At 63.3% G+C, this 41,783-nt stretch carries 43 protein-coding genes and 1 pseudogene (1 of these 44 cut by a window edge); 28 read left to right on the top strand and 16 right to left on the bottom strand.

Annotation, left to right across the window (positions count from 1 at the left end; all coding sequences use genetic code 11):
* Positions 1–255 precede the first annotated feature (255 nt).
* Entirely contained in the window at positions 256–678 is a 423-nt protein-coding gene (locus BLR85_RS03720) for a PaaI family thioesterase (RefSeq protein WP_093149773.1), read from the top strand.
* A gap of 3 nt (positions 679–681) precedes the next feature.
* Here BLR85_RS03720 and BLR85_RS03715 read toward each other — a convergent pair whose 3' ends face one another.
* Both BLR85_RS03715 and BLR85_RS03710 read right to left on the bottom strand, forming a co-directional pair.
* Positions 682–1,692: a YcjF family protein gene (locus BLR85_RS03715; protein ID WP_093149828.1), complete on the bottom strand. Its 1,011-nt coding sequence runs from the start codon at positions 1,690–1,692 to the stop codon at positions 682–684.
* Between the two features lie 22 nt (positions 1,693–1,714).
* A complete protein-coding gene (locus BLR85_RS03710) occupies positions 1,715–3,133 on the bottom strand; it encodes a YcjX family GTP-binding protein (RefSeq protein ID WP_093149769.1) in 1,419 nt (472 codons plus the stop codon).
* Between the two features lie 204 nt (positions 3,134–3,337).
* Between BLR85_RS03710 and truA the strand changes: the two genes are divergently transcribed.
* A complete protein-coding gene (gene truA, locus BLR85_RS03705) occupies positions 3,338–4,105 on the top strand; it encodes a tRNA pseudouridine(38-40) synthase TruA (RefSeq protein ID WP_093149765.1) in 768 nt (255 codons plus the stop codon).
* Between the two features lie 193 nt (positions 4,106–4,298).
* Here truA and BLR85_RS03700 read toward each other — a convergent pair whose 3' ends face one another.
* From BLR85_RS03700 to BLR85_RS03685, 4 genes are all read right to left on the bottom strand, one after another.
* Positions 4,299–5,009 (bottom strand): CDP-alcohol phosphatidyltransferase family protein, encoded by a 711-nt coding sequence (locus BLR85_RS03700; protein WP_093149762.1) that lies wholly within the window; start codon positions 5,007–5,009, stop codon positions 4,299–4,301.
* Between the two features lie 165 nt (positions 5,010–5,174).
* Positions 5,175–5,738, bottom strand: coding sequence for a hypothetical protein (locus BLR85_RS03695; protein ID WP_139188297.1), 564 nt, complete (start codon positions 5,736–5,738; stop codon positions 5,175–5,177).
* A complete protein-coding gene (locus BLR85_RS03690) occupies positions 5,710–6,600 on the bottom strand; it encodes a tyrosine recombinase XerC (RefSeq protein ID WP_093149752.1) in 891 nt (296 codons plus the stop codon). The genes BLR85_RS03695 and BLR85_RS03690 overlap by 29 nt, the downstream gene beginning before the upstream one ends.
* A 29-nt stretch (positions 6,601–6,629) precedes the next feature.
* Positions 6,630–7,343, bottom strand: coding sequence for a DUF484 family protein (locus BLR85_RS03685; RefSeq protein ID WP_093149748.1), 714 nt, complete (start codon positions 7,341–7,343; stop codon positions 6,630–6,632).
* A 585-nt stretch (positions 7,344–7,928) separates the two neighbouring features.
* Between BLR85_RS03685 and BLR85_RS03675 the strand changes: the two genes are divergently transcribed.
* Entirely contained in the window at positions 7,929–10,127 is a 2,199-nt protein-coding gene (locus BLR85_RS03675) for a primosomal protein N' (protein ID WP_093149740.1), read from the top strand.
* A gap of 97 nt (positions 10,128–10,224) precedes the next feature.
* Positions 10,225–11,346, top strand: coding sequence for a flavin-containing monooxygenase (locus BLR85_RS03670; protein ID WP_170844446.1), 1,122 nt, complete (start codon positions 10,225–10,227; stop codon positions 11,344–11,346).
* A 269-nt stretch (positions 11,347–11,615) separates the two neighbouring features.
* Here the strand turns inward: BLR85_RS03670 and BLR85_RS03665 are convergent, their stop codons facing one another.
* A complete protein-coding gene (locus BLR85_RS03665) occupies positions 11,616–12,680 on the bottom strand; it encodes a YeeE/YedE family protein (protein ID WP_093149733.1) in 1,065 nt (354 codons plus the stop codon).
* A gap of 167 nt (positions 12,681–12,847) precedes the next feature.
* On the opposite strand from BLR85_RS03665, the gene BLR85_RS03660 reads away from it, so the two are divergent.
* From BLR85_RS03660 to BLR85_RS03640, 5 genes are all read left to right on the top strand, one after another.
* Positions 12,848–14,083, top strand: coding sequence for an MFS transporter (locus BLR85_RS03660; protein ID WP_093149824.1), 1,236 nt, complete (start codon positions 12,848–12,850; stop codon positions 14,081–14,083).
* A gap of 101 nt (positions 14,084–14,184) precedes the next feature.
* Positions 14,185–14,847, top strand: a complete 663-nt coding sequence (gene msrA / locus BLR85_RS03655) for a peptide-methionine (S)-S-oxide reductase MsrA (RefSeq protein ID WP_093149704.1) — start codon at positions 14,185–14,187, stop codon at positions 14,845–14,847.
* Positions 14,848–14,863: 16 nt separating this feature from the next.
* A complete protein-coding gene (locus tag BLR85_RS03650) occupies positions 14,864–15,409 on the top strand; it encodes an AAA family ATPase (RefSeq protein WP_093149700.1) in 546 nt (181 codons plus the stop codon).
* Between the two features lie 87 nt (positions 15,410–15,496).
* Positions 15,497–16,366 carry a 50S ribosomal protein L11 methyltransferase gene (locus BLR85_RS03645; protein ID WP_093149695.1) on the top strand — a complete coding sequence of 290 codons (870 nt, stop codon included), beginning with the start codon at positions 15,497–15,499 and terminating at the stop codon, positions 16,364–16,366.
* Between the two features lie 91 nt (positions 16,367–16,457).
* Positions 16,458–16,793, top strand: coding sequence for a hypothetical protein (locus BLR85_RS03640; protein ID WP_093149689.1), 336 nt, complete (start codon positions 16,458–16,460; stop codon positions 16,791–16,793).
* A 263-nt stretch (positions 16,794–17,056) separates the two neighbouring features.
* On the opposite strand, the gene ruvB is transcribed toward BLR85_RS03640, so the two are convergent.
* The 3 genes from ruvB to ruvC all read right to left on the bottom strand — a co-directional run bounded on the left by ruvB (position 17,057) and on the right by ruvC (position 19,387).
* Positions 17,057–18,106, bottom strand: coding sequence for a Holliday junction branch migration DNA helicase RuvB (ruvB, locus tag BLR85_RS03635; RefSeq protein ID WP_093149685.1), 1,050 nt, complete (start codon positions 18,104–18,106; stop codon positions 17,057–17,059).
* A 106-nt stretch (positions 18,107–18,212) separates the two neighbouring features.
* Complete coding sequence (ruvA, locus tag BLR85_RS03630) at positions 18,213–18,887, bottom strand: Holliday junction branch migration protein RuvA (RefSeq protein ID WP_093149680.1); 675 nt, start codon at positions 18,885–18,887, stop codon at positions 18,213–18,215.
* Complete coding sequence (ruvC, locus tag BLR85_RS03625) at positions 18,884–19,387, bottom strand: crossover junction endodeoxyribonuclease RuvC (protein WP_093149674.1); 504 nt, start codon at positions 19,385–19,387, stop codon at positions 18,884–18,886. Before ruvC ends, ruvA begins: the two co-directional genes overlap by 4 nt.
* 351 nt (positions 19,388–19,738) lie before the next feature.
* Between ruvC and BLR85_RS03620 the strand changes: the two genes are divergently transcribed.
* From BLR85_RS03620 to BLR85_RS03610, 3 genes are all read left to right on the top strand, one after another.
* Positions 19,739–19,945, top strand: a complete 207-nt coding sequence (locus BLR85_RS03620) for a DUF1127 domain-containing protein (protein WP_093149669.1) — start codon at positions 19,739–19,741, stop codon at positions 19,943–19,945.
* Between the two features lie 232 nt (positions 19,946–20,177).
* Entirely contained in the window at positions 20,178–20,462 is a 285-nt protein-coding gene (locus BLR85_RS03615) for a hypothetical protein (RefSeq protein WP_139188295.1), read from the top strand.
* A 470-nt stretch (positions 20,463–20,932) separates the two neighbouring features.
* Positions 20,933–22,729, top strand: a complete 1,797-nt coding sequence (locus BLR85_RS03610) for an AMP-dependent synthetase/ligase (protein ID WP_093149661.1) — start codon at positions 20,933–20,935, stop codon at positions 22,727–22,729.
* 85 nt (positions 22,730–22,814) lie between these two features.
* Here the strand turns inward: BLR85_RS03610 and trhA are convergent, their stop codons facing one another.
* A complete protein-coding gene (trhA, locus tag BLR85_RS03605; RefSeq protein ID WP_093149657.1) occupies positions 22,815–23,480 on the bottom strand; it encodes a PAQR family membrane homeostasis protein TrhA in 666 nt (221 codons plus the stop codon).
* 222 nt (positions 23,481–23,702) lie between these two features.
* Between trhA and fabG the strand changes: the two genes are divergently transcribed.
* The 3 genes from fabG to BLR85_RS03590 all read left to right on the top strand — a co-directional run bounded on the left by fabG (position 23,703) and on the right by BLR85_RS03590 (position 27,139).
* Positions 23,703–24,440 carry a 3-oxoacyl-[acyl-carrier-protein] reductase gene (gene fabG / locus BLR85_RS03600; protein WP_093149653.1) on the top strand — a complete coding sequence of 246 codons (738 nt, stop codon included), beginning with the start codon at positions 23,703–23,705 and terminating at the stop codon, positions 24,438–24,440.
* A 351-nt stretch (positions 24,441–24,791) separates the two neighbouring features.
* Entirely contained in the window at positions 24,792–25,025 is a 234-nt protein-coding gene (locus BLR85_RS03595; protein ID WP_068309229.1) for an acyl carrier protein, read from the top strand.
* A gap of 425 nt (positions 25,026–25,450) precedes the next feature.
* Positions 25,451–27,139 (top strand): Na/Pi cotransporter family protein, encoded by a 1,689-nt coding sequence (locus tag BLR85_RS03590; protein ID WP_170844445.1) that lies wholly within the window; start codon positions 25,451–25,453, stop codon positions 27,137–27,139.
* 24 nt (positions 27,140–27,163) lie between these two features.
* On the opposite strand, the gene BLR85_RS30415 is transcribed toward BLR85_RS03590, so the two are convergent.
* From BLR85_RS30415 to miaA, 5 genes and pseudogenes are all read right to left on the bottom strand, one after another.
* On the bottom strand, positions 27,164–27,358 hold the full coding sequence (locus BLR85_RS30415; RefSeq protein ID WP_212635010.1) for a hypothetical protein: 195 nt from the start codon (positions 27,356–27,358) through the stop codon (positions 27,164–27,166).
* Positions 27,359–27,779: 421 nt separating this feature from the next.
* Positions 27,780–28,145, bottom strand: a complete 366-nt coding sequence (locus BLR85_RS03580; protein WP_139188294.1) for a hypothetical protein — start codon at positions 28,143–28,145, stop codon at positions 27,780–27,782.
* Positions 28,109–28,336 (bottom strand): annotated as a pseudogene (locus tag BLR85_RS03575) (hypothetical protein); the annotation flags it as partial. The pseudogene BLR85_RS03575 and the gene BLR85_RS03580, both read right to left, overlap by 37 nt.
* Before the next feature lie 317 nt (positions 28,337–28,653).
* Positions 28,654–29,460, bottom strand: a complete 807-nt coding sequence (locus BLR85_RS03570) for an AraC family transcriptional regulator (RefSeq protein WP_093149640.1) — start codon at positions 29,458–29,460, stop codon at positions 28,654–28,656.
* Positions 29,461–29,564: 104 nt separating this feature from the next.
* Positions 29,565–30,434: a tRNA (adenosine(37)-N6)-dimethylallyltransferase MiaA gene (gene miaA / locus BLR85_RS03565; RefSeq protein ID WP_093149636.1), complete on the bottom strand. Its 870-nt coding sequence runs from the start codon at positions 30,432–30,434 to the stop codon at positions 29,565–29,567.
* A gap of 78 nt (positions 30,435–30,512) precedes the next feature.
* Here miaA and pyrH point away from each other — a divergent pair, with 78 nt between their 5' ends.
* From pyrH to BLR85_RS03505, 13 genes are all read left to right on the top strand, one after another.
* Positions 30,513–31,250, top strand: coding sequence for a UMP kinase (gene pyrH, locus BLR85_RS03560; protein ID WP_093149632.1), 738 nt, complete (start codon positions 30,513–30,515; stop codon positions 31,248–31,250).
* 121 nt (positions 31,251–31,371) lie between these two features.
* The gene (locus BLR85_RS03555; protein WP_139188293.1) at positions 31,372–32,001 is read left to right on the top strand and encodes a PEP-CTERM sorting domain-containing protein; all 630 of its coding nucleotides are present in this window, start codon (positions 31,372–31,374) and stop codon (positions 31,999–32,001) included.
* A 214-nt stretch (positions 32,002–32,215) separates the two neighbouring features.
* A complete protein-coding gene (gene frr, locus BLR85_RS03550; protein ID WP_093149624.1) occupies positions 32,216–32,782 on the top strand; it encodes a ribosome recycling factor in 567 nt (188 codons plus the stop codon).
* A gap of 36 nt (positions 32,783–32,818) precedes the next feature.
* Positions 32,819–33,544 carry a polyprenyl diphosphate synthase gene (gene uppS / locus BLR85_RS03545; protein WP_093149817.1) on the top strand — a complete coding sequence of 242 codons (726 nt, stop codon included), beginning with the start codon at positions 32,819–32,821 and terminating at the stop codon, positions 33,542–33,544.
* The gene (locus tag BLR85_RS03540; RefSeq protein WP_280138461.1) at positions 33,537–34,346 is read left to right on the top strand and encodes a phosphatidate cytidylyltransferase; all 810 of its coding nucleotides are present in this window, start codon (positions 33,537–33,539) and stop codon (positions 34,344–34,346) included. Before uppS ends, BLR85_RS03540 begins: the two co-directional genes overlap by 8 nt.
* On the top strand, positions 34,343–35,521 hold the full coding sequence (gene dxr, locus BLR85_RS03535; protein ID WP_093149614.1) for a 1-deoxy-D-xylulose-5-phosphate reductoisomerase: 1,179 nt from the start codon (positions 34,343–34,345) through the stop codon (positions 35,519–35,521). The genes BLR85_RS03540 and dxr overlap by 4 nt, the downstream gene beginning before the upstream one ends.
* A gap of 6 nt (positions 35,522–35,527) precedes the next feature.
* Complete coding sequence (gene rseP, locus BLR85_RS03530) at positions 35,528–36,865, top strand: RIP metalloprotease RseP (protein WP_093149609.1); 1,338 nt, start codon at positions 35,528–35,530, stop codon at positions 36,863–36,865.
* 79 nt (positions 36,866–36,944) lie between these two features.
* Positions 36,945–37,079 carry a hypothetical protein gene (locus BLR85_RS30205; RefSeq protein ID WP_280138460.1) on the top strand — a complete coding sequence of 45 codons (135 nt, stop codon included), beginning with the start codon at positions 36,945–36,947 and terminating at the stop codon, positions 37,077–37,079.
* A 129-nt stretch (positions 37,080–37,208) separates the two neighbouring features.
* Positions 37,209–39,614: an outer membrane protein assembly factor BamA gene (bamA, locus tag BLR85_RS03525; protein ID WP_244520594.1), complete on the top strand. Its 2,406-nt coding sequence runs from the start codon at positions 37,209–37,211 to the stop codon at positions 39,612–39,614.
* Entirely contained in the window at positions 39,614–40,222 is a 609-nt protein-coding gene (locus BLR85_RS03520; protein ID WP_093149597.1) for an OmpH/Skp family outer membrane protein, read from the top strand. The genes bamA and BLR85_RS03520 overlap by 1 nt, the downstream gene beginning before the upstream one ends.
* Before the next feature lie 181 nt (positions 40,223–40,403).
* Positions 40,404–40,883, top strand: coding sequence for a 3-hydroxyacyl-ACP dehydratase FabZ (fabZ, locus tag BLR85_RS03515; protein ID WP_093149594.1), 480 nt, complete (start codon positions 40,404–40,406; stop codon positions 40,881–40,883).
* A gap of 2 nt (positions 40,884–40,885) precedes the next feature.
* Positions 40,886–41,683: an acyl-ACP--UDP-N-acetylglucosamine O-acyltransferase gene (gene lpxA / locus BLR85_RS03510; protein WP_093149591.1), complete on the top strand. Its 798-nt coding sequence runs from the start codon at positions 40,886–40,888 to the stop codon at positions 41,681–41,683.
* A gap of 4 nt (positions 41,684–41,687) precedes the next feature.
* On the top strand, positions 41,688–41,783 hold the 5' portion of the coding sequence (locus BLR85_RS03505; RefSeq protein WP_093149588.1) for an LpxI family protein. The gene runs 711 nt beyond the window's last position; the window shows 96 of its 807 coding nt (coding positions 1–96); the start codon lies at positions 41,688–41,690; the stop codon falls past the right edge of the window.

Raw genomic sequence — 41,783 nt, 5'->3', positions numbered from 1 at the left:
AGCACCCGCCACTTCCGCTCGGTGGGTTTCGCGCCGCGCGAGGCGTAGACGAGGGCCTCGACGCCGCGCCCTACGCAGGCCTGCGCCGCGGCGATGACGCGCCCCACCGGCGGGTCCCCAGCGTCGATGTCCGCCGCCAATACGCCAAACATTCCCTGCTCGCGCTGCGTCGCATGGTTGCGCGCCTCCCCGCTTGCACAGAGCGTATTTCTTCGTCAGCCTCGCCGTTCCAGATAGGCGTGCGAGGGAGAGGCCATGGAAATCCTGATGCAAGGCGAGCATCTCGAAAGCCTGATTGCGGAGATCTTCCCGCAGGTTGGCGGTGATTTCAGCGTGGAAGAGGTTACCGAAGACGGGATCCGCCTGCGCCTGCTGGTGGCGGAGAAGCATCTGCGCCCCGGTGGAACGGTTTCCGGGCCGTCCATATTCGCTCTGGCCGATTGCGCGATGTATCTCGCCGTGATGAGCCGGATCGGGCCGGAGGCGCTGAGCGTGACCACCAATTGTTCCATCGACTTCATGCGCAAGCCGGAGGCGGGGCGGGACCTGTTCTGCGAGGTACGGTTGCTGAAACTGGGCAGAAGCCTTGCGGTTGGCGATTGCCTGATTTTCAGCGAGGGCACGGAAAGCCCGGTCGCCCGGGCCTCGCTCACCTATTCCATCCCGCCGCGCCGCTGAACGTCAGCTTCCAAAGAGCCCGGTCAGCGCGCGCTTGACGAGGGCCGAAACTGAAGGCCGCTTCAGCCGCGCGAAGGGCAGCGGGCGGCAAACCTCGATCGCGGCCACGCCGACGCGGGCCGTGAGGGCGCCATTCACCACGCCTTCGCCAAAGCGGCGCGAGATGCGGCTGAGCAGCCCACCGCCCGCGACGGACTGGATCAGGTCGTCGCCTACCGCGACCGCGCCCGTGGCAACCAGATGGGTCAGGACGGCGCGGGTGAGGCGCAGACTGCCGAGCGTTCCGGCGCGGCCTCCATAGATCTCGCCGATGCGGCGGATCATGCGGACCGTCGACAGCAGCGCGGTCGCGACATCGGCCAGCGCCAGCGGAACGATGGCGGTGACGGTTGCCACCTGCCGCGCGGCGTTCTCGACCTCGGCGCGGGCCGCGGCATCGAGCGGACTCATCAGCTCGGCCTCCGCCAGTCCGAGCAGGGCGTCGGCGTCAAATTGTTCTTCCGCCCGGTCCCGCAGCCGTTGCCGCGGCAGGTCGAGTTCCTTGCGCGAGGCATAGAGCTTGTTCAGCCGCTCGACGACCGATTGCGCCGCTTTCAGGTCGTTCGTGCTCTGGGCGCTGGCGGCATCGCGGTGAATCCGGTCGAGCCGAGCAAGGCGGAAGAAACCGGAAGCCTCCCGCAGGGCCAGCAGTACGAAGGCCAGCAGCAGCGCGCTCAACAGGCCGAGCGCGACCGTGCCGAGGAACGTGTTCCGCGTGAAAAGGCTGGTGACGAAATCCCAGGCCGCGACCGAGGCCGCGAAGGTAATAAAACTCGCCAGTGCGCCCCAGAAAAGCCGCCCCAGCGGCGAGGAGCGCCGGGTGGCAAGGCGAACCGCGCCTTGCATGGCCTGTCCCGTGGGGGCGTCTGCAAGCTCCGGCACCGGAGGCGCCTCGGCCGGGCCAGGGGACGGTTGGTTCTCTTCGGCGGTTTCGTCGATCTCGATCAGCACCGGCCCTTTTGGTGTCTCGCTCATTTGCGGTTCCATCCCTGCATCGTCATTTCAGCCGGTCCCCGAAGAGGAATTCCGCCGCGCGGTCGAGCCGGATATGCGGCGGGCCTTCGCCGGGTTTCAGCGTGCCGGGGGCCGGCGCGAACTGCATCACCGCGTAATCGTCATCGAGCCATCGCTCCGCGCCCTGCCGTGCCGGCACCAGCAGGTGCGAGGGGTCTTCCGGCAGGGTGCCGGGGTACAGAACGGCCTCCTTGCCGCTCTCCAGCCGCCCGCGGACCATGCCCAACTCGCGCCCCTCGACAGTGCGGGTTTCCTCCACCGTGGCGCGCAGCGCGGCAATCGCCATCGCACTGGTGCGGGCGCCTGCGAAATCGGCCCGGTCGCTGGCCTGGCGCAGCATCGCCTCCATGATCGCGGTCACCTGGCCGTGCTGGGTGTGATGGATGTGATCCGCCTTGGTAGCGGCGAAGAGAATACGCTCCACCCGCTTCGCGCCGAGCAGGCGCGTCAGCCAGGCGTTTCGCCCGGGCCGGAAGGCGCCAAGAATGTCGTTCATTGAGCGGCCAAGATCTTCCACCGCTTGCGGCCCGGCATGGATGGCGCCCAGCAGGTCGACCAGCACGATCTGGCGATCGATCCGGGCGAAATGATCGCGAAAGAAGGGTTTGACGACCTTCGCCTTGTAGCTCTCGTAGCGTCGCTCCATTTCGCGGCGCAGCGAGCCGCGTGGCGCGCGGGTCTCTTGCGGGGGCATCGGCGCGAAGGTCAACGCGGGAGAGCCTTCCATCTCGCCGGGCATCAGGAACCGACCCGGCGTGCAGTCGGAAAACCCTGCCGCGCGCGCGGCGCGCAGATAGCCGGTATAGGCCGTGGCCAACGCCTGCGCGGCAGGCTCGGTGACCTCTGCGTCGCCGTCAACTTTCTCCAGCGTTGCAAGGAAATCGGCAGCCGACGGACGGATCGCCGCCCGTTCCAGGATCTCGGCGGACCAGTCATCGAAACTGCGTTCAAGCAATTGCAGGTCCAGCAGCCATTCTCCGGGATAATCGATGATGTCGAGGTGAATGGTCCGCGGACCGGAAAAGCTGCCCATGAAGCCGCGCGGCTGCACTTTCAACGACAGGCGCAGCTCCGACACGGCGCTTGTCGGCTGCGGCCAGTGCGGGGCGGGGCCGGTCAGCGCCGCCAAATGGCGCTCGAAGGCAAAGCGCGGCACGGTGTCGTCGGGCTGCGGCTGCAACCAGGCGCTTACGATAGAGCCGTCCGCCGCCGAGATCAGTCCCGGCATCCGTCCCCGATCCATCAGGTTGGCCACCAGCGAGGTGATGAAAACCGTCTTGCCGGCGCGCGCGAACCCCGTCACGCCGATCCGGATGACTGGCTCGAACAGGGTCTCGGACAGGGCCGCCGACGCGTCCTCGACCCCTTGTACGATCCCGTCCGCGATACGACCGATAACCACCAGACCCTCTTTCTCTGTTCAGATCAGACATATGGCGTGCGACGGGTAATGCCTAGGGGGCAGGCCCGTTTCTCGCCGCCTGCCGAGGGTGTGGCACGGCCATCCGCCTTCATCTTTCCCGAAATACCCCGCCGGAGGCAGGCCGCGAGTCGGACTTCATCCCGGCGATGGACAGTGCATGGCACAGGCGATATTGCGCCTCACATGCCCCGCTACGCTTTCAAGATCGAATATGACGGCGCCCCCTTCGCAGGCTGGCAGCGCCAGAAGGAACACCCCTCCGTACAGCAAGCGGTGGAGGACGCCCTCGGCCGGCTGCAGCTCAAAGCGCCCGGCATCGCTGCCGCCGGCCGTACCGATGCCGGCGTGCACGCGCTCTCCCAGGTCGCCCACGCCGATATGGAGCGCGACTGGGATCCGTTTCGCCTGTCGGAGGCGCTGAACTACCATCTCAAGCCGCTGCCTGTCGCCATCACGGCCATGGCGCGGGTCGGCGATGACTGGCATGCGCGCTTCTCGGCGACCGAACGCCGCTATCTCTTTCGACTGCTGAACCGGCGCGCTCCGGCTGCGCTCAGCGCCGGAAAAGTCTGGCAGGTTTCGGCGCCGCTGGAGGTCGCGCCGATGCAGGAAGCCGCGCGCTTCCTGCTGGGGCGCCACGATTTCACGACATTCCGGGCCTCCGAATGCCAGGCCGATAGCCCGGTTCGCACCCTCGACCAGCTGGATTTGGAACGGGTGCAGACCCCGCTCGGACCGGAAATCCACTTCCATGTCCGCGCGCGTTCCTTCCTGCACAACCAGGTGCGCAGCTTTGTCGGCACGCTGGAGCGGGTGGGCGCGGGCGCCTGGGCACCCGAAGATGTGCGCGACGCGCTGGAGGCGCGGGACCGGGCGGCTTGCGGTCCGGTCTGTCCCCCGCAGGGGCTATACCTCGCAGGGGTGACCTATCCGGACGATCCGTTCGCGTGATCTGCGCGTAACTTCGATGGCCACGGTTTGTAGGGGCTTTGCCCTCCGTGCTCGTGCGAGCGCTCCCCCCAGGATATTTGCGGAAAGAGGAAACCTGCAGGATTGTTCACGCGCGGGGAGCGTGCACTAGAGGAGCCGCCCGACATGTCAGGGCTGGTTCCGGATCCGAGTTCCTCGGACCGGTTGGTAGCGATCAGGCGCGGCTTTCGGCGTTGCGGCTATGTGGCACTATCTGCTGCAAGATCCCCGCGCCGAGCAGGTAGATGCTGGACAAGACCAACCCGAGTCGTGCCCAGCTCTGTGGATCGAAGGACACCCAGGCCGCCCAGGCGGCGCAGATTGTCCAGATCATGATCATCGGCAGGGAAATTGCGCGCCAGCGCCGGGTTCGCACGGGATGGATGAAGCGCAGGCTGGTGAACATGGCAGCCGAGAGAAGTGCAATGACAATCATGCAGATCCAGACCGGCGGCTTGATGGCGAAGATCACCAGGACGACCATGTTCCAGCATCCGGGAAAGCCGGAGAAGGATTTGTCGGCGGTCTTCATGCCGGTATAGGCGAAATAGAGAGCAGAGGTGAAGGTGATCACGATCAGGGCAGCCCATCCCGTCCAGCCTGGCATGAGGTCCGAGGCGAACAGCGCGAAAGCGGGGATGAAGACATAGGTCAGGTAATCGATGATCAGGTCGAGCAGGGCGCCATCGACCTGCGGCGCGTTGGACGAGACATCGTATTTCCGCGCAAGGGGCCCGTCGATTCCATCCACCACGAAAGCGGCGACCAGCCAGACGAACATCATCGGCCAGTCGTAGCTGACCGCGGATATCAGTGCCAGCATAGCCAGAACGGCCCCGGTGGCGGTGAGAAGATGGACGGAATAGGCGCGGTGTTCGGGCTTCATTCGTTTCCAATGCCGAATATCGACCGGATTTGCAAACCGGATGGCAAAGGCAAATATCGCAACCGCGGCGAAAGCGGAAATCTGCCACGTCGATCGTCTGCGCGAACAGGGCGAGTGGAGGAGGCGCCGCGAGGCTCAACCTCCGCTTTTTCATTCAGTTTGCGCTCACGCGCCGAGGGTGGATTGCTCATTGTTGTAGAGAGACTCGACCAGCGCGGAATCAGCCGACAGGCTGAAGCTGCCGTTGCCTGGCACGCCCTCTGTGAGGCTCTGGAACAGATTCGCGGTATTCGGCTTGGTCATCTGGTCGGTGCTTTGTGCGCTCAATTCCTCGGCGCCTTCGGATGGCGGCGGGGGCGGCGGCGGGCGGTTGCCTTCCGGGGCGCCGATCTCATCGGCAGCTTTCATGGCTTCGGGGGCCTTGGCGCTGGAGAATATTTGCCCGGCCCCGACATTCGGTGCAAATGCCTGTTGCCCCTGTCCGGAAGGCGGCGTGCGGTGCGTGGCAGGGGAGTGCAGCGTCATCCCGCTGCCCATATTCGTCATCGTTCCAATCATGAATTGCCCCTTTCTTTGGGTGTGGTGCAGGGGCGTGTTTAGGCGCATCGTGTTTAAATCCGGCTGAAGCAGGGTGGTTCGCTCGGTGGAAAAATCCATAAAATAAAAGCTATCGGTAAAAACCACTAAGTTTTCAGAGCCTTCAACCCATCCGCGGATGGGCCATTTCATAGACTTCCATCAACCGCTCGGCATCCACGGCCGTGTAGGCCTGCGTGGTCGAGAGGGAGGCATGGCCGAGCAGTTCCTGAATTGCGCGCAGGTCTCCGCCGGCTGCGAGCAGGTGGGTGGCGAAGCTATGGCGCAGCGCGTGCGGGGTTGCCGAAGCCGGCAGGCCAAGCTGCATCCGGCTGCGCTCCATCACCCGGGTCACCAGGCGCGCATTGAGCCGCCCGCCGCGCTTGCCGCGAAAAAGCGGCGTTCCGGCTTCCGCGGGCCAGGGGCTGAGCGCGACATAGCGCGAGACCGCCTCGCGGGCGGCGGGCAGGACGGGCACGATGCGTTCCTTGCCGCCCTTGCCGCGAATGCGCAGGCTTTCACCTAGCGGCAGGCAGTCGGCTTCCAGTCCGAGCGCTTCGGAGATCCGTAACCCGCATCCATAAAGAAGGGTGACGACGGCCACGTCGCGCGCCGCGATCCAGGGCTCTTCCGATTGCAGCTCGACGGTCTCCAGCACCGCTTTCGCGGCGTCCTCGGCCAGTGGGCGGGGCAGCTTGCGGCGGTATTTCGGGGCGCGTGCGGCGAGAATTGCCGTGGCATCGAAGCCGTCGCGCTCCGCCATCCAGCCGGCGAAATTCTTCACTGCCGACAATTCGCGCGCCAGCGAGCGGGCGGCCACGCCGCGCCCGCGCTCATGCGCCATCCAGGCGCGCATGTCGGAAATGGTCAGCCGTTCCAGCGGCCTCTGGCCGAGGCTCTCGCCGAAATGCCCGGTCAGGAAGGCAAGGAAACCTGCGAGGTCGCGCTGGTAGGCGGTGAGCGTGTTCTCGGCCACGCCATCGACGGCGCGCAGATGGTCGAGCCAGCGGGACATGGCGTCCCGCAAACTATCGGATATCTGGATCAGCTCAGCCAACGGCGCATCTGGCGCTCGAAGACACCGGCGAAGAAGGCCAGCAGGTCCGTCGCCTGGTTGGGGCGGAACTGGTGCGGGTCCTCGGAGCCGAGCGCCAGCATGCCGGGCAGGGTGCCCGATCCGAAGTCGAGCTTGAGCAGGGCCTCGGAATTGACCCAGTCGGCCGCGTCGCCATAGAGGATTTCGCTCTCGGGGCGCAGCTGGCGCAGGGTGACCTGCCGGGTAGGTACGCCCTCGCGGCCCTGCGTGAGATAGGCGTCGATGAAGCCGGGCGGCACGACGCTGAGAACGTCTCCCAGCCGGCGCACGGCAATCTCTCCCTCGGCATTGGCCGTGCTCTCCAGCACCAGCTTGATGCAGTCGACCCGCAGGATCGCCGCCACCTCGCCCCCAAGCCCCTTGAGGAAATCCTCGAAAGCGACGGGGTCGAGCATGGACAGGATGGCACGGTGGATCTGGTTGGTGCCGGCGAGATTGTCATAAGCTGCGGCGATGACGGAGCGGTGAGTGTCTTCGAGCCGGTCGAGCCTGCTTTCCAGACGCTCCATCGCGATGCCGCGCAGGTCGATGATATTGCCGCCGAGCGATTTTTCGTTGGCCGAAATGAGCGCTCGCATGATCTCCCTGTCATCCAGGATCACATCCGGTTGCGCGATGATCTTGTCTTTGAGCTCTTCGAGATCTACCGCCACTTCGTTCATCTTCGTCCCGCTACATCAATGTCGTCCCGCAATCCTATAACAGATCACGGGAAAATTTGATCTGTTTTTGCCCATTTGTTCATGCTGGCGTCCAGCCTCTTGTCGATGAGGACGCGGTTTGCACCGGATTTGATCACGGCGGGTGGCGCGGTTGCCACATTGGCACGGAGGGAGAGCGATGGTTTTCATGGGGGGAGGCGGTCTGGAGCGCGACGGCGGGGAAATGGGGCTCGGCCCGCTATTCTTCTTGTGATCAGCTGGTATAGGCCGTTCTGGCGCGGTTCGCGGCCGTCCGCGATCACGCGCTCCACAGCGGCAAGCGTTGTTCCCGCCGAAAAGGGGCGCGGCGACGATCTCGCAGATTTTCCCGGTGAGTTCCTTGATGTCCGGAGCGGATTTCAGGATGATCGCCGGGTTGGTCGTTTCGCCATCGACCATGCCGGGACCGTTCCGTTCGGCGATGGCGTCGGTATCGGCTGCGTCAACGAAGAATCTCACCGCTTCCGGCCTCGAACAGGTCGGAATCGGCGCTGTGGGCTGCGGCCCATGTGAATTGGCGGCGGGCCGGTCCCGTCGGGGGGCGGGATGACGGAAAACGACTGGTTTGCCCAAGGGGATCTGGTTGCGGTTCTGACCACGCAGCCGCTGGATCGGTGCCTGGATTACGCGGCCCCCGAAGGCGGTTGTCCGACCGGGGCTTTCGTGGAGGTGCCGCTGGGGCCGCGCAAGGTTCTGGGCGTCGTCTGGGGGCCGGGCGCGGGCGATTTCGACCGCGCGAAAGTGCGCAGCGTCGACCGGGTGTTGGATGTGCCGCCGATGCAGGCGGAGTTGCGGGAATTCCTGAGCCGCTGCGCCGATTACACGCTGACATCGATGCCAACGATGCTGCGCATGGCGACGCGCGCGCCGGGACTGACGGATGCTCCCTCGATGCGGTGGGTCTATCGCCGGGGCGAAGGCCAACCGGAACGGATGACCGATGCGCGCCGGCGGGTGCTGGCAACTTTGGAAGAATACGGCGGGCTGGCCTTCACCATGTCGGAACTGTCGGCGACGGCAGGCGTGACCAACAGCGTGATCAAGGGCTTGGTCAAGCAGGGGGTGGTGGTGGAAGAGGCGACGCCGCGCGACCTGCCATACCCGCGGCTGGACCATGAGCGCGCGGGCTTGCCGCTGAGCGAAGCTCAGGCGGCGGCGGCGGCGGCGCTGCGCGCCACCGGAAAGCTCGGCGCCTACGGCACCACTCTTTTGAAGGGCGTCACCGGCTCCGGGAAAACCGAGGTTTACCTGGAAGCGGTGGCGGAATGCCTGGCGGCGGGGCGGCAGGCGTTGGTTCTGTTGCCGGAAATCGCGCTGACAGGGGAGTTCCTGTCCCGCGTGGAACGGCGCTTCGGCGCCCGGCCGGCGGAATGGCATTCCGGTGTGACGATGACCGAGCGGCGGCGTTGCTGGAAAATGGTGGCAGAGGGGGGCGCGGAGCTAGTCGTCGGTGCGCGTTCGGCGCTGTTCCTGCCGTTTCGTGACCTGGGGTTGATCGTGGTCGATGAGGAACATGACAGCTCCTACAAGCAGGAGGACATCGTCTTCTACAATGCCCGCGACATGGCGGTGCTGCGCGCTTCGCTTTGCGACGCGCAGGTGGTGCTGGCCTCGGCCACGCCCTCGCTGGAGAGCTGGGCCAATGCGGAGGCCGGGAAATATTCCCGGCTGGAGCTTGGCGCGCGCTTCGGCGCGGCGGAGATGCCGGACATGCGGGCGATCGACCTGCGCGCGGAGAAGATCCCGTCCGGGCGCTGGATCTCGGGCGAGTTGCAGCGCGCCGTCGAGGCGCGGATCGCGCAGGGCGAGCAGTCGCTTTTGTTCCTGAACCGGCGTGGCTACGCACCGGTCACGGTCTGTCGGGCCTGCGGACACCAGATCGGCTGTGATCACTGCGATGCGCGGATGGTGGAGCACCGGTTCCAGAAGCGGCTGGTCTGCCATCAATGCGGCGAGACCAAGCCGATGCCGGAGGTCTGCCCGAAATGCGAGGTCGAGGGGCGGCTGGCGCCGGTGGGGCCGGGCGTGGAACGTCTCGCCGAGGAAGTGGTAGGCCTTTTCCCCGAAGCACGGGTGGCGGTGCTTTCCTCGGACCTGTTTGGCTCGGCCCGCGCGCTGAAGGAAAAGATCGAGGAGATCGCGCGCGGCGGGGCGGATATCGTCATCGGCACGCAGCTGGTGGCGAAGGGCCACAACTTCCCGCTGTTGACGCTGGTCGGTGTGATCGATGCCGATCTGGGCCTGCAGGGGACCGACCTCAGGGCGGCCGAACGGACATTCCAACTCGTGCGGCAGGTCGCCGGGCGGGCAGGGCGGACGGCGGATCGGCAGGGCGTGGCCCTTCTTCAGAGCCATCAGCCGGATCACCCGGTGATAAGGGCGATCCTGTCGGGCGACGAGGAAGGCTTCTGGCGGGCCGAGGCCGAACAGCGCCGCGCGGTCGGCATGCCGCCCTATGGGCGGCTGGCCGGGATCATCCTGTCCTCGCCGGAGGTGGCCGAGGTGTTCGATTTCGGCAATGAACTTGCCCGCCGCGACGGCCCGCTGCGCGAGGTGGGCGCGCAGGTTTTCGGCCCCGCGCCGGCACCAATCGCGCGGGTGCGGGGGCGGCACCGGGTGCGGCTGCTGGTCAAGGCGGCCAAGGGCGTTGCGCTTCAGGGGGCCCTGAGCCGTTGGATTGCGCAGTTACGGGTGCCGAACAACCTGAGACTGAGCGTGGATATCGATCCGCAGAGCTTCTGGTAGCCGTTCGGCCACATATTCAGGAAACGCTTCGTTGCGCCGGGTTGCGATGCTTGCCATGCGCCGAACGGGCAGGGATGGTGCGGTGGGGAGGATGTCGATGGACGCGATCGTGATCGGGGCGGGGCCGGCTGGGCTTGCCTGCGGTGCCTGTCTGAAACGGCAGGGATTCGATGTCGAATTGCTCGACCGCGCGCAGCAGGTCGGCGCGCGTTGGCGTGGGCACTACGAGTCCCTGCGCCTGCATACGTCGCGCGGACGCTCCGGCCTGCCGGGCCTTGCCATGCCACGAACCTTTCCGCGGTATCCGACGCGCGCGCAGGTCGTGGACTATCTGGAAAGCTATGCCCGCTACTTCGAACTCGAACCGGTCTTTGGCGCCGAGATTCGCCGCGTGGAGAAATCCGGGGAACGCTGGCGGGTTACCGGGTCCATGGGCGAGCGGATGGCGGATGTCGTGGTCTTCGCGACCGGTATCAATGACAGGCCGCGCCAGCCGGTCATCGTCGGGCTGGACGAATTCATTGGGCCGGTGGTGCATTCCTCCGGCTATCGCAACCCCGAGGCGTTGCCGGGAAAGCGGGTCCTGGTGGTGGGTTTCGGCAATTCCGGTGCAGATATCGCGCTGGACCTGATCGCCGCGGGCCGCGATGTGCAGATCGTGGTGCGCAGCCCGGTGAATATACTGCCCAAGGAGCTGCTGGGGGTGCCGATCACGTCCTTTGAGCTTCTGACGCGACTGTTGCCGTATCGCTGGGCGGATCGACTGGTTGCGCCCCTTCTCCGGGCGGCCGTCGGGCGGCCGGAGGATTATGGCTTGATGGCGCATGCCAAGGGACCGGCGGCACGGGTGATCGAAGATGGGCGCATTCCGATGATCGATACAGGCGCGCTGGCGGCCATCCGGGAAGGAAAGCTGGTCCTGCGCCCCGGCCTGGAGCGATTCGAGGGGCAGGTCGCGCGTTTCGTTGACGGGGTGGGTGTCGAGTTCGACGCGGTGGTTCTGGCAACGGGTTACCAGCACGATCTGCGGTCGCTGCTGCCCGGCTTGCCGGGCGTTCTTGACGCCGCGGGGCGACCACGCCTGAGCGGGCAGCGTACTGCGGAACGAGGACTTTACTTCTGTTCCTATATTGTCTCGGCCAATGGGCAGTTGAAGCAGGCCGGACGGGAGGCCGAGGCCATTGCCCGGGATGCAGCCGAAGCGTTGCGGCGAAGGTGAGCCGCCCGCTCAGGCGAACCAAGCCGTTTACGCCGCTTTTTCGAAATTCGGAACGCACATGTACGCCAAGTGCGCGTGCGGAAACGATCCTCCGGATCGTGCCTCCGGCGGGGATATTTGAAGAAAGAGGAAGTCTTGAAAAGGCCAGGTCTTCCTCTTTTCTGAAGTATCCCGGGGGTTTGGGGGCGGCGCCTCCAACTCTTCGCTATCGGCGCGAAGGTCCCTGAACGATTGAGCGCTTCAGTTCGTGTACCGGTCCTGACGTCGCTTTACACAGTGACTGCTGCACCGCCTTTCTGGTCCACCAGGTAATCCGTCGCTACGGCGCCGATCCACATGCAGGTCAATGCGACCCAGGCCGTGCCCACGAAAATAGATGTGCCCGTCACCCCCGCGCCAATGGCGCAGCCTCCGGCGAGCATGCCTCCGAAGCCCATGGCGGCAGCGCCGATCATGGCGCGCTGCATGTTGCCAGCACCCTCGAAGCCCTGCGCCTTCAACTCGCCTCCCCAGGCGGCCGCGAGGAAGGCGCCGAGGAAGACGCCCGGCACCAGGCCAATGTCGAACTCCAGCACCGTGTCGGGCACCAGGAAGAACATCAACGTATGAGCCGAGGGTCCGGTGAAGGTGGCGCTCTCGATCTGCACTGGTTCGAAGGCGACTTGGCTGAGGCCGAAGGTCAGCACCCAGCCGACGGCCACGGCGAACCCGACACCTGATGCCATGAAGAGCTTGCGGGGGCCCAGCTCGTTCTTCTTCGACAGGTAGATTGCCAGCACGGCCAGCACCAGACCGAGAACAAGACCGGTCGCTTGCGGCAGGTGCAGTGCGGCCAACGCGTCGACATTGGTGCCGCCCGACGTGATCCAGAGCCCGGAGATCGCTTCGCGGACCGGCACAAGCCAGCCACCCAGCGTCATCTGGGCGACGACGGCAAAGACAAGCCCGGAAACGAGCGAGCGCAGGTTGCCTGTCGCCGCCAACACCAGCAACCGGCCTGAACATCCGCGCGCCAGTACCATGCCCATGCCGAACAGGAGCCCGCCAATGATCGCGCCGGACCATGTGCCCGGCACCGCCATCATCCGGGCGTCCTCGGCCCGCATCAGGCCCAGCATCTGCGCGCCCTGCACCCAGACCATCGCGGTGGAGAAGGTCAGCAGCCAGATCGACATGCGCGGCCCGATCTGGCCTCGGGCAAACTCCACCGTCGCCGCGCGCAGGCAGAAATTCGACCGTTGCGCCGCGATCCCGAAGATCATCCCCGTGATCAGCCCGAACAGCGCGGCGGTCGGTGCCTCGCCGATCCGTTCGACTATTGCCAGAATGTCCATCTTGTCCCCTCGCGCGCACGTTACATTCAAAAATTGCCATGAGATATGCCGCAGGGGCAATCCCGGTGCCTTGATTCAGATCAGTCCGCAATCGAAGCAGGGGGCACCTGCGCGGATGCACGCCCATTTTGCTTTTCAAATCGCGCGCGCGGGTCTATGCGCGGAATATGCAAACCATTTCGCTGACTCAGGCACGGGAGATGCCATTCTGGCGCCGACCCGTAACATTGCTTTTCGTCATGGCGGCGGCCATGCCGATAGCCTTTTCCACTTGGTCGGCGCTGCTGAACAATTTCGTCATAGAAGTCGCCGATTTCGACGGCTCCGATATCGGCTGGCTGCATACAGTGCGCGAAATCCCGGGTTTCCTGGCCATTGCCGTCATTGCCCTGATCCGGATCGTCCGTGAACAGGTGCTGGGCATTGTCTCGTTGCTGTTACTGGGCGTGGCCACGGCGCTGACAGCGTGGTTTCCGAGCCTCGGCGGAATCCTGACCATCACCATGCTCAGTTCGATCGGCTTTCACTATTATGAGACCGTCAACCAGTCGCTTCAGCTGCAATGGATTTCCAAGGAGCGCGCGCCCAAGGTGCTGGGCTGGATGCTGGCAACCGGGTCGGCGGCAACGCTGGTGGCCTACGGGCTGATCGTCACGACCTGGAAGGCCTTCGATCTCGACTACAACACCGTCTACATGACTGCCGGCCTGACGACAGCCGTGGTCGCCATCCTCTGCCTGATGCTCTACCCGCAATTCGAATCGCCCACGCCGCAGGTGAAGAAATTCGTCCTTCGTCGCCGCTACTGGCTCTATTACGCGTTGCAATTCATGGCAGGCGCGCGACGGCAGATCTTCGTCGTTTTTGCCGGCTTCATGATGGTCGAGCGGTTCGGCTTCCAGGTGCACGAGATCACCTCGCTGTTCCTGCTGACGCTGGTGGCCAACATGGTTTGTGCGCCCGTGTTTGGCTGGGCGGTCTCCCGTTTTGGCGAGCGCCGCGCGTTGATCTTCGAATATACCGGCCTGGCGCTTATCTTCGCCGCCTATGGCGGGCTCTATGCCTTTGGCTGGGGGGTGGTGCTCGCGGCCACGCTCTACGTGCTGGATCATATCTTCTTCGGTCTCGCGTTGGCGCTGAAGACCTATTTCCAGAAGATCGGCGATCCGGCGGACATGGCGCCAACGGCCGCCGTGGCCTTCACGATCAACCATATCGCGGCGGTCTTCCTGCCGGCCACACTCGGCTACCTGTGGCTGGAGTTACCGCAATCTGTCTTTTTCCTCGCGGCGGGCATGGCGTGCACCTCGCTTGGCCTGTCCCTGCTGATCCCGCGCAACCCCGAGCCCGGCAATGAAACCGTATTTGCCCGCTACCGCAGAAAGGCCGCTCCGGCCGAATAAGCCATCACAACCGTATCAGGCAGTAGAGCCCACGCTGGACCCGCGTGCCAGCCGGCCCCATATTCGATGCGATACCCGCGACAGCGCCATGGGAGAGAACGATGTTGCTGACGAAAGCCGCCAAGATGGAAATGGTCCGCCCCGAAGACGCGCTCCCAGGGCGCCCGGAACCGATCCCGACCGCCCCGAGCCACCATGTCTTCGACCGTCCGCTCACGCTCGATATCCCCGAGGGGATGGACGCGGTGATGCTGGGCATGGGCTGCTTCTGGGGCGCCGAACGGCTGCTGTGGCAATTGCCGGGGGTCTGGCTCACCATGGTCGGCTATTCCGGCGGCACCACGCCCAACCCCACCTACGAGGAGACCTGCACGGCCAGGACCGGCCACGCGGAAGTGGTCCGTGTCGTCTTCGATCCGGCGGTGATTTCCTTCGATGACCTGCTCCGTTGCTTCTGGGAAAGCCATGACCCGACGCAGGGCATGCGCCAGGGAGGGGATGTAGGCACGCAATACCGCTCTGCGATTTATGCAAGTCGGCCTGCACATCTGGAACTGGCGCGGGCGAGCCGATCACGCTATCAGAAAGCGTTAACACTTGCCGGGCGTGGACAGGTCACCACCGAGATCGCTGCTGCCGGCCCGTTCTACTTCGCCGAGGACTACCACCAGCAATACTTGGCGAAGAACCCGGGCGGCTATTGTGGAATCGGTGGGACAGGGGTCGCTTGTCCGGTCGGAACGGGAGTTTCTCCCGTTATCTGATCTTATCGGAGAGGCGATGGCGGGTAATCGCATCCACATCTTTGGCGCCAGCGGGGCGGGGACCACAACCCTCGGTCGCGCACTTGCCTCTGCCCTGGAGAGCCAGCACTTCGATACAGATGACTTCTTCTGGTATCCGACCGACCCGCCATTCCAGGAAAAACGCCCCGTCCCGGAACGCCGTGACCTTATGGAGCAGGTCTTCCTGCCGCGTCGTGATTGGGTGCTGTCGGGCTCGCTCGACAGCTGGAGCGAAGGTATCGACTACCGGTTCACCTTCGCCGTATTCCTGACATTGCAAACCGAAACCCGTCTGCGCCGCCTGCGGGCGCGCGAGAGCTGGCGCCTTCAGGATCCGGCGCAAATGCCCGAGATGGAAGCCTTCCTCTCCTGGGCCGCCGCCTATGACGATGGGCTGCTGCCCGGTCGCAACCGCGCCCGCCATCTTGCCTGGGCCGATACGCTCGACTGTCCGATCATGAGCCTCGATTCCGGTCGGCCCGTTTCGATACTTGTCCACGACATCCTCGAAACCCTTGACCAGGCCCGCACGAGGCCCTAGCGCCTCTCCAATTCACCTTTCGAGAAATATCCCCGCCGGAGGCATCCGCCGCTTTCCACGCGCGACCGGCACAACGAGGAGCACGACATGCCCACCTTCACCGCCCTGACGACCCTTGCCGGTAAGGTCAGGGCCGAGGCCCTTGCCGAAGCGATTGAAAACCTCTCTCCCGAGCCCACCGGCGTCGGCGTCTTCGAGATCGAGGATGGATCCGGTCTTTTGGAAGTGGGCGGCTATTTCGTCGAGCAGCCCGACGAGGTCGCCCTGGCGCTGTTGGCAGCCGCCCATGGCGCAAGGGATTTTGCTATCTCCGAACTGCCCGAAACCGACTGGGTGGCCAAGGTCAAGCGCGAGCTTGCCCCCGTCCGCGCGGGGCGCTTCTATCTCTATGGCAGCCACGATGCCGAAACCATTCCCGACGATGTCGAGCCGCTTCTGATCGAGGCCGCGATGGCCTTCGGAACCGGCCATCACGGCACCACGCTGGGCTGCCTCAAGGCGCTGGACCGGCTCGTCACCGCCGGCCACGCACCGCTTCCCGTGGCCGATATCGGCTGCGGCACCGCCGTTCTGGCCATGGCCGCAGCCCGGATCTGGCCGGGAACGGTGCTGGCCTCCGATATCGACCCCGTCGCCGTGGAGGTGGCACGGGCGAATGGCAAGGCGAACGGGCTGGTTGACCGGTTGCACTGCATCGAGGCCACCGGCTTTGATCATCCCGCCCTTGCCGCGGCTGCACCTTTTGGCCTCATCTTCGCCAATATCCTCAAGGCACCGCTCATCGCCCTCGCCCCTGCCATTTCCGAGGCTCTTAAACCCGAAGGCTTCGCGATTCTCAGCGGTTTGCTCAACGAACAGGCCGACGATGTCGTTGCTGCCTATGCCGACCAGGGGATGATTGTGCACGACCGAGAGGAAATCGGGGAGTGGACAACACTTTGTCTTAGAAAATCCTAAGTCTGGGCCGTATTCACGCCGTAATTCTGCCCTACTGTGTTCGCTAACGGGGGCATTACAGCTTTGGGATTACGCGATGAGCAATCCACAGATGAATGATTTTTCTGGGCGTTTGCGCCGTATCGAGAAGATTCAGAGGCGTGGTGGCGGCTTTGAGGCCACCGGAACGCTTGGCCAGTCCTATTACACGAAACTGCGCTTGCGTCACCAACGGCGCCCGCTTCTGCGCCCGGCAGTCGTGTTCGTCTTCGTGATCATGCTGTTCAAGGGAGGCCTGCTGGCCGCTATCGGCGCAGAAGCTTATACGCAGAAGCTCTCGGTGCTCCACCAGGGCGACACCGTCGAAAAAATCGGTGCCTTCATCATGGCAATCGACCCGTTCACCGCGACGATCGCCAAAATGATTGCCCCGATAATCGGCGGATAGGCCGGTTCGGTCTCAAGCCCTGTGAAAATTCCGGACCTATTTGAGCGGGCCGAGGCGTCAAAAGGGGGCTTCGCCCCCCGCGCTCTCGCGAGCGCTCCCCCCAGGATATTTTCGGTCAGAAGAAGGCCGCGAATTCTCTCGGGTTTCTTCTGACAACAAATATCCCCGCCGTATGCACGATCCGCAGGATCGTTCCCGCGCGCGAAGCGCGCGCCCTGAGGGCTGCCGGGGCCGTAATGCTGCGCCGGTCCGATCCTGTGCGTCTATTCGAACAGTTTTCCTTGTCCCGGTTTCGGAGAATCCGGTTGTTGCGGAATTTCCAGCCCGAGATGGCGCCAGGCCTTTTGCGCCAGCATCCTGCCACGCGGTGTGCGCTGGATAAGCCCTTGCTGCAGCAGGTAGGGCTCGATGACTTCCTCGAGTGCGTCACGGCTTTCGCTGAGCGCTGCCGACATCGTCTCGACCCCAACCGGTCCGCCGCCGTAGTTCTCGGCTATCAGGCGAAGATAGCGCCGGTCCGCGCTGTCCAGGCCGAGAGTGTCCACGCCCAGGCGTGTCAGCGCGCTGTCGGCAAGCGCGCGCGACAGGTGGCCATCTCCTTCGACAAGAGCGAAGTCGACCACCCGGCGCAGGAGCCGGCCGGCAATCCGTGGGGTGCCGCGGGCGCGGGAGGCGATCTCGCGTGCGCCCTCGGCTTCGGCCGGAATGCCCAGAAGGCGGGCATTTCGGGTGACGATCTCGTGCAACTCGTCGATCGTGTAGAATTGCAGTCGCGTCGGGATGCCGAAGCGGTCCCTCAGCGGGGTTGTCAGCAGTCCGAGGCGGGTCGTGGCGCCGATCAACGTGAAGGGTTGCAGTTCGATGCGGACGGTGCGCGCGGCGGGACCCTCGCCGATGACGAGATCCAATTCGAAGTCCTCCATCGCGGGATAGAGCACTTCCTCGACCACCGGGTTGAGGCGGTGAATCTCGTCGATGAACAACACGTCACGGGCTTCGAGATTGGTCAGGATCGCGGCGAGATCGCCGGGGCGCGCGAGCACGGGGCCGGAAGTCATACGGAAATTCACGCCGAGTTCGCGGGAGATGATATTGGCGAGCGTTGTCTTGCCGAGGCCGGGTGGGCCGTGAAACAGCGTGTGGTCCATCGCTTCGCCCCGGCGGCGGGCGCTTTCGACGAAGACGCGCAGGTTGGCGCGGGCCTCGGCCTGGCCGATGAAGTCGGAGAGCTGTTGCGGGCGCAGGGCGCGGTCTTCGCCCTGTTGCTCGCCGGGCTGGGGATCCGGGCGCAGGAGCGGGTCTGGGTCGGTCATTCATCGGCTCCGGTGGCGCGCTGGCTGAGGTTGCAGGGGGGGGCTGTCTGCCCCCCGCGCCTTGCGACGCTCCCCCCGAGGATATTTTGGGAAAGAGGATGCATTTTCAGCCCTTGGGCGCCAGTGATTTCAGGGCGGCGTGGATCAGGGCGGATGTGTCGGCCTCCGGGTCGTCGGTGAGAATCCGTGCCACGGCGGCGGCGGCTTCGCCCTGTTGGTAGCCGAGATTGGTGAGTGCGGAGAGTGCCTCGGACTGGGCGGCTGCGCGGGGGCTGGCTGTCGGTTTCTGCCTGGTTTCGGCACCGGATTGCGCCGTTGCCAGGGCGTTTATCGGCTTCGGCTCGATGACCTGGTCGAGGCTGCCGGCCATCGCCATGATCGTCGGTGCCTTGTCCTTGAGTTCGTTGACGACACGTTGGGCAAGTTTCGGGCCGACACCGGGGGCTGCGCGGATGGCCGACCAGTCGCCGAGGGTAATGGCTCGCGCGGTTCCATCCGGGCCGAGCGCGCCGAGGATCGCCATGGAGGCCTTGGCGCCGATCCCCTGCACGGAGGTCAGGAGGCGGTGCCATTCCTTTTCCTGAAGCGAGGGGAAGCCATAGAGCTGCAGCAGGTCCTCGCGCACGACCAGATCCGTGTAGAGAGCGGCAAACTCTCCGGTTGCCGGCAATTCCATGAGCGTGCGTTCAGAGACGTATACAATATAACCCACACCGTTCACATCGAGCAGCACGTGGTCGGGGCCGCGATAGTCGATCCGCCCGGCCAGCCGCCCGATCATGAGGCCCTCGCGATGGCTTGCGACAGCCGAGAGCTCGATTGCAGGTGATGGGCATGGGTGACGGCGATGGCGAGCGCATCGGCGGCGTCGGGACCAGCCAGCTTCACGCCGGGAAAATGGATGCCGATCATGTGGGCGATCTGGTGCTTCTCGGCATGTCCCACGCCGACAATCGCCTTTTTCACCGCATTTGGGGCATATTCACCGATGTCCAGCCCGGCCTGCGCCGGTACCAGCATGGCGATGCCGCGGGCCTGGCCCAGCTTCAGGGTTCCGGCGCCGTCGCGGTTGACGAAGGTCTGTTCGACGGCGGCTGCCTCGGGCGCATAGCTGTGGAAGACATCGGTGAGCTGTTCGTAAAGTGAGAGCAAGCGCGCGCCGAGGTCCTTCCCCGCGGAGGTGCACAGTCCATTTGCGATGTGAGTGAGTCGCGATCCCTGTTGTTCGATCACGCCCCAGCCGAGATTTCTGAGTCCCGGGTCGATGCCGATGACACGCATGGCTGTTGCAATCCTGCCTCTGTTATTGTTTTGCCTTTCGTATCGGTTAGCACGAAAAGTGAACATCGACCAGAGGAAAGGCCGTTCGCCCAAGGGAGGGTTGCTCGCGTCGATGTCCGTTTTCGACGGTCCCGCAATTGAATGCGTCACCTATGGATCAAATACGACATTCTCTGATGTCGTAAATGGAATAGACCGGTTTTCCCCTTATTTTCTTGGGTCAGTTATGATTTTTACGCATGGGAGGCATGATGTTTTGGCAGTTGTGCGGCGTTTTTTTCGTCCTCTAGCTGCAAATGATCGGGCGTTTTTATTTCGCCCAAATTTTGTGCAAATCAACCGGAGGGTATCATGGCCTTTTATGACATGTCGCAAACCGCCACGAGCAAGCGTCTTGGCCGGATGGTTACACAGCTTGTCAGTAGCCTGATGGCCTGGCGCGAGGAATGTGCGACCCGCGATGTCTTGGGCAAACTGACGGATCACGAACTGAATGACATCGGGCTGTTGCGCGGCGACCCGGATCAGGTGTCCAGTGCGCGCCAGCCCGACGATTGACCTTTTCGCCGGGGCTTTCCTCTCGGCCCGGCCATCCCGATGTTCCGGCGGGTCCGTCTGACCTGGCCGTCTTGACGATTATTCCTCAACTCGGATGGCTGCGACCGCACAGGTCGTGGCCTTTTTCCATTCGGCATGGCGTGGATCGACCCTTTAGGAGCCCACGAAGAGCATCAGGGATTAATGCCTTGTCAGGGAGCTGACAGAAAAGGAAAAAAATCGAAGGTTGCAAATGCTGCAATGCCGCAATGCAGAGGTGTTGGTAGAAATGTTGGCGCTAACGGTTATCTTGAAGCTCAGAAAACGAATTACACGAAGGGAGCTTGAAATGTGCATCGCACATCAAGAAATCGAAGAAGTCCGGGTCGATTGGCGCAACGTCGAATTCGAAATTCGTTCGGAGCAAGCCAAGGTTGCCCGCGCGATCGGATCTTCGGTGGCCTCCCTCGTTGCCCGTATCTTAAAAACCCCGTCCGCGCTGTTCGGCGGCCGTGTGGCAACCAACGCTCAGGCCTGATTGCCGAAAGCGTGGCCAAGGTGCCTTGAGGGTTGATTGTCCGCTCCGGTTCCGGCAGGCCGCTAGAAAGCGTCTAAGCAGAAAAAACGCTGGCAGGATATGCCGGCGTTTTTCCGTTTTGAATGGCCTTCTTCCGAAAATTCCCTTGCCCGCGCCGAGTAGACGCGAGGTGGAAAATTCGAGAAGGTCCATTTTCATCATCTTTCGCAAAATATCCTGGGGGGAGCGCGCGCAAGAGCGCGGGGGGCAAAGCCCCCTCTATCCGTCCTCCAAAGGTGCTCCGGGTTCCAGATCCGGGCGAAATCCTGCTCTTCTGCCAGTACCCTTTCCAGAAACTCGCCTGAACACATAGCTGAGGCGAAACCGCCGGTTGCCGACCGCAACGGCGGCGTCTATCAGGCGCGGACATTGCCATGATACCTTAACCTTAGGTAAGGTTTTGGCCGGGGTCGCCCCCATCAGGAGGACACATGCGCAAGAACAATATACCCGCCGAGAAGGTCAACACGCTCTACCAACTCCTGCGGGAACGCACGCGTATATCGCCGAAGCTCACGGCCTATCGGCAATACGATCGCAAGACCGGCAAATGGCGAAAGTTCACCTGGCCGCAGGTGCTGGAGCGGACGGACCGTTTCGCGGCTGCCTTCATCGCGGCGGGGATGCGTCCGGGCGACCGGGTCGGGATCCTGCTGCAGAACTGCGTGGACTGGGTCTGCTACGACATGGCGGCGGCACGCTGTGGCCTCACGGTGGTGCCGCTCTACACAAATGACGCGATCTCCAACGGCGCCTTCATGCTGGCGGATTCGCGGCCCCGGATCGTCCTGATCGATACCGACCGGCGGTGGCGGGAGCTCGAAGGATCGTTGTCGGATCATTCCTTCATCGAGCGTGTCTGGCTGCAGGACGTGACGGCGGACTTCGTCTACGGCGAGGAAGAGAACGTCGATCATCTCGAAGCGATTCTGCCGCCCGCGCCGCAGGACCTTCCCGAGCCCGCCAATGATCCGCTCGCCCCGGCAACGCTGATCTATACTTCCGGCACGACGGGCACCCCGAAGGGGGTGATGCTGTCCCACCGGGCGATTCTGGCAAATGCCGAGGCGACCGCCGCAGTCGTTTCGCCGCTGGAGGGCGATGTCTTCCTGTCGATCCTGCCGCTTGCGCATGCTTTCGAGCGCACGCTGGGCTATGTGCTGGCGGTGATGTCAGGGGCATGCAATGCCTACCCGCAATCCTTGCTCCGGCTGCGGCAGGACATGACCACCGTGCGCCCCACGGTCATCATGGGCGTGCCCCGTTTCTACGAGACGATCTTTAACGGCGCGCGGCGCAGTGCCTCCACCAGCAAACTCAAGCAGCGGCTCTTCGACATGACCGCGCGGATCGGCTACGCGCGCCACGCCGCGCGTGCCGGCCATGGGCCGGGGCCAAGCTTTGTGGAACGGCTGATCTGGCCGCTGCTGGACCGGCTGGTGGCCAAAAAGGTCCAGGCGGCATTCGGCGGGCGCATGCGTGTCGCCGTTGCGGGAGGGGCCAACCTGCCCGAAGAGATCGGACAGGCCCTGCTGGGGCTCGGCTTGCCGCTTGTCGAGGGTTATGGGTTGTCGGAGGCGGGCCCGGTGGCCACGGCCTCTGTGCAGGAAGATTGCGTGCCGGGGACGGTCGGCTATCCGTTGCCCGGGTGCGAGGTGAAGCTCGGCGAGCGCAACGAGCTTCTGATCAAGACACCCTCGCGCATGCTTGGCTACTGGCAGCGTGAGGACGCGACGGCAGAGTCCTTTGACAAGGACGGCTGGCTGCGGACAGGAGACATGGCCGAGATCGTCAATGACCGCATCCGCATCACCGGCCGGCTGAAGCATATCCTCGTCATGTCCAATGGCGAGAACGTCAACCCGCGCCCGATCGAGCTGAACATCGAGAGCGACCCGCTGATCGAGCAGGTCTGCGTGGTCGGCGATGGCCGCCCGTTCCTTGCGGCGCTGGTGGTGCTGAATCGTGACGACTGGACCGCGATGGCCAAGAAACATGGGCTGGACGAGAATGATCCCAACGCGCGCGAGGCTGAAAGGTTCATCCTAGACCGTATCCGCAAGGCCTCGGGCGACATTCCCTCCTGGCAGCAGATAAAGGCCTATTACGCAACGCTGGACGAGTGGACCGTCGAGCGCCGGTTGATCACGCCCACCCTGAAACTGCGCCGCGAGCGGGTGATCGACGAGTACAAGGACGAGATCCGCCGGATGTATTCCAAGGGGTGAGAGTGGCCCTCCCAGTTGCCGTCCCATAAACGCGGCATCTCTTGCGGGGATGCTATAGAAGCCCTTCGCGAGACGGGAGAAGCGCCTAGAGGCCTGCCGGAAGCTCTGCGATGCTTACCGCCACGGCGATGAAGAACAGCACGCTGCCCGCGAGCACGAAAACATGCCAGACCGTGTTGTGAAACGGCATCCGGTTCAGGAGGAAAAACACCACTCCAATAGTGTAGACTACGCCGCCGATCAGCATCAGAAGCTGCACCGATCCCGGCAGCTCCGCGAGCATCGCGCCGCCAGCCCAGAGCGCCGCCCAGCCCATTCCGAGATACAGCGCCAGGGCGAACCAGCGAAACCGGCTGGGGGCGAGAATCTTCAGGCAGGATCCCAGAGCGGCCGAGCCCCAAAGGCCGGCGAGAAGCCCGGGAACCTGTGCGCCGGTGAGCAGAACGAAGGGCGTGTAGGTGCCGGCGATCTTGAAATAGATCCCGGAATGATCGAGCCGCTGCAGCAGGCCCTTCCAGCGTGCATTGTCGATCATGTTGTAGAGTGCCGAGAAGGTCAGCATCATGATCAGGGTCGTTCCATAGATCGACGCCCCCCAGACCGCCGCGATATCGTTGCGCAGAGCGATTGTCAGCGCGATCAGGACCGGAACCGCCATCAGGGCGGACACCACCCCCACGACATGAACGACGCCATCACTGACGCGTTCGGCGCGGCTATAGGCAGGGCGGATATGGGCGACAGAATGCATAGCCGAAACATTAGGGTGCGGCAGGCGGCGGGGCAATGAAGAAGCCCGGGATCACCAAGCTGTGACGGTTGGCTGGACGGGCGGGACGCCGGACCCGCAACAGGAAAGGGCCGTCTCGGGGGCGATTGGTGTCGTTCGAAACAAATCAACGTTGCGGGGCAGGGGATGTCATGGCATGGCTCCTGCTGACGGATAAGAACGCAATCGCGAGGAGATGGTCACATGTTCGATCTGACAGGGAAGACGGCGCTTGTAACGGGAGCCTCTGGCGGTATCGGCGGCGCCATCGCCAGGGCGCTGCATGGCGCGGGGGCGACTGTCGGGCTCTCCGGCACGCGGGTCGAGCCGCTTGAGGCGCTGGCAGCAGAACTGGGCGAGCGCGCCCATGTGCTGCCTTGCAACCTGGGCGATGCGGAGGCTGTCGATGCGCTGCCCAAGCAAGCCATCGCGGCGATGGGCGGGCTGGATATCCTGGTCAACAATGCCGGCATCACCCGCGACCAGATCTTCATGCGCATGTCGGACGAGGAATGGGCGCAAGTGCTGGAAGTAAACCTGACCTCCACCATGCGGCTCTGCCGTGGCGTGATGCGACCGATGATGAAGAAGCGTTGGGGCCGGATCGTGAACATTTCCTCAATCGTGGGCGCGACGGGCAACCCGGGTCAGGCGAACTACGCCGCTTCCAAGGCCGGCATGATCGGCATGACCAAATCCATCGCCTACGAGGTGGCCAGCCGGGGAATCACCGTCAACGCGGTGGCGCCCGGATTCATCGCCACGGCGATGACAGAGAAGCTGACCGATGAGCAGAAGGCCGCGATCAACGCAAAGATCCCGGCGGCCCGCATGGGCGAGGCAGACGAGATCGCCGCGGCAGTGCTCTATCTTGCCAGCCCGGAAGCGGGCTACGTGACCGGCGCAACGTTGCACGTCAATGGTGGTATGGCCATGCTCTGATTGGGGTATTCCGGGACGCCGCACCTGTGGCATTCGTCCTGGACCCCATGGGATGGGGGGACGAAGGTACCGGCGACACTTGTGAAGCCGGACCCGCCTTTCCATCTTGCCTTCAACGACCGGCCCGTGTGACGCAACGAAAACAATGTCCGGTCAAAGCGTTTGCTTTTGCAGGGGAACATGCTAAAGGCGGCGCAGTTTTCGGCTTGGAGCAACAAAAATGTGCCCGGCCCGGGAAAGAAGCCTCGCATCAGACGGGGATGAGCGCCCTGAGAACAGGGCAAGGTAATGCGCCCCCCGCGGGCACGGAGCAAGAACGGGCAGTGACGCCCTAATGCATGAGGAAGAGAAATGAGCGACATCGCCGATCGCGTGAAGAAGATTGTTGTTGAGCACCTGAGCGTCGAAGAAGACAAGGTGACCGAAAGCGCGTCGTTCATCGACGATCTGGGCGCAGACAGCCTGGACACCGTCGAGCTGGTAATGGCTTTCGAAGAAGAGTTCGGCATCGAGATCCCGGACGACGCTGCCGAAACGATTCAGACTTTTGGCGACGCGGTGAAGTTCATTACCGAAGCTGCCTGATCGGCAATATGCCGAGACGAGATGGGCGCCCCATGGTGGGCGCCTTTTTCATTTTTCAGGGGGCCGTGAGAACTCTCCTCCCTGTCCACGGGACGAACCGGGAGGTTGGAGGGGGCTTTGCCCCCGCGCTCTCAAGAGCGCTCCCCCAGGATATTTCTTGAAAGAGGAAGAACCTGGTCATTTTCGGACTTCCTCTTTCAAGAAACATCCCCGCCGGCGGCACGATCCGCAGGATCGTTACCGCGCGCTCCATCGAGGAACTCCGTTTACCGCTGCAGAACGGGCGCCGGGACTGGATTCCTTCTCCATTAGATGGAAGCATGTTTCCGCACGACTTGATCCGGGATTGATGAATGCAGCAGGCGGCCGTTTTCCTTGCAATCCTGACGTGGGCTTTTCCGCTCCATGCCCAGACGGATGCGGGAATGGCTCCGGATTTGCCGGTCTGGCAGATGGCGCAGGGGCTCCTGGGGGGGCTTGCGCTTTTCCTCTTCGGGTTGGACCGGACGGCGGACGCGCTCAAGGCCGCGGTCGGCGACAGGATGAAGACTATGCTGGCGCGCGTGACGGCCAACCGGGTCACCGCAGCCATTGCAGGAGCCGTCACAACCGCGATCATCCAGTCCTCTTCGGTGACGACGGTGCTTGTTGTCGGTTTTGTTACGGCAGGGCTGATGAGCGTGAGCCAGTCTGTTGGCGTGATCATCGGCGCCAATGTCGGCTCGACCATGACGGCGCAGATCGTTGCCTTCAAGGTCGAGCAAACCGCGCTTGTCATGATCGCGGCGGGGTTTGCCGCGACCGTGATCACGGGGCGGGATGTTCCAAAGCAGTTTGGCAATATCGTCATGGGGCTTGGGCTGATCTTTTTCGGTATGCGGCTGATGAGTGACGGCATGGCGCCCCTGCGGGACTATCCGCCCTTCATGGAATGGATGGCCACGATGGAGAGCCCTCTGCCCGCCATTCTCGTCGCGGGAACCTTCACGGCGCTGGTTCAATCTTCCGCGGCCACGGCCGGCATCGTCATCGCCATTGCAAGTGGGGGGCTGATCAGCCTTGAGGCGGGCATCGCACTGATCTTTGGTGCGAATATCGGAACCTGCGTCACGGCGGTTCTGGCCTCCGCGGGCAAGAGTCGGATCGCCTTGCGCACCGCAGCCATTCACGTGCTTTTCAATATCGGCGGCGTTCTGATCTGGCTGCCTTTCATTCCCCAGCTTGCGGACCTGGTTCGAGGGCTTGCCGAAAATGGGCAGGCCGCCTATGCGGCCGCGAATGTCCCGCGCCAGATCGCAAACGCGCATACGATTTTCAATCTTGCCAATGCGATGATCTTTCTGCCTTTCGGCAATATCCTGATCTGGCTGGCCAACCTGCTCGTTCCGGATCGGCCGGAGCCGGAAAGCGTCGTGCCCAAGCCGAAATTCCTCGATTCGCAGCTTCTGGACACGCCCCGCATGGCCTTGCACGCAGGGCGGCAGGAATTGGCACGGATGGCCGGTATCGCACGGGAAAGTTTCAACCGAACGATTGATGGTATCGTCAATGGCAGCGGGGATCCCTACGAGGCAGTGCACCCGGCACTGGTCGATCTGCGCGGGCTTCATCGGGCGCAGATCAACTATCTGGCCCATCTCGGCCGCAAGGACCTGTCGCATGAGGAAAGCGCGCGGCTTGGCCACCAGGTGGCCGTGTCCCATAACCTGTTCCGCATTGCCGAGATCATCGAGGGGGATCTTCTGCCTGCGGCGCGGCGCGTCCGCACCTGGTCCATGTCCGGAGCCACCGCCGGGCGGGGCAGGGCGCTGGCTGGCAATGTCTCCACCGCCCTGTCGGATTTGGAAGAAGCGCTGAGCGCACCGGAATCGGGCCGCGGCGCGGCCGTTGGCGAGATGAAGCCGATCATCGATCTCACGATAGCCCAGAGCCTGGACGCCGAAACCCGTTGGCTGGCCGGGTTGAAGGAGAGCCTTCGGGACGAAGATATCGACCAGATGCTGTCCGAGATGGCGGTTATCGAGGCAATCAAACGGGTGTATTCGCAAGCGCGACGCGCGGCCCGGGAGGCCGGCACGGATGCGTTGGACGAAAGCGTTTCAGAGGCAACTTGAGCTATCACGCATCGCATGTTGCGTTCAAGGCGACTCCGTAGGGCAGCTGGAGACCGTTCTGACCTCAACCTGAAACTCTGTTGCGGTCTGGCGGCCGCACAATGTTAAGTTCGGGCGGGTTTCCAACGCCAGCGCATCGGGAAAGGGCAGCCCGGAGACCGGTTCATGGCTGACCGCAGGTGCTGCGTTCAACCTTGCCATCAACTCATGGTAGATCATGGCAATCTCCGAACTACGAATGGCACGCGACTCCTGCGCGCTCCTCTCAGCAAGGTCGCGCCTCTTGAACTAGATCGTCTCGCCGGCGACGCGCCCGTGCAGGCCAAGGTCGAGCATGACGTCGAGTGCCACCGTGGATTTCCCGCAGCCGGGGGAAGTAGATCGATAGCGTCTCGATCTCGAAGATTGACCCGTCACGATCTCATTTCTTCGTCGTATTATCCCAGTCAACTGTTCCGCCGGGCCCGAAGGGCGGTTGCCCACCCTTTCGTCCGCCCTTGCAGGGCTTGTCGAAAGCTGCGCGCTCAGACACCCCGTATGTCTTCTTCTGACCGCAAATATCCCCGGGGGGCGGTCATTGGTTCCCTGAACCAATGACCATTGGGGGGCTGGCCCCCCAGCCTCGGAAAGGATCCGGGCGTTACCATTGGGGTTCTGTTCCGGGCTCGCATTCCGCGACCATGATCCAGATCCCATCCTCTTTCTGCGGTTCGCTCAGAACGACGACCGTATCGCCACAGATTTCGCGGGCGGCGGCGGTGCAGCTCTCGGGCGCATCGCAGGCGACATCGAAACGGGCGTCGCCGGTATAGGTGTTGCGCAGCAGATGCGGCAGAACATGGATTCCGTTGGCATCCAGAAGTTCTTCCCGGGATGACATCCCTTTCCACGTGCCGAACACGGTGAAGAGGATGGTCAGCGCGAGCACCACGCCTACCAGGACGATTATCGCGAGGCGCAGGGTCCGTCTCAGCTTCTGCAGAGGGGTGTCATTCTCTTCTTCCATCGGTCTTCCAAGCTTTCTTCACGCAGGCCGTCGGCCAGCAGGTTGCTGTCATCGGTCGTGGTACCCCGATCCGGGTTCTCCGGCGCGTTGCCCAGGCAAAAGAAACCCAGCGTGCCGAGCAGGATGGTCGTGTAACCGATCCGCAGCCGGAAATCCACGATCCGCGGACCGCGCGTATTGGGCAGTATCTCCCGGGGCATCTTGTGTCACGTGCCTTCGCCGCGGGCAGCCCGAGAGCGATACCGACGATGGAGGCAAGGAACATGCCGATCCAGACGAGGAGTGTTTGTGCAAAGCCTGGCTGGTGATGGCGATGCAGGAAAGCGGGTCCATGCAATCAGCGCGTTGCTCAGCGCGTGATTCACAACGATACTGTGGAATCTCACGTCCTGGAGCCGGGCGGTGCGGACAAACCGCGCGGTGGCCGGCACAGGGCGTCACGCCGTCCACTTCGGTTATCCGGTTCGGGGGTGCCATGATGCCCCCCCTGGAAACAGGGTGGATTCCGTTAGCGCTTGCGCGCTTCGCGGAAGTCGCTCGGTGTCTGCCCGGTGCGGTGGTGAAAGGCGCGGGTAAAATAGGCCGCCGAGTTGAAGCCCAGCACCTCGGCCACGCGCTTGACGGGCAAGGAGGTGTCCAGCAGCAGCCGCCGCGCCTCGAAGGTGAGCCGGTCGGCGAGAAGATCGGAGGCGGGGCGGCCACAGGTCTGGTTGCAGACGCGGCTGAGATGGGTCGGGGTCACGCCGAGCCCCTCGGCATAATCGCTCACCGACTGCCCGGTGTAGAGCTGCTCCTCGATCGCCTCGGTGTAGCGGCGCACCAGCGCGCGGGCGGCGCAGTCCTGGGGGCGATCCTCGGCCTCGAAGCGCTGCCGGTCCAGCCAGACCGAGAGCAGTCCGCCATAATGGGCGATGGCGCGGTCCTTGAGCGGGCGCTCGCCGTCGATCTCGCGTTGCAGGCTTTCGAGCAGGCCGGTGATCTGGCCCTGGTGGCGGGCATCGCGTACCCGCAGGTGGAAGGGGTCGGACGCCAATTCCAGCGGCACGGATTCGTTGAAGAAGACGGCCGTGCCATAGACCTGCGAGGACACGTCGAAGCCATGCATGGTGCCGGCCGGGATGAAGACGGCGTTATGCGCGCCATAACCGCGCGTCAGCCCGGCCACGGTGATGCGTCCCTGTCCGCGTGTGAACCAGAGCAGGATGGGCATCCGGTAGCTGCGCATCGCCTCGGTGCGCCAGCGCCCGCCATGGGTCAGGCGTTGCATGGGCACAAGGCGGAGCGGGCCGACAGGTGCGGCGGGAATCACGGACATGGGCGGAACCTTTGGGCAGCAGGGTTCGATAGTGGTCTTTCTGCCCTGTGGATAACTGCGAATCAAGCACGCAGATGTTCGATTTCTGCTTTATGGCTGTCGGATCAGCGCTCAGGCAGGATATTTCGCCAGCTCTTCATACGCGCCCGGAACCACGTGCGCTGCCGCTTGGCATATTGGCGCGTGGCGATGCAGGCGGCCTCGATGGCGGCGTCGAGATCCATCTCGCCGCGCAGATGGGCGATGAGTTCCGGCCCGCCGATGGCACGCGAGGAGGGCAGGTTGGGGTCCCAGTCATCCAGGTTCGCCCGCGCCTCCTCCAACGCGCCGGCTTCGATCATCAACTCGAACCGCCGCTCGATACGCGGTGTCAGCCAGTCGCGCGGGGCCTCCAGAACGAAAGCCTGCGCGGCATCGGGCGGCAGGAGAGGGGGCGGGGTTTCGTCCTGCCAGAGCGCCAGGCCCTTGCCGGTCGCGCGCAACACCTCCCAGGCACGTTGCACCCGCGCCGGATTGGCGCGGTCGATCCGGGCCCGTGTTTCCGGATCCAGTTCTTCCAGCATTGCCTCGCGTGTCAGGGAATCGGCTTGCCGGCGGATTGCTGGCGGAACCGCCGGGATCTCGACCAGGCCTTCGGTGAGCGCCGAGAAATAGAGCCCCGTACCACCGACGACAATCGCCCGCTCCGGGCCGGACAGGATTTCGGCAACCTCGCGCAGCCAGTGGCCGACCGAGTAATCCTCCCGCGGCCCGACATGGCCATAGAGCAGGTGCGGCGCCCGCGCGAGGTCCTCGTCCGGCGGGCGTGCCGTCAGGATGCGCCAATTGGCAAAGACCTGCAGCGCGTCGGCATTCACGATCACGCCGCCCTGCGCCTCGGCGATCTCGAGCGCGAGGGCGGATTTGCCGCTGGCCGTCGGCCCGGCAATGAGGACCGGTTTGACCGGGTCGATTTCATCGACGGATATTGCCATTGAAACGCGCCTTGACGGTTGAAGGCCGCGCCATTTTCCGACAGGAAGGCGCGGAAGCCAGATCAGAGGGATTTTGATATGCTCGACGTGACCGAGGATCAACCGACACCGGCCTATAAACGGGTTCTTCTGAAAATCTCGGGCGAGGCGTTGATGGGAGACCAGGGCTACGGTCTGCACCCGCCCACCGTGCAGCGCATCGCCAATGAAGTGAAATCGGTCCACGACCTGGGCGTCGAGATCTGCATGGTGATCGGCGGCGGCAATATCTTCCGCGGCCTGTCGGGTTCCGCTCAAGGAATGGAACGCACCACGGCCGACTACATGGGCATGCTCGCCACGGTGATGAACGCGCTCGCGATGCAGTCCGCGCTCGAGGAAATGGGCGTCTTTACCCGCGTCATCTCGGCCATCCGCATGGACGAGGTTTGCGAGCCTTACATCCGCCGCCGCGCGGTGCGCCACCTGGAGAAGAAGCGGGTTTGCATCTTTGCCGCCGGCACCGGCAACCCGTATTTCACCACCGACACCGCAGGCGCGCTGCGCGCCAACGAGATGGCCTGCGAGGCTATCTTCAAGGGCACCAAGGTGGACGGGATCTATGACAAGGATCCGGTGAAGTTCGACGACGCCGTGCGCTATGACAGCGTCACCTATGACGAGTGCCTGACCAAGCGGCTCAAGGTGATGGACGCTTCTGCCATCGCGCTGGCACGCGACAACAACCTGCCGATCATCGTCTTCTCGCTGGATGAGCCGGGCGGCTTCCGCGGCATCCTCGCGGGCGAGGGCACCTATACCCGCGTTCAGGGCTGAGCACCTCGAAAAGGTTAATAAATGACCAAACCGGCGCCTCTTTCCCGCCGGTTTTCATGCCTAATAATTCCTTAAGAGCCGACGAAAATCGGTCCGCGAGCAGTTGGAATTGGCAGGCATCATGTTTCGATTTGGAAAAACACTGTTGTTCTGGGCCGCCCTTGTCGTTGCGGGGTTCGCAACGCCGGCACAGGCGATAACGATCGATTTCCAAGATCTTGAAGGGTCGGGGCGTGCCTTCGACTATGTCGGCGGAACCTATACCTACGACGATTTCACGCTGACGAACCTGACGTCCAATACCAGGACGGCCTTCGCCATACCCGAGACCGGCAACTCTCGCTACAATACCGGCTCGACCTCCATGCTCAACAATCGCGTCAACGGCGTGACCCAACTTGCGGCGAGCGACGGCAGCGCTTTCGACCTCGAGTCCATCGACCTGTCCGAACTCGCGTCCAACCGGATCGGCGACACCAGCGTTACCTTTACCGGCACCTATGAAGACGGTACGACGGTCGAGCAAACTTTCGATCTCGACGGTGTCTGGGGCATGGAGACCTTCTATTTCGATGGCTTCGACAGTGTCATCAGCGTGACCTGGACCCAAACGGCCGATTTCCATCAGTTCGACAATATCTCGGTCGAGATCTCGCCGGTTCCGCTGCCTGCATCCTCGGTATTGCTGGGCTCGGTTTTGGGCGTGGGGGCGTTCGCAAGCCGCCGCCGGCGCCGAAGGGGCGCTGGCTGAACGGGCGGAACCGGGCGGTCGCGTGCCGCCTTGATCCTTCATCCCTGGACGGGAGAACGGCCGGCAGCTTCCAGCTTTGCCGGCCGCGTCGATTTCGCGGAAAAGGAAATTATAGCCTTTCCGTTCTAAACATCGCCGAGCGGATGCTATACAACGCGTTGCAGCGATTGTAGAACGTTGCGAACGAACGAGATGCTTGGGAGGGAACAGGCACATGTCAGCAGACTATGAAGAACCCGATGTCGCCGACCTGAAACACCGGATGGATGGGGCGATCAAGGCGCTGAAGGCGGAATTCCTGACGCTTCGGACCGGCCGGGCCTCGGCGTCCATGCTGGATCCGATCCAGGTCGATGCCTATGGCGCGATGACGCCACTCAACCAGATCGGCACCGTGAACGTGCCGGAGCCGCGGATGATCACGCTGAACATCTGGGACAAGAGCATGGTTTCCAAGGCCGAGAAGGCATTGCGCGAGAGCGGGCTGGGCATTAACCCGGTCGTCGACGGTACCATCATCCGTCTGCCGATCCCGGAGCTGAACGAAGAGCGCCGCCGCGAGCTGACCAAGGTCGCCGCGACCTATGCCGAGAGCGCCCGAATCGCCATTCGCAACGTCCGCCAGGACGGCATGCACAAGCTCAAGAAGGCCAAGTCCGACGGTATGCCTGAAGACGAGGAAAAGATGTGGCATGACGACATCCAGGAGATGACCGACAAGCACATCAAGCTGGTCGATGCTACCCTGGAACACAAGCAGGAAGAGATCATGCAGGTCTGACCTGCGGATCGTTTGGCAAAGCTGAAAGGGGGCCTGATGCCCGCCGAAGACAACCTTCACAAGGCCCCCGAACATGTCGCTATCATCATGGATGGCAACGGCCGCTGGGCAACCGCCCGCGGCCGTCCGCGTTTGTTCGGTCACCAGGCTGGCGCGCGTCGGGTGAGCGAGATCGTCGAGGCGTGCCCGGATCTCGGCGTGCGCTACCTGACGATCTTTGCCTTCTCGACCGAGAACTGGAAGCGGACGCAGGCCGAGGTTTCCGGGCTGATGACGCTGTTTCGCCGCTACATCCTGAAGGAAGCGCAGCGCCTGCTGGCCAAGCGGGTGCGGGTGCGCTTCATCGGCGACCGTGACAGGCTGGACCGCAAGCTGGTCAAGCTGATGGACGACCTTGAGGCGCTGACGGCAGACAATGATGACGTCCACCTGACGATCGCGCTCAATTACGGCGGTCGGGACGAGGTGACGCGCGCGACGCTCCGGCTTGCCCGCGAAGTCGCCGCCGGGCGGCTGGACCCCGATGATGTCGATGCCGAAACGCTGGGGCGTTTTCTCGACACTCATACCCTGCCGGACCCGGACCTGGTGATACGGACATCCGGCGAGGCGCGGATTTCGAATTTCCTGCTCTGGCAATCGGCCTATTCAGAATATGAATTCGTCGACACGCTCTGGCCCGATTTCACGGCGGAAAAATTCGCCGAGGTGCTGGCCGGGTTTGGCAAGCGGGAGCGGCGATATGGAGCGGTTCTTGGCTGAAAGCAATAAAAACACCTCGTCTGCACGTTGGGAAGACCTGAATGCGCGGACATGGACCGGGTTGCTGATGGTGCTGATTGGCGTCGTGGCGATCCGGCTTGGCGGAGTCTGGTTCCAGATGCTGGTGGTGTTCGTCACCTCGGTGATGATCTGGGAACTGGCACGGATGATCCGGCCGGGATGGGATGTGGGCGCGATGCTGCTCGCGGCCTTCTCCGCCTCCGTCATTTCCGGGCTGACACAGCAGCAACCCGATTGGCACCTGTTCCTTCTGTTTCTGCCCGCCGTGGCGGGAATGCTCTCCATGCCACTGGAAAAATTAACATTTTTTCTGTTTGCCTTGGGCCTTACCGTGGCCGGATGGGGCCTCGTCGAGGCGCGGGAGGTCTATGGCGGCACCTGGCTTTTCTGGATGGTCATCTGTGTCGTGGTAACGGATGTTGCGGGCTATTTCGCGGGACGCCATTTCGGCGGGCCGAAGTTCTGGCCGAGTATCAGTCCCAAGAAGACCTGGTCCGGGACTGCCGCAGGCTGGATCGGTGCCGGTCTGATCGGAGCGATCTTCCTGACCTTCACCGATGCTGGGCGGGATCTCATCTGGCTCTCCATGCTCTTGTCCTTCGCCTCGCAGATGGGGGACATTGCCGAAAGCGCGCTCAAGCGCCGGCTGGGGGTCAAGGATTCCTCGGCCATCATTCCCGGACATGGCGGCCTGTTCGATCGCTTTGACGGGCTGTTGGGCGCGTCGCTCTTCATGCTGCTCCTGGCGCTGCTGGTGGATGTGCCGGAGGTCCGGATATGAAACGCGTGTCGATCTTCGGCTCCACAGGCTCGATCGGCGAAAACACGGTAGACCTCATCGCGCGGGCACCGGAAGAATACGAGGTCGTGGCGCTGACCGGCGGGCGCAATATCGCGCGGCTGGCGGAGCAGGCGATCTCGCTCAACGCCAAGCTGGCGGTTACATGCTTTCCAGATTGCAAACAGGAGCTTGCAGAGCTTCTTTCAGGTACCGGAATCGAAGTGGCAGCCGGCCCTATGGCGATCTCCGAGGCCGCGGAACGCCCGGTCGACTGGGTGATGTCCGCCATTGTCGGCGCGGCGGGGCTGGTGCCCGGCCTGAAGGCGCTCGAACAGGGCGCGGCGCTGGCGCTGGCCAACAAGGAATCGCTCGTCTGCGCCGGCGAATTGCTGATGCGGACGGCACGGGCCAACAAGGCCGATGTTCTGCCGGTTGACAGCGAACATAGCGCCGTCTGGCAAGCCCTTGTGGGCGAAGACATTTCTGCCGTTGAGCGGGTGATCCTCACCGCGTCCGGTGGGGCCTTCCGGGACTGGCCGCTGGAGGATCTGCCGAGAGCGACGCCGGAGCAGGCCAGTACGCATCCGAACTGGGACATGGGCCAGCGGATCACGGTCGATTCCGCGTCCATGTTCAACAAGTCCCTGGAGCTTATTGAAACGCGGGAGTTTTTCGGGTTCGAGCCGCGCCAGATCGAGGTCCTTGTACACCCGCAATCGCTGGTACATGCGCTGATCGGCTTCAACGATGGCGGGCTGATGGCGCATGTGGGCCCGGCGGATATGCGCCACGCAATCGGCTATGCGCTGCATTACCCGGAGCGCCGACCGCTGCCAGTGGAGCGGTTGGACCTCGCGCGGATCGGCAAGCTGGAATTCCGTGAGCCCAGCGAGGCGCGCTGGCCGGCGCTGCGGCTTGCGCGCGAGGTGATGAAGGTGCGCGGCCTCGCCGGTGCCGTTTTCAACGCCGCCAAGGAACAGGCGCTGGATTCCTTCCTGGCACGCGACATCCGGTTCACCGACATGGCGGTGGTCGTCGAGGAGGTGCTTGCCGCCATGGAAGGCGAGAACGCCCTGAAATGTGACCGCATGTGCCTTGAAGATGTCATTGAAACAGATCATGTCGCTCGGATACGCGCGGCCGAGGCCGCGGCCCGGATCAACATGGATGCTTGATATCAAATGGATTTTGCCTCGCTGATCCCCGAATTCGGGGGCCTTCTCTGGACCATCGCTGCCTTTGTCGTTGCCCTCAGCGTGATCGTTTTCGTGCATGAGTATGGCCATTACATCGTGGGCCGTTGGTCTGGGATTCGGGCGGAGGTGTTCTCCATCGGCTTCGGGCCGGTCCTGCTCAAGCGCACGGACAAGCATGGCACCCAGTGGCAGGTCGCGGCGCTTCCCTTTGGCGGGTACGTGAAATTTCTCGGCGACGCCTCGGCGGCCAGCGACAAGGCCTCGGACGAATTCGAGGAGATGGATCCGGAAACGCGCCGCCACACCATGCACGGCGCGCCGCTCTGGGCGCGGGCTGCGACGGTTGCCGCGGGGCCGGTGTTCAATTTCATCCTGTCGATTCTCGTCTTCTCTGCCATGATACTGTGGGAAGGTACGGCCAAGGAACCGGTCGAGGTGGGCGCGCTCAAGCCGATGCCGGCGCAGGTGCAGGCGCTCCAGCCGGGGGACCGCATCCTGTCGGTCGGCGGGCAGGCGGCCGAAGATTATGTCGGTTTCTTCGAAGTCGTGCGCGGGTTGGACGTGTCCGAGACGGTTTCCTACGAGATCGAGCGCGCCGGGCGGCAGGTATCGCTGGACGGGCCGTTCCCCTTCCCGCCGATGGTGGACGGGCTGCAGCCCGGGTCGGCGGCGATGGATGTGGGCATCGAGGTCGGCGACGTGATCACGGCCATCGACGGCACCCAGATCACCGCCTTCAAGCAATTGCAGGAGACCGTGGCCGCCTCCGAAGGGCGGGCGATGAAACTCAATGTCTGGCGCGATGGCGAGGCGCTCGAATTCGTCCTCGCACCCCGGCGCGTGGACGTGCCGAACGCGGATGGCAGTTTCGAGACCCGCTGGCTCATCGGCATGACGGGCGGGCTGTTTTTCACGCCGGCGACCGAGTCGCCGGGGGTTCTGGAGGCTGTCAACTACGGCGTCGACCAGACCTGGTTCATTGTCAAAAGCTCGCTTTCGGGCCTGTGGCATATGGTGACGGGCGCGATTTCCTCCTGCAACCTGCGCGGCCCCATCGGCATCGCCGAAACCTCGGGCGCGGCGGCGAGCCAGGGGGCGAGCAGCTTCATCTGGTTCATCGCGGTTCTCTCGACGGCGGTCGGCCTGCTGAACCTGTTCCCGATTCCGGTTCTCGACGGCGGTCACCTGGCCTTTCACGTGTACGAGGCCATCACCGGGCGCCCGCCCAGCGACAATGCGTTGCGGATACTGATGGGAATCGGTCTGACCCTGATGCTGAGCTTGATGGTCTTCGCGGTCACCAACGACTTGTTCTGCCCATAAACCGCGTCGTTTCGCCCCAATCTGGACATATTTTAGCTTTAGGTTGGTTCCTGGTCGAAACACGCAAAAGGTGCGAGTCATGCAAACGATGTCCGCTGGCTACCAAAGCATCAGCCTGATTGTTCAGCTGAACTGGGACAGGATCTTCTACATAGCGGCGATTATAGCGGCCCTGACCGGTGCCGCGGCGCTTGGATCCCTGCTTGCAGGCTGATTTCCGCCGATAATTCAATCAGGGGGGCGACGCTCACGCGGCGCCCTTTGTCGTTTTGACAAGAGAGGCGAACCTCGCTAGCAAATGGCATAAATAAATAATAGAACCTCGCGCCTGGGGGGCGGCAGCATGAAAAAACATATAACGGGCGGCACTGCCATGAACGCCCGGATGAGCAGCCCAGCACGGAAACTTTCCGGCGTCGCGGCTATGGCCCTCTGTGGGGTCCTGGTGGTCTCGGGCGGCACCTTTCCGCAAGCGGCCATGGCCCAGAGCTACAGCTTCACGAACCTGGATATTCAGGGAAATCAACGCATTGATGCCGCTACGATTGCCACTTATGCCGGCATCGGCAGGGGGCAGACGGTTTCGGCCGCCCAGCTGAACGATGCCTATCAGGGCATTGCCGGAACCGGCCTTTTCGAGACTGTGGAGTTGGTTCCGAGCGGAAATACGCTGGTCATCAAGGTTAAGGAATACCCGACCATCAACGTGATCGCCTTCGAAGGGAATCGCCGCCTCAACGACACGGCGATGGCCGAAATCGTCGAATCGAAGTCGCGCCGGATCTATTCGCCCTCGGCCGCCGAGGCGGACGCTGCCAATATCGCCGAGGCCTATCGGCAGACCGGACGGATTGCCGCGACCGTCACGCCGAAGATCATTCGTCGCTCGGACAACCGCGTGGACCTCGTGTTCGAGATCCAGGAGGGCAAGGTTTCCGAGATCGAGCGTATCTCCTTCGTCGGCAACCGGAACTATTCGGATTACCGGCTGCGCCGGGCGCTCGAGACCAAGCAGGCCGGTATCTTCCGGGCCTTCGTGGCCCGCGACACGCTCATCGAAGAACGGCTGGAATATGACAAGCAGCTGTTGCGCGATTTCTATTCCAACCGTGGCTATGTCGACGTGCAGGTTCTCAGCGCGACGGCCGAGATCGACCGCAACCGCCGCGGCAATGTCGTCACCTTCAACCTGCGCGAGGGACAACAGTTTCGGGTCGGCAAGGTTTCGGTCTCTTCGACCGTTGCGGATATCGATATCGACGCCTTCCGCAAGACGGCCAAGCTCCGTTCCGGCACGGTCTATTCCCCGGTGCCGATCGACACGGACATCACCCGGCTCGAAACCCTCGCCACGCGCCGGGGTCTGGATTTCATCCGCGTGGAACCGCGCGTGACCCGCAATGACCGCGATCTGACGCTGGATATCGAGTATGTCATCAGCCGCGGTCCGCGGATCTTCGTCGAGCGGATCGACATCGAGGGCAACACGACAACGCTCGACCGAGTGGTGCGCCGTCAATTCGACGTTGCCGAGGGCGACCCGTTCAACGCGCGTGAGATTCGCCAGGGGGCGGACAGGATTCGCGCGCTCGGCTTCTTCAAGGACGCCCAGGTGGAGGCCCGGCAGGGTTCGAGCAGCGATCTCGTGGTCGTGGATGTCAATGTCGAGGAAGCGCCGACCGGTTCACTCGGTTTCGGGGCAAGCTATGGCACCTCTGACGGTCTGGGCTTCAACTTCTCCTTCACCGAGCGCAACTTCCTCGGTCGTGGGCAGGGGCTTTCCGCGGGCCTCGGGATCACCTCGTCTACGTCGACCTTCAACTTCAACTTTGTCGAGCCGGCTTTCCTGGACCGTGATGTCACGTTCGGTCTGTCTGCCTATTATCGCAAGACCGAAAAGGACAACTCCTCCTACGATACCGATCTGGGCCAGTTCGAGCCTTCCCTGACTTTCCCGCTGACCGACTATTCGCGGCTGGGCGTTCGGGCGACCTATGACTACGGCAAGCTGCACGGTGTCGAGGATGGTACCAAGGATACCGACGATGACGGCGATTATGATGATGATGTATCGTCCTACATCTTGCAGCAGGAAGAGGATATGGGCCCGCTGAGCTCCTTCTCGGTCGGCTATTCCTATATCTATGACACCATCAGCAACGGTCTCGACCCGCGTTCGGGCGTCTACCTTCGTTTCCGGCAGGATTTCGGTGGGCGCGAGGACGGTGCGAGCTTCGTTCGGACCGAGGCGCTGCTACGGGCCAAGAAGCAGACCTTCAACGAGGACGTTACCTTCCGGGCAGAACTGGAAGGCGGCGCGGTGGCCTTCTCCGGTGGCGATAGCCGGATTTTCGAACGCTACATGCTGTCGAGGAAAATCCGGGGCTTCGAGCCGAATTCGGTGGGGCCGCGCGACCTGAATGTCGGCAACGAGGACGTGCTGGGCGGCAACTATTTCGCCGTGGCGCGTTTCGAGGCCGAGTTCCCGATCGGCCTGCCTGAGGAATATGGCATCTCGGGCGGCCTGTTCTGGGATATCGGCTCGGTCTGGGGCCTCGACAACACCGCCGGTGGCCCGAGTGGCAACGACGAGGTCGATGACGACTTCTATCTGCGTTCCGCGGCCGGTGTTGCCTTGCTCTGGGATTCGCCGCTCGGACCGTTGCGGTTCAACTTCTCGAGGCCTCTGATCAAAGAGGACTATGACAAGGAGCAGAACTTCGAATTCACCGTGTCTACGTCCTTCTGATGCGTCGCTTTCCGGGGCAGGCCCTGTTTTGCTGGCTGCTGCTTGCGGCGTCGCTTGCCCCGCTTCCTGCACCCGCTCAGGTTTTTTCGCCGATCAATTCGCCCGTACTGACGCTTGATCAGGACAAGCTCTATGGCGAAACCCTGTTCGGCAAGCGCCTTCAGTCGGAGTTTTCCCAAGCCTCGAATGCCCTGGCAGAGCGCAACCGGGAACTGACCGAGGCCTTGACTGTCGAGGAACTGCAGCTGACCGAAAAGCGCAAGCAGGTTTCGAGCGAAGAGTTCCGCGCGCTTGCAGATGCGTTCGATGAAAAGGTCGTCAAACTCCGTGAGGATCAGGATGCCAAGATCGCGGCGCTCCAGCGGCGGCGCGACCTGGATCGCCGGATCTTCACCGGACGCGTACTGCCGATCCTGTCCGAGATCGTCCGTGACAGCGGCGCCGTGGCGCTCCTTGATAACCGGGCGGTGATCCTTTCGGCCGATGCGATCGACGTGACAGACCGGGCTATAGCAAGAATCGATGCGGTTCTGGGAGATGGTGCAACCGAGGAGGAGACGGCGCCGCCAGAGGATAAGCCCGATGCCAAGGTTCCGGCCGTGGAGTGACCCGCGCTCCCCGAGGTGGCGGGAACGTCGAGAAACATCGGTTCTGGAGCCCGACAGCACGCCGATCAGGCTTCAGCATCGCACAACACGGCGCGCGCTGCTTGCTGTTGGCAAGTCGTGCGTGTAGGACGCCGGGAAGCCGCGGGCGCGGCGACCAGACGACAACAAGGCATCGGAAACCATGACAGAAGAGACCAGCGCGCTTCTCGAGGCGGACCACGAGACCATCCTGAAGATCCTGCCGCACCGCTACCCGTTCCTGCTCGTTGATCACGTGCGCGACATCGACTCTGGAAAGAGCGCCGTTGGCATCAAGAATGTCACTTTCAACGAGCCGCATTTCCAGGGCCATTTCCCCGGCCATCCGGTGATGCCCGGCGTTCTCGTGATCGAGGCCATGGCGCAGACATCTGCCGTTCTCATCGGCATATCGCGCGGGATCACCGAGGAACTGATGATCTACTTCACCACCGTCGACAAGGCGAAGTTCCGCAGGCCCGTCGTGCCCGGCGATGTTCTGGAGTTGCACGTGTCGGTGAAACGGGCCGGCTCGCGCATCGGCAAGTTCGAGGGCCGCGCGCTGGTAAATGGCGAACTTGCCGCGGAGGCGGAGTTTTCCGCCATGGTACAACTGCCGAAAAACGAAGTCTCGGAGAGCTGAGAATGGCCATCGACCCAACCGCCCGCATTCATCCGATGGCAGCGATAGACGAGGCGGCGGAAATCGGCCCCGGCGTGAGCATCGGGGCATTCTCGGTGATCGGCCCGAAAGTGAAGTTGGCCGAAGGGGTGGAGATCAAGTCCCACGTCGTCATCACCGGCGATACCACCATCGGCAATGATACGGTCGTATTTCCGTTCTCGGTGATCGGCGAGATCCCGCAGGACCTCAAGTTTCACGGCGAGGACACAAAGCTCGTCATCGGCGCGCGCAACCGGATCCGGGAGCATGTGACGATCAATCCCGGCACCGAGGGCGGCGGCGGCATCACCCGTATCGGCGATGACTGCCTGCTGATGGCCGGCACCCATGTTGCGCATGACTGCCAGGTCGGCAACCGCGTGATCCTGGTGAATAATGCCGGGCTGGCCGGCCACTGCCAGATTGGCGATGACGTCATAATCGGCGGCATCTCCGGTGTGCATCAATGGGTGCGGATCGGGCAGGGCGCGATCATCGGCGGGTTGACCAAGGTCGAGAAGGACGTGATTCCCTATGGCCAGGTGCAGGGCGGCGCAGGTCATCTGGTCGGGCTGAACCTGATCGGGCTGAAGCGGCGCGGGCTGGAACGGATCGACATTGCCGAGCTGCGTGCGGCCTATAAGGCGCTCGCGGCCGAGGGCGGCACCTTCAAGGAACGCGCTGCGGCGCTCGGCGAGGCGTCCGACAGCGAATATGTCCAGCAGATCGTCGAGTTCATTACCGGCGAGTCCGATCGCAGCTTCATCCAGCCGGAATGAACCTGTGCTGGCCTTGATCGTGGGGCAGGGGCGCCTGCCGGAGATCCTGGCCGAAGAGACCCGCGCGGCGGGCAGGACGCCGCTGGTCTGCGGCTATGCC

Origin of the sequence: Aliiruegeria lutimaris (assembly GCF_900099935.1) — a bacterium.
Classification (GTDB): Bacteria; Pseudomonadota; Alphaproteobacteria; order Rhodobacterales; family Rhodobacteraceae; genus Tropicimonas; species Tropicimonas lutimaris.
This window is presented reverse-complemented; position numbering and strand designations above follow the sequence as displayed.

Excerpts from the sequence above, each read along its gene's own strand:
- BLR85_RS03720 (WP_093149773.1), top strand. The coding sequence starts at position 256 with ATGGAAATCCTGATGCAAGGCGAGCATCTCGAAAGCCTGATTGCGGAG.
- BLR85_RS03715 (WP_093149828.1), bottom strand. The coding sequence starts at position 1,692 with ATGAGCGAGACACCAAAAGGGCCGGTGCTGATCGAGATCGACGAAACC.
- truA (WP_093149765.1), top strand. The coding sequence starts at position 3,338 with ATGCCCCGCTACGCTTTCAAGATCGAATATGACGGCGCCCCCTTCGCA.
- BLR85_RS03700 (WP_093149762.1), bottom strand. The coding sequence starts at position 5,009 with ATGAAGCCCGAACACCGCGCCTATTCCGTCCATCTTCTCACCGCCACC.
- BLR85_RS03695 (WP_139188297.1), bottom strand. The coding sequence starts at position 5,738 with ATGAAATGGCCCATCCGCGGATGGGTTGAAGGCTCTGAAAACTTAGTG.
- BLR85_RS03690 (WP_093149752.1), bottom strand. The coding sequence starts at position 6,600 with ATGTCCCGCTGGCTCGACCATCTGCGCGCCGTCGATGGCGTGGCCGAG.
- BLR85_RS03685 (WP_093149748.1), bottom strand. The coding sequence starts at position 7,343 with ATGAACGAAGTGGCGGTAGATCTCGAAGAGCTCAAAGACAAGATCATC.
- BLR85_RS03675 (WP_093149740.1), top strand. The coding sequence starts at position 7,929 with ATGACGGAAAACGACTGGTTTGCCCAAGGGGATCTGGTTGCGGTTCTG.
- BLR85_RS03670 (WP_170844446.1), top strand. The coding sequence starts at position 10,225 with ATGGACGCGATCGTGATCGGGGCGGGGCCGGCTGGGCTTGCCTGCGGT.
- BLR85_RS03665 (WP_093149733.1), bottom strand. The coding sequence starts at position 12,680 with ATGGACATTCTGGCAATAGTCGAACGGATCGGCGAGGCACCGACCGCC.
- BLR85_RS03660 (WP_093149824.1), top strand. The coding sequence starts at position 12,848 with ATGCAAACCATTTCGCTGACTCAGGCACGGGAGATGCCATTCTGGCGC.
- msrA (WP_093149704.1), top strand. The coding sequence starts at position 14,185 with ATGTTGCTGACGAAAGCCGCCAAGATGGAAATGGTCCGCCCCGAAGAC.
- BLR85_RS03650 (WP_093149700.1), top strand. The coding sequence starts at position 14,864 with ATGGCGGGTAATCGCATCCACATCTTTGGCGCCAGCGGGGCGGGGACC.
- BLR85_RS03645 (WP_093149695.1), top strand. The coding sequence starts at position 15,497 with ATGCCCACCTTCACCGCCCTGACGACCCTTGCCGGTAAGGTCAGGGCC.
- BLR85_RS03640 (WP_093149689.1), top strand. The coding sequence starts at position 16,458 with ATGAATGATTTTTCTGGGCGTTTGCGCCGTATCGAGAAGATTCAGAGG.
- ruvB (WP_093149685.1), bottom strand. The coding sequence starts at position 18,106 with ATGACCGACCCAGACCCGCTCCTGCGCCCGGATCCCCAGCCCGGCGAG.
- ruvA (WP_093149680.1), bottom strand. The coding sequence starts at position 18,887 with ATGATCGGGCGGCTGGCCGGGCGGATCGACTATCGCGGCCCCGACCAC.
- ruvC (WP_093149674.1), bottom strand. The coding sequence starts at position 19,387 with ATGCGTGTCATCGGCATCGACCCGGGACTCAGAAATCTCGGCTGGGGC.
- BLR85_RS03620 (WP_093149669.1), top strand. The coding sequence starts at position 19,739 with ATGGCCTTTTATGACATGTCGCAAACCGCCACGAGCAAGCGTCTTGGC.
- BLR85_RS03615 (WP_139188295.1), top strand. The coding sequence starts at position 20,178 with ATGCTGCAATGCCGCAATGCAGAGGTGTTGGTAGAAATGTTGGCGCTA.
- BLR85_RS03610 (WP_093149661.1), top strand. The coding sequence starts at position 20,933 with ATGCGCAAGAACAATATACCCGCCGAGAAGGTCAACACGCTCTACCAA.
- trhA (WP_093149657.1), bottom strand. The coding sequence starts at position 23,480 with ATGCATTCTGTCGCCCATATCCGCCCTGCCTATAGCCGCGCCGAACGC.
- fabG (WP_093149653.1), top strand. The coding sequence starts at position 23,703 with ATGTTCGATCTGACAGGGAAGACGGCGCTTGTAACGGGAGCCTCTGGC.
- BLR85_RS03595 (WP_068309229.1), top strand. The coding sequence starts at position 24,792 with ATGAGCGACATCGCCGATCGCGTGAAGAAGATTGTTGTTGAGCACCTG.
- BLR85_RS03590 (WP_170844445.1), top strand. The coding sequence starts at position 25,451 with ATGGCTCCGGATTTGCCGGTCTGGCAGATGGCGCAGGGGCTCCTGGGG.
- BLR85_RS30415 (WP_212635010.1), bottom strand. The coding sequence starts at position 27,358 with ATGATCTACCATGAGTTGATGGCAAGGTTGAACGCAGCACCTGCGGTC.
- BLR85_RS03580 (WP_139188294.1), bottom strand. The coding sequence starts at position 28,145 with ATGGAAGAAGAGAATGACACCCCTCTGCAGAAGCTGAGACGGACCCTG.
- BLR85_RS03570 (WP_093149640.1), bottom strand. The coding sequence starts at position 29,460 with ATGTCCGTGATTCCCGCCGCACCTGTCGGCCCGCTCCGCCTTGTGCCC.
- miaA (WP_093149636.1), bottom strand. The coding sequence starts at position 30,434 with ATGGCAATATCCGTCGATGAAATCGACCCGGTCAAACCGGTCCTCATT.
- pyrH (WP_093149632.1), top strand. The coding sequence starts at position 30,513 with ATGCTCGACGTGACCGAGGATCAACCGACACCGGCCTATAAACGGGTT.
- BLR85_RS03555 (WP_139188293.1), top strand. The coding sequence starts at position 31,372 with ATGTTTCGATTTGGAAAAACACTGTTGTTCTGGGCCGCCCTTGTCGTT.
- frr (WP_093149624.1), top strand. The coding sequence starts at position 32,216 with ATGTCAGCAGACTATGAAGAACCCGATGTCGCCGACCTGAAACACCGG.
- uppS (WP_093149817.1), top strand. The coding sequence starts at position 32,819 with ATGCCCGCCGAAGACAACCTTCACAAGGCCCCCGAACATGTCGCTATC.
- dxr (WP_093149614.1), top strand. The coding sequence starts at position 34,343 with ATGAAACGCGTGTCGATCTTCGGCTCCACAGGCTCGATCGGCGAAAAC.
- rseP (WP_093149609.1), top strand. The coding sequence starts at position 35,528 with ATGGATTTTGCCTCGCTGATCCCCGAATTCGGGGGCCTTCTCTGGACC.
- BLR85_RS30205 (WP_280138460.1), top strand. The coding sequence starts at position 36,945 with ATGCAAACGATGTCCGCTGGCTACCAAAGCATCAGCCTGATTGTTCAG.
- bamA (WP_244520594.1), top strand. The coding sequence starts at position 37,209 with ATGAAAAAACATATAACGGGCGGCACTGCCATGAACGCCCGGATGAGC.
- BLR85_RS03520 (WP_093149597.1), top strand. The coding sequence starts at position 39,614 with ATGCGTCGCTTTCCGGGGCAGGCCCTGTTTTGCTGGCTGCTGCTTGCG.
- fabZ (WP_093149594.1), top strand. The coding sequence starts at position 40,404 with ATGACAGAAGAGACCAGCGCGCTTCTCGAGGCGGACCACGAGACCATC.
- lpxA (WP_093149591.1), top strand. The coding sequence starts at position 40,886 with ATGGCCATCGACCCAACCGCCCGCATTCATCCGATGGCAGCGATAGAC.